Origin of the sequence: Oligoflexus sp., assembly GCF_035638955.1 — a bacterium.
GTDB lineage: Bacteria > Bdellovibrionota_B > Oligoflexia > Oligoflexales > Oligoflexaceae > Oligoflexus.
This window is the reverse complement of the sequence record NZ_DASQYZ010000161.1, coordinates 1-57,671: the sequence shown is the minus strand read 5'-3', so window position 1 is coordinate 57,671 and position 57,671 is coordinate 1. Positions and strand designations below refer to the sequence as shown.

The window sequence follows — 57,671 nt, the reverse complement described above, 5'->3', positions numbered from 1 at the left end:
GGCCGTCCCTGCGATGGGGTGGGTATCTGTGGGCCGCTGCGATCTGTTTATCCACGTTAACCACCAAGCAGCATTACGTTTTGGATGTCCTGGGTGGAATGTTTGTGACCATGGCCAGCGTTTGGCTCGTGGCGCGGGTGCGATTCGCCGCAGGGTCGTTTGTTACGTCGAAAGAACGCCGATAGACCATTTTATGTTTTTCTAATGATCATGTATGGATATAATAAATGCCGTCACGCTTGTCACAGGGCCGAGCTGACCCGCGTAGACCATTGGCGGATTGAGTCCGAAGCGCTAGAATCGAGTTGTTTCATTTCAAGGAGAACATAAATGCGTCAGGTCATGGACCTTTTCTTTGCTGCTGCCACCCTCGCGGCCCCCCTTGTGGTGCCCAGCCTTGCCTTGTCGGCGGAACCTGTCATGCAAAGCCAGGCTTCGCAAGGTTGGCAGAAGGTTGATAACAAGAAAGTCTGCATGGTTACCGATATGGTGTTCCCCCGGGATCAAATCCCGGTCCAGGTGGGCAGCAAGACCTATTACGGTTGCTGTGAAAACTGCAAGGCCACCCTGGGTAAAGACGAAGCCGTTCGATTCGCGACCGATCCTGTGAGCGGAAAGAAAGTGGATAAGGCAACCGCCATCATTGCGGCTGGACCTGATGGTTCTGTGGCTTATTTTGAGAGCGATGCCAATCTGCAGAAGTTCATTGCGCTTCGCAAAAAGTCCTGATGTAGGCGTGGCAGAAAGCGGGTTGTGCCTGGACGTTGGAAAAGCAAAGCCCCGGTTGGACCGGGGCTGCTGGATTCTTAGTGGTGATGCGAGTGGTGGTTGTATTCAACCGGATCATGATCGTTGTCACTGAAGTGGTTGCTACCCTTGCCTTTGCCATGATCGTCGTGCTTGTCGTCGTCGTCGCGATCTTTGCCTTTGCCGCTCTTTCCATGATCTTTATCATCGACATCATCATTTTTAAACCAGGCGGTATCGGGAGCGCTGTTGGCCTGACTGTGAGCAGGTTCAAGAGCATGATCGATCGAGATGTGGTTGGTATGAATCTCCGACACAAAGAGGTCGTGAATGTCATGCTCCGCGCTGGAGTCATCGGCATCGGCCGTCAGTTTCCAATCGTTGCCGGCGCCCTTGTCATGATCCAAATCTGAGTCTTTGCTGTCGGCCGAGAGTTGTTTGTCTTTGCCGCTGTTGTTGTTATTGTCGTCATGTTTGTCTTTGCCACTGCGACTATCATTATCGTCGTGTTGGTCTTTGCCGCTCTTTGAGTTGTCGTTAAATTCCAGTTTCGAATCGTTGCCTCGGCCCTTGTCGTGATCCAGTGGTGAATCCTTGGCCACAGGCATGGCTGGTGTCGGCGCGGTTTCGATCGGCGCGGGAGCGGGTGCTGGGGCGGCTTCGACTGGAGCTGGAGCAGGTGCAGGTGCGGTTTCAATTGCTGGTATGGGTTCGTTGACAACGGGTGTGTTATCGACCAGTCCGACGTTTGGAGTTGGTGCTGTCTCGATCGCTGGTGACTCATAAACTGGAGCTGTTTCGTCACTCGGTGCTGCTTCAACAGGTGAAGCTTCGGACACGGGTGCTGATTCTGGGGCTGCTTCAACCGGAGCGGACTCGAACACGGGGGCTGATTCTGCGACTGGAGCTGATTCTGCAGCAGGGGCTGCTTCAACCGCTGGCGCCGGTTCCGAATCAAGTGATGGATTGCTGACAAGAGCAACGTCAGCACCTGGCGTTATGTCGATGGCTGGGCTGGCTTCGGCGACGGTTTCAACAGGTGCTGCTTCAAAAATGGGTTCAGCCGCACTTGCCGTTTCCACTGCAGGTGCTGGTTCAAAGATGGGGGCCGTCTCCGCGATGGGTGCGGTTTCCAGTGGCGTTATTGCTGGTTCAGCGTCCACAGGAGGCGTGGATGCTTCAATCGTTGGGGTCAATTCCATGGAGGGCGCAGGTTCTGCAGCCGGAGCTGGTTCAGCAGGGATTTCGACTTCAGTAACAGCTTCCATGGCTGGGGCAGTTCCCATCACTGGAGTTGTTTCAGGAGCCGAAGTTTCGACTTCCTCATCAGCTGCCGATTCCATAGCTGGGGCGGATTCAGCCACCGTTGTTGCCGCTTCCACTGCTGGAGCTAATTCCATGGCAGGTGTGGGTGCGGTCACGACTGGTGCCGCTTCTGCAGCTGATTCCACGGCTGGTGCAGGTTCAACTGAGGCGGTGGTTTCAATCGCAGGTTCCGTAACTTCAGGTGAAGCTTCGACGGAAGGTGCGGTGCTGCTTGCTGGCGCTGCTTCCACTGCCTCAGGTTCAACATTGGAATTATTGGAAAGTTGTGCGGATGTATCGACCGTCACTTCAGGCGCTGATGCAGCTTCCACAGGTGCACTGTATTCCAAAGTTGGTGCTGATGGACTTGTGGTGGGTTCAGCCTTCATTTCAACAGAAACTGTTTCACCGGCGGACACTACCTGCTCGGGTGTGGCGGCCTCGGCTGTCGTCATTGTTTCGGATGGAGCGGGACCCTCAGCCGCTGGGGCTGGAGATGAAGCTTCCTGAGACGGCCCTGCGGTTTCAGAAGCGGTATTCGATTTTTCTGCTACAGCGTCGCTGTTGACAAGACGCGCGCTAAAACGTGAGCCATCGGCCTGAGCTTCGCCCACAGATGACGAAGGCGAAGCCGACTGAGGCGCCGGGCGAGCACTGCCTTGCGTATCTTGAGCCGGCTGCGGCGCGTTGTATCCGACTGGTCCTGTCGAGGTCGACGAAACCTGAGTATTACCACCCGACAGAGGTCCACTGCTGGCAACGTCGGATCCTTTCATTTCGAAAGAAACACTGGAACGTTCAAAACCGTTATTGCTGAGCGGTAGAGCGCTCTCGTTGGCTTTGTCTGCGGCGAGGCTGCCGCCTGTTACGTTGGCGAGCGCGTCGCGCTCACTATCATTTTTCTCTTCGTGGATGGCTCCCTGGACCTCAGCCTTCAGCTGCTGACTATCCTGACGAATCTCCATTTCGTTCAGAAGGTCAGCTTCATGAGACTCGCCGCTCGTACGCTCGGCGTTCACCATAGCCTGCTTCAGAGATTCGTCACTTAGCTTATTGATAGCCATTGGTCAGCTCCTTTGGAGGAACCATGTTGCTGTTCGCTTCCTCATCTATGACACAACCATCGTCCATATTTCGAAGTGATCCAATCATCCGCATTTTCTCCAGAGGTCTCGCGGCTCTGCACATCGGGATTTAGCTGGCTGGAAAGTCAGTCCTCCCCCGTTTCAGCTATAGACTTCCCAAGTTTTACCGATAGTTGGAATTGGGAAATCGTGTTTCGTACCATGGAAGGAGCGAAACGTCAGAATGCCTCTTAATCTGCAAAAGATTCGAGGACTTATATTGTTTCTGTGGGCGCTGGCATCGGCCGCGCAAGCCCAGAACCATGGGACCCTATTCTACTTTTTGAAACATACCAAACAGAACAGTTCGAATCTGAAGTCCATGGAAGCCCAAAGCGCTGCGCAGAGCTTTCTGAAACCGCGGGCAGCCGCAGCCTATTACCCCTCGGTAGCCGTCGAGGGCAGCCGGGCTCACGATCTTCCCCTGACGGAACGCGACAGCTCTCGGGCTACGGATAGCCTGCTGATTTCACTTGGTGTATCGCAGGCCCTCTATGATGAAAAGTTGCCAAGGACCTACGAGCGCGACAGTCTGATTGGAAAAAAGGCTCGGGCGCAGCAGGACGATGTCACGGAACGCGTTCTTCATGAAACGGGCCTGGCGTTTTTTAGCCTGGCTCGCTTCCAAGCCGAAGCCGCTCTTAAGCAGCAGCAACTGAACCTGCAGATGGAAGAGGAAACGGTTATCCAGAGGCGTATCAGCCTGGGTGAACTCAACCTGACCAATGCCAGCCAGATCCAGGCCCAAATTGAGCGTTCACGAGCGAACCTTGCGCTCTTGAAAAACAAGATGTCGGAACAAAAAATGATCCTGGCCCGCCTCTGTCTCTGCGCGGTGCCTGAGACCTTGCAGCTGCCGTCGGAATCGGTTTGGCAGAAAATTATGGACGCACAGACCAGTGTGTCAGCACCTCTGATCAATGTTTCCAAGACTGACATCGAAGTGGCTCAGGCCGATTTGCGGCTGATCCAATCCAAGGCTGCTCCGACCGTTCGCCTGGAAGGCCTGGTCTATCGTGACTTCATGAACGACAATAAAAGCGTGCGCAGCTCGCTGGCCTTGAATCTGATCTGGCCCATTGATATGGCTCGCACGAATCAGTATGAAACGTCCCAGGCCAGTTCCCTGCTGCAATCGGCTCGTCTGAGTCTGCAGGCTCAGCAGACCGAGCTGCAGTCCAACCAACAGATCGCTCGCGAGCGACTGCGCGTTCTGCTCGATTCCCGGCAGTTTTTTGCAGCCGCGCTCCATTCCGCTCGCAACCACTTTAAGCATACAAAGCGCCAGTTCGCCGAAGGCGCCAACACGCAATCAGAACTTTTTCTGGCCCAGGGCGATCTTTTCCAGGCCGAAAATGATCTGCTGGGTCACACCTTTGAAAGCTGGACCGCTTACTGGAATTTGGTTTTTTATCGGGACTCGCTCACAAAAATGATTCAGGAAACAGGGGAGGGCGGATGAAACAAAATACCTCATCCATTCCTCCGGTTTCGCTTTGGGGTTTTCTGAAGGAGTCGTATCTCGAGCTTCCTTACCTGGTGCTGGCGAACACCGGGATCAACGTTTTGGGTCTGGCAGTCCCGCTCTTTGTGATGCAGGTTTATGATCGCATCATCCCTTCGCAGTCGGGCAGTACACTCCTCTGGCTCTCGGTCGGTGCCATCATCGCCGTTGCCTGCGAAACACTTCTGCGCTATGCGCGGGATGGCATCAACCTTTGGGCGGCCAGCTGCTATGAGTTCAAATTGATCCATAGGGCTTACGAAGCCTTTCTTACGGCTGATATTGCTAAGTTTTCAAGGGATGATACGACCGTGCATCTCGACCGAATTCAGGCTATTCAGAACCTGAAAAACGGTTATTTCATGCAGATATTCGAGGTGGTTCTGGAACTGCCTATGGTCGCACTTTACACATGGCTTCTGTTCGTACTCAATCGGGATATTGCCCAGTTCATGGTGGCCATCAACCTGGGGATGCTGACCATTACAGCGCTGAATAAGATTTTTTATGAACGCTATAGGGCCCGCCAGGATGATTCCCAAAACCGGCGCATGTCGTGGGCGCTTGAAATTTTTTCGCGCATGCATCTGATCAAGGCCATGGCCATTGAAGAACCGCTGCTCGCCCGTTACGAAGCGATTCAGCATGAGCATAATCAGAACAACTTCCGCTTTGGAATGGTGAACCACGTCTCCAATATATTCCACACCATCATGCCCCAGATCACGCAGTTTGGTGTGATCGCATTCGGAGCGGTTTCGGTCTACGAGGGTAAAATGTCCATCGGTCTTATGATTGCTTGCATGCTGATCGGCAGTCGTTCCATTGGACCGGTGATTCACATCTGCACCTTCTGGCTGAAAAACTCTGAGTATGCTCTGGCTCGACAAAAGGTGCAGGAGATTTATAATCTCTATAATTCCGATACCGCCGCGCAGGCTGATGCACCGGACCGCATTGCCGGTCATGTGCGTATGATCAATGTGGGCTTCAAATACGAAGGCGCCCAGGCGCCAGTCTTCGAGAATCTTAACCTCACGATCATGGCAGGCTCCATGGTGGGCATCAAGGCGGGCGGTTCACCCGGCACCACCACACTGCTCAGGCTTATCTCAGGCTGGTTGAAGCCGGATCAGGGTCAAATTTATCTGGATGACTACGATCTGACCGTCATCAACCCGGCTTCGCTTTTTGGAACAGTCGAATTCCTCTCCGAGCAGCATAAACTTTTGACCGGCAATATTCTGGATAACCTCAGTGGTTTTGATCAGAGTCTGCATGCGGCCAGTATCGAGGCTTCGTCGATGCTCCGTCTTGATTCCCGGATTGCCAAACTCGACCAGGGTTATACGTCGGTGGTGGAAAGCACTTCGAATCGAACCTTTCCCTTGAGCTTGCTCAAAAGCGTGGCCTTCATCAAAGCCCTCGCGGCCCGGCCCCGCATCCTGCTGATCGATCACTTCGATCGCAGTTTGGATATTGAAACCAGCATACTCTTTCTGGATACGCTGAAACAGATCAAGGGTCTCTGCACGCTCGTCGTGGTCTCGGATCATGAGGATGTGCTGAATCTCATGGATAGCATCTATTCCATTGAAAATGGTGGTTTGCGAAAACTGGAAAAAAACAAACCAGCTGATCTTGACAAAAAACCAAGGGCTGCTTAGCTATGAATCAACCCGATAAAAAACAAAGCCATTCTCTCGATCGGCAGCGATTCGAGAACTGGATTGTTCTGACCGCCAGGGATTGGCGGGATTTGACGCCCATTATGCCCAGTACGGGGATTACGGTCCTGGATTGGGATCGACGCTCCTTACTGCGTTGCGCCTTTGATTGCCGTAACTACATCGTTGCGGCGAAGCAGCAGTCGACCTTCGATATATCACCCCAGATTCTTCGGGCCAAGTTTGAGCGTCTGGCGTCCTATTTTGAAGCCTATCTGGGTCGTGAGCAGGTGATCCATCAGAACCTCGGATTGAAGACGGACGTGGACCTGGAGCATAAGAAACACATCTATCAGGACCTTGTGAAGTTACACGGGGAACTGACAAAGGGCCACTTCGTGGACGAAATGGAATTGCATGCGAAAATCATGCATCCGTTCCTGGCCCATTTTAAGCAGATGAACCAGGATAAAATGCTGCAGCAGGCTCTTGAGTATGCCTCGACGGTCGGCACCCTGACCTCTTTGACTCTTTTGCAGCCGATCACGGGCTGCGCTTTGATTGACCGAAACACTCTACAAATTACGGAAACCCTGCTGAACCTGATAACCGGAGTCGAAAACGGCAAGGGCGAGCAGGAGGCCATGGCCCGGCTCCAGACCCTGTTCCAAAAGGAAATGGCCTTTGCCAGCATTTTGAATCAGGAAAAAATGGCCCCGCATGTCGAGGCCCATCAGAAGCTTCTAAGCCAGGCTGAACAGATGGTGCAGAACGCTTATGCGGAGGGTCGTACGGGGTTTCTGGCAAGAAAGCGTCAGCTTATTCGGGACTGGCTTCAGCATCAGCTCGACTTCGATAACCGGGATTATGCGTTCTATAAGATTCTGGAAGTCGCGTTGGCCAACTTCAAACGCGATGATGCCCTTCGGTGGATTCTGAATCACATGTTCCATGAGGTCGAACGGCCGTTGTCCGCCGAGATTTTCGCGCACATTTTTGGCTTTCAAACCATCAAGCCTGGCCAGGACGCCTGCGATCATGTCTGGCTGCAGAATGCCATGCAAAGCCTATATGATAAACTTCGTCATTACGATCGCGACGAATGCTCCAAGATGATTTCCATGTGGGGGACGCCGTATATCCCTCAATCCATCGAGGATGCTCACTTCCTGCAAATGATCCTGGATTATGAGGACTATGCGAAGTCGCACATTCTGATTCATGATGAGCTGTTCAAGCAGCGCCTTTTGAAGGCCTGGATCATGAACAGTAACATCATCGGCAGCCTGCCGCATCCGACTGCAGTCAGGAAGGGGGCCGCATGAAATTGAGTCAGGCGTCCCGGGCGCCCAGTCCCTTCTATCACAGTCTGTTTCTTATCCTGGATGGACTGCGCTGGCGTGGCAATCGAGCTTTTATGGAGAAATTCATAAGAGGCGACAAGCAGACGATGACCTTGAATGATCTGCTGCAGACCCTGGCCGCGCTGCGATTTGCGCCCGTGCGTGATCATTTTGCGCTGAAGGATATCAGTCAGGACGAACTGCCTTGTATCATCATACGGAAAATGCGGCCCATTCTTCTGGTTCAAGGCCACGATAAGACTTTGGATGGTTTTGATATCCTGGGTGAGCAGAAAGTCGAATTGAAGCGCGGTTCTGGTACGTATGAGACCATTCGCTTCAAACGGCTGGAAAAAGATGAAGTCTCGCCTCACGATAGCCAAGCCGATTGGTTCACGCAGATGGTTTCGCGGTTCAAGGCCTATGGATTCTATGTCTTTTCCTTGTCCTTTCTGATCAACGTTCTCAATATTGTGGCGCCGCTCATTATTGTGATTGTGTTCAAGCAGATCGAAGCCGCCAAGTCCCTGGATAATTTGCTCAATATTTTATACGGGCTCGGTCTCTATATCTCGTTCCTGACAGTGATTCGCTTAACCCGAAGTCAGGTGCTCAATTATCTTTCCTCCCGGGTCGGTTACTTGATTGGAAGCCAGGTGATGCGACGCATCCTTTATCTCCCTCCTTCGTATACGGAAGTGGCTTCGGTTGCGGCACAGATGGCCAGGGTCAGAGATTTCGATACGATCCAGCAGTTTATTCCAGGCCTCGGGACCGATGCCCTTTTGGACATTCCGTTTGCCTTGATGATGGTGCTGGCCCTATTTTTACTCTCAGGTCCTTTGGCCCTGGTTCCCCTCTCGGCGCTGGCGATCTTTGCGGCGTTTGGCTATCTCATGCGGAAGAAGATTGAATACACCTCGTCGGAAGCCTCCAAGCATGGCAAAGAGCGTCACGATTTTTTCATGGATACCCTGAATAATTTGGAACAGATCCAGGTTCAGTATCTGCTTCCGTTCTGGCAGGAGCGTTTTCTTAAGGTCGCCCGGCGTGCTTCGGTCAGCGTGTTTCGAGCGGCGAGCCTAACCAGTCTGGTCAGTTCGTTCTCCTATTTCACAGTAACCCTGACCGGCCTGGCCACGATTATCATCGGCGTGCATATGGTCAAGACGGGGCAATTGGATGCGGGTCGGCTGATGGCGTCCATGCTCCTGACCTGGAAAATCCTGGCACCCATGCGCAATGGATTTTCGTTCCTGCTGCAGATCGATAAAGTAAAAAAGACCATTGCTCAGGTGGATCGGCTCATGGCTTTGCCACAGGAAGAGATATCCGAGGATGCCTATGAGATCGATAAGGAAATCAAAGGCAGTGTTCATTTCCAGCAAGTTTCTCTGAAGTATTCGAACGATGCTCACCCGGCCTTGCTTGGTGTTAACTTTCAGGTGGAACCCAACGAGACCCTGGTGATCTTTGGTCATGGCGGTAGCGGTCAAACATCTGTGCTTAAACTGATTCTGGGTCTTTATATCCCCCAGGCCGGTCGAGTCCTGATTGATAATAAGCATAGTCGACAGATCAACCCCACATTCCTGCGCGAGAATATCGCCTATTTACCAGAAGAACCCACGGTTTTCTCGGGAACGATGCGGCATAGCCTGCAGATGTTTGCCCCGAAGGCATCGGACGCCGAGATTGACAAGGTCTTTTCTGAACTTGGGCTCTGGGAGAAGGTGAACGCGTTACCGGATCGACTCGACACCGTGCTGGATCGTCAGGAACAGGCGCATCTGGGCCAGTCGTTTTTAAAGCGACTGAACCTGGCGATGCTGCTCCTTCGCGACTGCAACCTCTGGCTTTTGGACAATCCCGGGTCGGCTCAGGAAAACCATGAAATTGTCCAGGTGATCCGCTCGTTGAAGGGCAAAGCCACCATTATCATAGCTTCCAAGAATACCGACTATTTTGAGTTTTGCGATAAAGTCCTGTGGCTCAATTCCGGGCGCGTCCAATTTTTTGGATCGCCTCAGGAGATGACCAATAACCTCCAGAAAGCGGCAGGGAGATAACCATGAGTCTCTTTAGACGACGCTACAGCCCCCGATTTGATGCCTCGCTCCTGCAGCAGGAAGAGAATCAAATGATCTGGCAGAAATATAGCGTGCTCGGTATTGTGACCTTGGTGGCGGCCACTGTTTTTTGGGTGAGCCGCACGTATTTGGACGAAGTGACTGTGGCTCAAGGCAAGGTTCTGCCTTTCGAAGAGGTCTTTCGGGTGCAGCATCCAAAAGGGGGCCGCATCAGCCGTATCATGGTCAAGGAAGGGGATCGGGTTGAACTCAATCAGACGCTGGCCGTGCTGGATAAGAGCATCCTGGAAGATGAACGGGGCAGCCTGAATCTGCAGTTGGAAACAGCCCGGAAGCGAAAGCGCTATTTCGACGAGCAGTATCAAACACGGAAGCAGTTGACTCAGGAAGGCTTGAATTCGAAACTGGCCTTTCTCAATATGAAAATGAGCCGCGAGGAACTCAAGGGCCAGATCAAGGATCTTGAATATCGCATCCAGCAGGTGGAACGCTATCTGCACGATAACGAGATCCGGGCCCCGGTCCAAGGCTGGATCTATAATCTCAAGGTCATGCCTAATCAGGTGCTCCAGCCCGGGCAATCTCTCTGCGAGATCGTGCCGGAAACCTCCAAGCTGATGGCCGAGGTGCAGATTCCTGCCAAGGAAATCGGTCATATTCAATTGAATCAGAATGTTCTTCTGAAGATTCATAGCTATGATTATGCGCGTTACGGTGGGGTTCATTCCACACTGGTGACCATTGCCCCGATTTCCAGCCAGGCGGATTCTGGTGAACTCTTTTATCGCGGGCATGCGATCATTCCAGGGCGGCTTTTGGAGTCTCCGATGGGCAGTCAGCCCATCCTGCCTGGAATGAGCCTTGAGGCCGAGATTAAAACCGGCACCAAGACACTGGCTGAGTACCTGCTCAAACCCATCGTATCATCAGCCCGGGAAGCCATGCGGGAGCGTTAAGAGGACCAGGGATCAATCCCTGGCCAGGAGCTCTTCCATCTTACGAACGAGCAGCATAAAGCTCTGGGACCTTTCGTCGGCCAGCTCATGCAGGAAGACGAAGATGGGTTCGAGAGGAGGCGTGGCACGCTTCAGTTGGAAGAAATAGTCGGCGATCGCGAGGGTGGTATGCCGATCGGTTTCGAAGGTGGCCAGATCGACAATAGCGATGGATGGGTGCCAGGGCTTGGAGCCGAGCAGCATCAGGTCGACTTTCCGCTTGGGATTCCCGACCACGACACTGACCTGGGCCTCGTCCAACAAAGTTTGGAACTTATCCTTGTACTTTTTGCTGAGCACCTGACTCAGAACGGCCCGCATGAGCTCGCCACTGGAGCGTTTCCAAGGGAGAAACTCCGCTCCGGGACGCTTGGTGCGGGGTTCGTAGGCATCAATGGCTTGACGTGACTTTTGATTCTGATGCAAATTCCACAGATAGTCGGCAATCGTCGCTGTTTCATGCTTCAGCGTATCAAAGCTGGCATGAAGATAATGATAGGCCCGCATCTTGGGACGGCTCATCAGAACGTTGAGTTCACCCCGACGTTTGTCAGGCTCGTCACCCATGCGGAAGGCCCGCATGTTGCCCCGATTGATATCCCACAGATAGAAGATGAAGTTACGTTCCTTGCCTTGGAGGGCGGCTCCAGCCCCATCCAAAACATCTTTGCCCCGATTCATTTTCGCCAGAAACTGCGGCTTTTTCTCTTTGATATAGGGCTCATTTTTGAGCAGGAAATAGCAGATAGCGACTTCCGTCTCGATATTGATCTGACGGCCCAGTTCCTTTTCGATCTTTTTGATGGTGCCGGCAATATATTCAAAGAAGCGATCGATCAGATCGGTTTCGATGTCCTTGAATTTGCCACTGGTGGGTTTATTGTGAGCGGTTTCATCCTTCTCACGGTAATCCACCACCACAGCTGGCGGCATATCACGGCGGGCCCACTGCATGATCTTGAGCTGCGAGTCATAGACGTATTTGTTGGAATAGTGAATGATCTGGGGCGGGCAGCGGAAATGCTCATCCAGCATCACTTCAGCCTGCTTGATGGATTTGACCAGGCCGAAGATATGCGAGCCACCGCCTTTCATGCCGCGCGCCTGGGTTTGCCGCAGGTGATCTTCGAGGTTGAACGCCTGGAAGAGGAAGTCATCAACCGGCGAGTTTTTATCCAGAACGGTCTGCTTATCATCACCAACGACCATGATTTTGCGCGCACGGTAGAGCAGGGGCACCGCATCATCCACCCGGCACTGACCCGCTTCATCGATGATGACGAGGTCAAAGAGTTGTTCCTTGGCCGGAAAGAGAAACGAGACGGCTTGTTTACGGCACACCCAAACCGGGAAGGCCTGCACGAGAGCGCGCTGCAGGTCCTGCAGGAGCACCACACCGACCCCATGCTCAATGGACGAACATTCCTTGAGGCCCTGCAGAAGAGTTTCGATGCTGGTCCAGGCGCTGGTTGGATTTTTAGCATCCTTGGCCCGGCCGGCTTCAACGATATGGCTCATGCGCAGAAGGAAGAGCTCTTTGACGGAACGATCGCGCGTGTCCTGGAGTTCACGCAGGTTCTGTAAGAGGGCTTGAACGGCAGATTGTTGCTCTTCGAGAACGAGCTGTGAAAATATCCCCGCTTCCAGAGCCAGGGAAGGGGCTGCGGCTTTGAGTGGGTGCAGGGTTTCATGCATGCTTTGCATCTGCCGACACACGCGCTCGCTGTCCGGAGCTTTGATCAGAGCCTCCAGCAACGCCCGCTGATGTTCAAGCATGTGGCCGAGATCCATCCAAAACGAACGACAGGGGTGTTGAATGAAACTCCAGAGTTTACGCAAAAATCCTTTGAGTGCCCATTCCTGGCCAGGAAAGGCCTGACGCCATTGTTCCCAAACAACGCGCGAGATGATGGAATCTTCATGCTGCGAGAGTATGCTTTCAAGCTCTGACTCGTCCCTGGGCTTCTGCTGCCAAAGGTCGCTCAGCATTTTCAGGGCATCCTGGTTTCTTTGGACATCCTGATCGAGAGCCCTGCCGTCGAAGGCGAAAAATTCATAGCAACGGAGAAAGGGTTCACCAGAGAGCTTGGCGCGATCCATGATGAAGTCACGCAGAATCTGGGCATTGATCGTATATTTCTGCGTCGGTGATTTTTTCTCATGACGCCCGGCTCCGGCAAATTCCAGAAAGGCGATAAAATCCTTGATGTCTTCTGCAGTAGTGGGATGCGCGTGCTTCGGGGCCACCAGACGCCGATGGGTATCGGGAGCCAACTGCTCCTGCATGCGCTGCTGAACCTCAGCAAGGACAGCATGCATAGCTGCATCGATTTCCGCAATCTCGTTTTGGATGGTGACTTCTTCCTTGTCCACATGCAAATCGCGACTGTTGTCCAAAGCCAGGCACTCGATCAGCGCGGCCATCCATTGGTTCAGGGCCAAGGGACCTTCGGGCACTCGATCGACGACCTTGACGGCCTGGCGGAACAGTGTGAGCTGACTGCGAGCCAGAGGGGATTCCCGGTCATTGCCGAGCAGGAATTCCTGCAGCTTTTCATCAAGAGCATGAATGGCCGCTTTCTGATCACTGACCACCAGCAGGCGTTGGCCTGTGTTGATGCAGTGAATCAGAAGGTTCATGATGGCAAAGGTTTTGCCTGTTCCGGGAGGGCCTTCCAAAAGAACGATATCGTTATGATTCAGCTTATTAAAGAGTTCCAGCGTGGACTGCGGCAGAGCCCCCGGACAATAAATGGATTGATAGAACGGTTTGCTCTCGTGAGCGACGTTTTTTAATTCCGGCGTCAGAAAGCGGCCCAGAAGCGAACGGTAGAAACGCTCGGGATATTCATCGGCTACCGTTAATATACGGTCGATGTCGATTTCCAGAGCCTGGGCTACTGGTGAGGCTGGCAGGGACGACTTGTAAAGGGCTACGGATTCCAGATCGCATTCGATCCCGATCAGCTTCAGGCCACCCAGGATCCCGCCTTTGCCATTTTCACCGGGCAGTCCAAGCAGGATGTCGCGTGTGCGCTGGAACACATCTTCCAGCACCGGTAACTGCCGATAGATGGAAATCTCGAGCATGCGGCCGCGTATTTCAATTTTTTGCGAGGTCAGGGTTTGAAAGAACTGTTCCAGAGGATCCATGCCATTGGGATTTTCCGGGCTGAAACTTTCCACCAGCGACGTCAGGGCCAGGTGATTGAGATAAATCTCGGGCCGGCGGGTCGGGTGAATATGGATCAGACGTCCCGATTCCTCGACGGTGACTTTCATATAGTAAAGGGGAAACCGGAAGGTTTTCATTTTGCCTTCGGTTTTGAAGATCGCATCGATCATCTCAAAACCGAGATAGAGTTCCGCACTACGGTCCTGCAGGAAGGATTCGCGCAGGAATGTGGCATCTTCGGTGGTCAGTTCGCAAGGAAAGGGGATCTTGGTCAATGACTTGATGTCGGAACCATTCAAGGGCAGAGGAAAGGTCTTCGCTGTGGCCTTGCCGCCTCGTTTGGTTTGATCGTCGGCTGTGCGTAGCAAACGTTCTGGTTCGGTGGCGGGACCACTTTGGAAAAGGGTCGCGTAATCGACCGTATAAGACTTCTCGCCATCCTTCTGGCCCAATTTCGGCTTGAACTTGCCGGCTTGATTCTTTTTATCCACACCAACACCGCTGGCTTTGGCCAGGTCCAAAACACCATCCGTGTCGGAATTGAGCTGGGGGCGCTTGTCGCCTCCGTTGGAACGCATCATGGGCACATATTCATCGATCTGGGACAGTACGTCACGACGCAAGGACAGCTGACTCGTGATACTCTCGCTACCCGACGTAAAGGAAAATTGGAACAATTTATGGTAGCGGACCAGACGTTCAAACACTTCACTCGTATGCTTCAAGCTGGGCTGATAGAAAATTTTAGCCAGACCGGCAAAGGCTTCCATCGGGATGGTAATGAACCCCGAGGAACCCTGCATTTTGATGCCGTCCTGAATGATGATCTTCCGCGTGTCGCCAATGGTCGGCCGGAATTTATAGACTTCCTTATCCCGGAAATAGATAGATTTCTCCACATCCTGCGGAGCCTGCGAGGATTCGAATTCCTGTTGGAAGAACAGAAACGCAGCCCGGAAGCGGTCATAGAGTTCACGAGGGATGATCAAACGTTCGTTCTTGCTCTTATTTTCCAGGACGTAAACGTCCGCACCTTCGGGCAAGGGAACGCGGGTTAAAAGGAAATTGAAATCCTTATTCAAGCGGTAACTCAAACCGCTTTCCGCATCCCGTTTGGTGATTCGATTCAAGACTGCCAAGGTTGTATCCTCGCCCGTTTGCTTATTTGATCAGCAGGGAAACACGTCGGTTCTGAGCCCGTGCCGCTTCCAATTCCGCATCCTGTTTGTCCGCTACATTTTGAATGGGTCTCGTATCAGCATAACCTACGATGCGCAGACGGTCGCCTTGAAATCCATCCTCCAGCAGGACGTTGATCACGCTGCTGGCCCGACGACCGCTGAGGGACCAGTTATTCTCCACATTCGGAACACCGTCGATTTTAAAAATGCGATGCATCGGAGCATCATCGGTATGGCCCTCAACGTCGATCGTATAAGCCGTGTCCCTGATAATCTGCAGGATGGGCGCCAGAGGGTCAATCGCATTGGGTTTGAGCTTGGCACTGCCGGAATCGAAGAGGGCGCCGGTATCGAGGTCGAGGCGCACCCCATCCTCGGCCAGGTGGACCTTCACCCCAGGAATACCCGGTTGACCTTCCACGATGGCTTGAAGCTGGCCCGCAAGCTCAACCAGAGTTCCCTTGGTGGAACCGGTGAAGCCCGCGCGAATTTTTTCGAAGGAACCTTTGTCGATTTTGCTCATGGAAATCAGCATCAGGAAAAAGACCAGCAGCAGGACCATGAGATCGCTCAGGCCAATATAAAAAGCTGTGGTTGAACTTTCTTCTGAGCTGTTAGCCAATTCCTGAAGCTTCAAGAGTCCTCTCCTCACGTTTCAGCAGAATGCCGATTTTACTCAGAATTTGCTGATGGACATCCAGGTAGATCATGTTGTGATGTTCCAATCGACCGGCCAGGGGCGTGAAAACGAGTGAACTCAAGCCGGCGCCATAGGCAGTGGTCATCAGAGCGAGGGACATGGAATTGCCGATATTGCTGGGATCACTGAGGGTTTTTAGAACACCAATCAGACCCATAACCGTTCCGAACAAGCCAAAGGCTGGGGCGATCAGCACGCCCTTACGTAAGACTTCAACCGCAATTTTACGGCCCAGATATTGATCGGCCACGCGGGAGGTAACGAATTCATCGATCTCCTCGAACAGAAGGCCCTGATGGTGCATGAAGACAATGTCGTTCAGTAGTTCGCCGTCGATGGCCAGACCTTCGCGCAATTCAGCGAGCTGGGCCTGATTCAGGATGGCATCATCGAGTTCCTTGACGATGCCCATGATGGGTTTTTCCGGGGTCCCCAGAAAGGATTTACTCACCAGGACGACACTGGACAGCATGCTGCGCAGATCGAACTGAAAGGTGAGGCTGGCCAGGGTTCCGCCCAGGACGATCATAAAGCTATGAAAGTCGAAAAAGGACGAGTTCTTGTTGTGCTGCGCCATGGAATAGAGCACAGCGCCGATCCCTGCGAGGCTTAGGATCAAAGCCAGCGGATCAAAGCGCTTTTGCGTGGTCTGCATGTACTTCTTAAACGAGAGTCCATCCATGGTTTCTAGTCCTTTTTTTCAAAGAGGGGCAAGGCTGCCGAATCGCCCTTACGATCCATTTCCAATTGGAAAACGGTTTGTTTTTCCAGGACGAACTGGCTCCAGCGATCCGTGTTTTGATCCACGACCAGACTAAGTTTCACGATGACATTATCGATACTCGAGAGAATAGCCTTATCTCCGCGCTTCAGCTGGGTGAAGACCTGGGCCTCCTGCGGATGCTTCACCTGCCAAATCATGGTTTTGCGGTGGGAATCCCGAAGTTTGCAGCTGTCTTCGGACACATAAAGGACCTCGGCCATCTCGCTGTGGAATTCACGGCCGGGGTTTTCGTAAAAATAGACGTCCACAATCTGATCGTCTTTGATATTCAGAAAGCAAGGATCACCGATCTTGGGCATCGTTCGCAGAAAGAAAATCGGAATTGTATAAGTGGTCCGACCGGCTTTCATGGTGACTGTTCGTTCCTGCAGACTGAGCTCGCGGACCAGGACGGGTTTCAGCTGAGGTGGAATAATATTGTTGGATTCCAGGGCTTTGGTCACATGCGCCTGGGATTTCATCGCCTGAGCCAGCTGCTCGGTGAGTAGGGCCACGTTGGATAGGAGCTTGGCGTTTTCTGTCTGCAAACGTTCCAGATCGCGTTTGAGTTGTTCGCGGCTCTGTTTTTTATTGCCGGCTTCGTCCTGTTCACCGGCGCGTAAGCGGGCAATGTCCAGTTCATAGGCTTCAATTTCAGCATAGAATTTTTTAAGGAGAAAGCCCACCTTGCTCTTGGAGGGGAGCTGAAAGCTAAGAGACGGTATGAAGTTGCGAGCGGTGACGGCCTCGGTTCCCGACCGATCCGCGGCTCGGATGCGGACGCTGTGCACCATGGAATCAAAACACGACAGCAGATTTTCAAAGTTGCTGGCATAGCCATTGGCTTCCAGGACGGCGAGGACAATCTCCAGCGGCTTGCGGAAATGTACACGATCGACTGTCACCGAAAACGTGTCGGTTTCAGCGTCCAGATCTGTGTAGCTCAGATCCGGGCTGTAGCTGGCTTTGGAAAGATCAGCCTGATCGTTTTCCAGTATCAACTGCTCGGTGGTTTTTTTCGCGCCAAAGGCCAAGGGTATCATCCTTCCCTGGTGATCTCGCTTTTCCTATCGGAGGATGGTCCTGAACCTTTACGGAAAAGTCATGACATTCCCAGGGTTTGAGCTCAAGCGTGGAAGATCACGTCCAGGTTATGAAAATTTTTCTTTCTGCCCAAAACGGTCTGACGCCTGTCAGGATTTTAGGCAGGCATCCCTCTGTAAGTGCATGATTATAAAAGCATCCTGGGCGGTGAGAGCCTTGCAGAATCAGCCTTGGGCCGAACCTGGTCTGAAAAAGGATGCTGTATGCTGGCGAAAAAAATGCAGTGGCTGCGCAAGTCTCAAATCAAATATCGGGCTGTGGCCAGCGATCAGGCTGGATCGCTGGGCGAGGAGCTGGCCCGGGCGAAGTTGCAAGGAATGTTCAAAAAGCTGCACGGCAAGGCCATGGTGTTTCAATCCCTGCGGGTTCCCAAATATCAAGGCTCAGGCAAGTATGAAGTGGATTTGCTTCTGGTCACAGAAGTGGGAATACTGGTTATCGAAGTGAAACACTGGGGTGGCCGTCTCTCGCGGCAGCGTGGCAAATGGCTTCAGGAACGTGGCAACGAAAAGAAAATTCTGGTTGATCCTATTCATTTGAATGCAGACAAGGCCATGTCCCTGATCCACTGGTTGGCTCAGCGTAACATTCATTTGCCCGATCATGCTGTTCACTCGATCGTCCTCTTCACCAACCCTCAGGTGGTGATGAGCCCTGATTTGAAGCAATGCGGAGCCGTCGTGGAAATGGCCGTTCTGGAGGCGCTAACCCTTGCCAAATGTGGGCAGCCCAAGCGACGATTCTGGCAAAAAAAGATTTCCCACAAGTTTAACTTTTCCAGCCTGGTTGAGGCGTTAAAGGAACTTCCCACCTGGGATCGCCTGCAGCTGCATGGGGGCCGGGTTGTGTTTGGTGATTTGGAATATATGTCGATACCGGAAATCCAGGCTTCAGCCGTGCAGCGAAAATATTTGCGTAAGGCCGATGTTCGCATGCAGCGGAATGTCCTGCCCGGCCTCTTTTTGAAGGCACGATTGCGGGTGACGGATTGGGCCGGGCGGCGGAAGGTTTATCTGCTCCACCCTGACGCAAAATTGGTGTTTCGTCCCGCCGGACAGAATGAAAAGGAAGAAATTTCCTGGGTGCATGTGGAATCCTTGCAGCTGGGCTGGAAGGATCATTCGTACTATAACGAACGTTAAGATTACGGGGCAGCCTGTTCATTCAAATGGGAACGTGCCCTGCGGATGGATGCCTCGAGATTCGTAAAAGCTTGTTCGACACCCGACTTCAATTTGTCGAAATCAGCCGAAGAGCCCCGCGTGAGTTGATCCAATTTGGTCCGCGCCATCGATCGATTGCCCGAAGCCGTCCGCAGGGATTCGCGAAATGCCTTGAGCTTCTTGCCTTTCAAAGTATTAGGCCTCGTGTCCAGTACGGCGATTTCATCCGCAGCTTTCTTCCAGCGGTTCAGCATGGTGTTTTCATACGATTGTTGTGCAGCTGACTTCGGACCCTGCGGCTGAGGTTGAACGGTGGGCTCAGGCTCGGGTTCAGGCAGAGGCGCTGGCGCCGGAGCTGCGGGTACGGGCACAGGAACGGGAACCGGGACAGGCACGGCGTTCGGTTTCGATGGGGCCTGCCGTCCTTGATCGGTGGGTTGGCCGGGAACCGGTTGAGCGTCCTGGTTTTGCGGTTGCCTTGGTGTTGCCGGTTGATCTTGATTTTGCAGGGGCCTTGGCGTTGCCGGTTGATCTTGATTTTGCAAGGGCCTTGGCGTTGCCGGTTGATCTTGAAATTGCCTCTGACCTTGATTGTAGCTTTCCGGTTGAGGTTCACCCTGCAGTGGTCTCGACCCTGGTGATGAAGGCTGGGCTTGAGGTTGACCCTCTTGATTCTGGGCCTGACCCGGCGGCAGTTGTGAGTTCTGTGGGCCTTCACCAGGAACCTGCCCCGGCGTGTTTCCTGCCGGGGCTGCGTTATTATCCTGCTGCACGGCACGAGGATCGACGTTATCCATGCCACGGTCGGAGGCATCCTGAGCCAGGGATGGTGTCACCCTCATGAAGAGACTGCAAACCGCGAGGGTTATCATTCCGTGTTTGAAAAAAATCATGAACACTCCATCACAAGTTCAAGGCGCAGCGCGTTGCTATTTTTTCGCGGCTGAAGGTTTGGGATCCCGCAGCGCGGCCAACGCTTCGTCAGCTGCTTTTTGCCCGGTTTTTGCGGCCCGCTCCACCGATTCCGTTCCGGACAGAGCGCGTTGAATCATGATGCGCATACCATCCCAGGCGGCTCGCATTTCGACCTGGGGTGGCATGGGTCGCGCTTGTGTGACAGCCTCCATGCTCTGCTTCAGCAAAGGAATGGATTGCAGCGCAGGATCCTGCCTCACGGCAACCGCAGCTGGAATGCTGGCCAACTGCTTGGCGATGCGCTTCTGCACAAGCGGCGAACCCGAAAATTCGATGAACTTCCTGATGGCGGCCAATTTGGGCCCTTGTGCCGTGGCATTGACGTAAAGGAAGCGACCGCCCATCATCGGCATTAACATCCTGCCTGTTTCGCTTAAAATGGGCAAGGGCGCGACGGCCAGATCCTGGCCCACCTGGTCGCGAAGGGCATTCAACTCCCAGTCACCACTGATATGAAAGAGCGCACGTTTGGATAAAAACAGGCTTTTGGCGCAGTCAAAATCACATTCGGCAGGCGTGATTTTCCAGGTGTCGCGCAGAGCCATCACATAGTGGAGGGCCTGCCGCGTTTCTGCAGTATCGATGGTGACGGCATGGGCCTTGTCCTTTTCGATCAAAGGCCAGCCGCCAAAGCCGCTGAGAAACGGAATAAACCAAAAAGGTTCGGACATATAATAGGCCAGTCCATAGCGCTGGCTTTTGGCGTCGGTATAAGCCTGGGCTTTTTCAATCAGGTCCTTGGTTGTTTTCGGTGCTTCTTTCACCTGGGATCGGCGATAGTACAAAAGCAGATGGGCGCCCTCGCTTAATGGGGCACCCCAGATTTTGCCATCAACTTCCGTCATGCGCTGCGAACTTTCTGTAAAGTCCTTCCTGGTAAACAACGTATCGACAGGCTGGATCACGCCGGCTTTGGCAAACACACCTGCAACATCATTAGGGCCATACACGATATCCGCACCATCGCCCGTGGCCGCGGACCGCAGGAATTTAGTGCGGAGAGTTTCGTTTTCATAATGCTGACGAATGATGCGAATTTTGGGATGATTTTTTTGGAATACCGCGATCCACTTATCAATCTCCTGGCCGATGGAAGGAGGATCCTGTTCCCATAGGTTGAGAGTGATGACGTCCTGCGCTTGCAAAGGCTTTTGGAGAAGAAGGAGAATCAAGGAATGGAATAAGAGTCGCATGACAAACCTCCACTTATTTACGCTCAGCGAATCGGGCGATGAGGTCAAAGGATCGCAAGCGATCGTCGTGGGTGTAAAGGTCTGAGGTGATGATGAGCTCGTCGGCTCCTGTACGCTCGATGAGCTGGCGCAGGCCGGCTTCGATTCGGGCGGGGCTGCCGACGACCATGGTGCTGGTCATCTGGCGAACAGCTTGCTCTTCGTTGGGGGACCACAGGCCCTGCATGCTACGAACGGGCGGTGGTGAAGGCTTGAGGTTGCCGCGAATGAGAGTCAAGAGTCTTTGATGAAGACTTGTGGCCAGATATTCTGCGTGGTCGTCGGTCTCGGCGGCCACGGCGGCGACGCCAATCATAACCTTGGGTTTGTTGAGGTGACGCGAAGGTTTGAATTCGGCACGGTAGAGTCGGACGGCGTGCAGCATTTCCTGGGGCGCAAAGTGGCCCGCAAAGGCATATGGACGGCCGAGTTGAGCTGCCAATCGAGCGCTATAGAGACTCGAGCCGAGGATTCAGAGCGGGATATCGATGCCGGCTCCTGGTATGGCTCGGACCTTTTGTTCGGGTTTGGCCGGCGCAAGATAATATTCGAGTTCCTCGATCTGTTCAGCGAAATCAAAGGGCAAGGCGGCTGCTTCTTTACGAATGGCTCGCATGGTGGCCTGGTCACTTCCCGGCGCACGACCCAGGCCGAGATCAATACGATTGGGATAGAGCGTGGCTAGTGTCCCAAATTGTTCGGCAATCATCAGCGGGGCATGATTGGGCAGCATAATGCCGCCTGAGCCCACCCGTATCGTTTGAGTATGCCCGGCAACGTAACCAATAAGAACAGCCGTTGCCGAGCTGGCTATGCCTTCAAGATTGTGATGTTCTGCCAGCCAGTAACGGGAGTATCCCCATTTTTCGGCGTGCTGGGCGAGATCACGGCTGGACTGAAACGCATCGGCTATGGATTTACCCTCGGGGTACATGGCGAGGTCCAGTACGGAGAGCGGAATATTCAGACTCATGTCATTCACCTTTACGCAAAATTGCCGAAAAAATTCGGCCTTGCGCAGGAGTTTAAGCTGAATTGTGCTTGATTTTGAACCTTAGAATGAACCGAGGGACGTTTAAACTGTAATCACAACATTGCCCTTTTTATGACCCTCATCGACATACGCATGAGCCTCGACCATGCGCTCCAGCGGGTAGGTGCGATCAATGACCGACTTGTAGGTTCCTGCCTTGGACAGTTCCGCAAGCAGGCGCACATCCTCGGGCAGCACCTTCGCCACACCGGCCACGACCTTGTGATCGGTGGTCATGTTCACCCAAACGGCACCCAGCGATTCGGGCAAACCGCCCAGGACCATAAGGAAGCGTCCGCCGGAACGGAGGGAGCCTTTGACGCGTGCATACGGTGCTGTTCCTGCTGTGTCCATGATGAGATCATAGGTTTGGCCATTGCGCGTAAAGTCTTCCGCCTTATAGTCGATCACGGCGTCGGCCCCAAGCGAGCGGACCAGTTCCAGGTTTGCCTTGCTGCACACACCGGTCACATGGGCTCCCAAGTGCTTCGCCAGCTGGATCGTCGCCGTTCCTACAGCTCCCGAAGCTCCATTGATAAGAAGCCGTTCCCCCCGCTGAAGTTTGCCTCGTCTTAAAAAGTCATGCGCTGTCGTGCCTCCAAAACAAAGGGCAGCGGCCTCTTCGAAGGTGATGCGGGATGGCTTGATGGCGAGCGGCCCGCTTTCAGGAAAGGTGCGGTATTCGGCGTAACAGCCTCCAAAGGTCGGGCTCATTCCAAAAACGGAGGCTCCGACTTCGAATTTTGATACCTTCGCGCCAACCGCTGCAATCACGCCTGAAAATTCCATGCCCAGGATCTTGGTCCGTGGCGCAAAAACACCCAGTGCCAGTCGCGAGAGGAGCCCAAAGCCATAGGGAACATTGAGGGCTCGCATTCTTGCGTCCCCTGATGAAACCGTAGTCGCACGAACAGCGATGAGGACTTCATCGTCTTTGGCGACAGGCTGCGGCATCTCTTTCAATTGAAGGACATGGGGTGGACCGTACGCTTCATAGATAATGGCTTTCACGTCGTTACTCCGAATCCTGACGAGGACGTTGCAGGCGCTGGCTCACGCTCGAGTCTGGAACAGCGTGTGCGGCTTTGTTCCAGCTTCGCTTATTTTCCATGAAGATACAAATGAAACGAATCGGTCGTTTGGCAGGGGATGGGTCGAAGCGGGATTGGGAGAGGAACGAGCTGCCGAAGCAGCTCGGAGGGATTACATGGCGTTTTTAGATGTTTGCAACTGCTTGGCGTGATCCAAGTGAGCGGCCACGTTCGTGCGCATTTTGGTGAGCATAGACTTGATTTCTTCCGTCTTGGCGTTCGGCACGAGTTGAGTGTCGATCGTGTCCAGAACAGTCTGGTGCATGGTCACCTGCTCATCGACATAGGTTTTTTCGAAGTCGTTGCCTTTTTTACCTTTCAGTTTGCTGTCACTCGTACGAGCCGCTGCTTCCAGCTGATCACGAATCCCGCTCGATTGTTCCTTGATTTTCAAACGGGCGTTCAGATCTTTCACTTCCTTGTTCGCCTGGCCGTGATCGTTCACCATTTGCTTGGCAAACTCCACGATTTCCTTGTTTTTGGCGGTTTTTTGAGCCATCTTGCCCTGATTCACTTCCGCGGTATTAGCAACCATCAGGATGGTTGTGATCTGGGAATCAGTCAGGGACTGAACAGGAGTTTGGCCGGGATCCTGGTTGGGCTTGGTTGCCAGGTTGGAAGAATTGGGTGCTGACTCAGGCATGGTGCCTTGAGCAAAACCGATGCTTGCTCCAGTCGCAATACAGCCGACAATAAGAGCCTTGTTCAATGTAGTCCGGATCATGGTTCTCTCCTTTTAGCAGGGATGCTGCGTATTCTGGCCAGAACTGCCAGTCTCGATCGTCTGGCACTGCAATCGAGCGCCATTCTTTACAAAACTTATGCCAGGATAGGAGCCTTGGGGCAGAAGGCTTTGAGATCACGCCGAAGTCTGCCTGTTGCATAATCACGTCTGTATTGTAGGTGAGGTGATGCACTGGTTAAGTCAACCATATCAGAATGAGATTCCGTACTTTGGACGTATGTTTAACCTTCTTCGATCATCTTTAAAAGCGTGCGCGCATCGTGCTGGTCCATCTGCTCCCAGGGTGTTGGTTTTTTAATTTTTTTCTTTAAATACATTCGACAATATGATGCCGCGGCATTGAGATCACCGGCCCGGTAAGTCATCGAACAGCACAGCAAAGCCGAATTAAGAAAATGACTTTTTTCGGGTGTGTGAGCACAAAGTTTTTGCGCTTCAGCGGCAGCATCCTCAAGTTGCAATGCCTCCAGTGTATCGCGCACCATGTCGGGCATGAGACGTCCTGATTTGAACAAGCCGTGCAGCGAGGCGATATCGTCAGCGGTACCGTTTCTTAAGAGCATTCTCAGCTCCGATGTCCTAAGTGCGGACGGGGCCGCGGGCCAAAAATCGAAGAAAATCTGGCTATTCTTTTTGGATAAGGCCGCCACTTGTGGGATGCTTCTGGAGCAGGAAGCAAGGGCACAATCTTGGAGAAAGGCGAGGATGAAATCGGCACTGGTCTGATAGGTCTTTCTCACGGCATCTGTCAGTTGGCCTTTTTCCGCACGAAACAGGCTCCCGTGCCAGGTAAAATCATCATGCTCCACGCCTGCACCAAAATCGACCAGAATCCGCGATGCATGCGGCAGGCTTCGATAGATGGCAAAGCGATCCTTGATCAGGCTCTTATCGAGCTGCGAAAGTATTAACAAGGGAGCCTGAACACGATGCCGGTCGCTCTTCAACTGCTTGAGGATGTCGACGTCGAAGTTATGAAAGGCCTGCCCTTCGAGGGTGGTGTCGAGTAAGATCACACCGGCGAGGTCGAGACCCGAGAGGGCCAGTTCGAGACTCTTTTGTGCCCCTCCGCTGTGTCCTAACAGAATAATTTTTTGCCCCTGGCCCGGAAATTTTGCCTGAATCGCGGTGAGTGCCAAACTTTGGTCCGATCCTGCCCAGCTCGTCTCGCGGCTGGATTGGTCGAGACTACCCGCAGCATCACTGCTGACCGCTTCCGCGATGACAAAGCCATGGCTCGCTAAAAATTCAAAGAGCGGAGCGTTTTCATCAAAACCGCCCTTGTTGCCAGTATTATAAAAGATAAGCGGAAAGGGTTTGGTTGAGGCTTTGGCCAGAGGAGCGTCGCGCAAGACGTTGGTGGGCCTGGAAAAGGCCAAGGGCAGGGGAGGCGTGGACATGGTACGAGGCAAGGGTGTCAACTGCGGAGTGATGGTGCGACCGTTATTCTGTCGATAGAGACTGCCCAGCAAATAATTTTGATAGTTGGTCAGGTATGTCTGCAGATCCGGGTCGGTCGATTGAAAATAGTCCTGGTGCCGGAAGATGACGTTGGATGCCGTGGCCGCAGTCGGATACCAAATATTAATAAGGACCTGTCGCTGAGGTTTTTTCCAGACCAGGTTCTGATTCCGATGCCAGGGATCTTCCACAACAAAGGACTGAAACCCAGGACGGTAAGGACCCTCGGCACTGAGTTGAGGAACAAGGCCCCAAATGTCCGGGGCTGCCTTCAGGACGTTCGGCAGCATCATCAGGATGAGGCAGAATAAAAGACGCATAACACTCTCCTTCAGTTCATGACGTGAGACGTATGGGATTGCAAAATGCGCCGAGGCTTTAGGAAGGATGCTCCTGAGCGGTCCAAAAGTCATCTACATCGCGGATAATTTGCGTGGAAACGAGCTCGCGTGCGGTTTCATGGAACCAATCCGTGGGCATGGTTTCCTGATAGTCGGCCTCCAAAAAACGCGGATCCATGAGGATGATGACGCCGCGTTCACCGGCATCACGGACGATACGTCCGGCGGCCTGAATCGATCGTGTCATGGCTGGATAGGTGTAGGTATAGGGACGGCCACGACGGTATTTTTTATCAAAGTAATCCTGCATCAGGTGACGTTCGAAATTGGCCGTGGGCAAGGCTGGACCCACAATAAAAACGTTCTGTATGCCGCGTCCTTTGAAGTCAATGCCTTCCGCCAGTGAACCGCCCTGGACCGCGAGTATCAGGAGAACCCCTTCAGTGTCCTGGATCACCTGCCAGAGATCATGCAAAGCGTCGGTACTCATCGCATTGTTTTGCGTGAAGATGGTCCAGTCCGGTTGCAGCTTTTGCAGCTCCGTCTGGACCTGACGCATGAAGCCATAGCTTGAAAAAAATACCAGACTAGGGCCCGGTTTGATGGCCACCACTTTTTGAATGATCTGCGCGATTCTGGGGTAATGCCTCTCGCGTTCCCGCAGACTCGTTTGCACCTGGGGGATGATGAGAATTTTTTTATGTTCACGAGGGAAGGGTGAACTCAATTCAACGCAGGTGGTTTTCTCCGGATCAAAACCAGCGATGTCGCGATAAAATGCAAAGGGTTTCAGCGTTGCGGAAAATGCGACCACACCACTGAATTGGTCCAGAATCGGTTGAATAAAGCCAGAAGGATCAAGACAGAGGGCCTTGATGATGGTGTCGCCACCCTCTCTTTTATAAATCAAGGGCACCGCATCGCGCGGCTGCTCCAGCATCTGATTGAGAGCTGTTAAGGCCATATAAAATTCGAAGAGCGGATCCTCGTGCGTGGGCAGGCCGTGTTCACTCCAGCGTTCAATCATCCCTTTGAGGCATTCTGCCAGAAGCGCTTTCACAGCTTTGGCATCGATATCGATACGGGCTTCCGCCTGGGCCGGACGAACGCCTTCAAAGAGCTCCTTGGCTTTCCGCACCAGGGCTTTGGGCAGGGCAGGGTTTTGCAGCGTGGAGAGTCGGATCTCCACGGAATAGGCATCCCGCACCCGCTCGGGCAGATTATGCGCCTCGTCGATGACCAGCACAGGATCAGGGAGGGGCAGGATGGGATCCTCATACCGGGTCAGGTAATTGGCAAAGGGCGAAAAAATATAGTTGTAGTCACAGATGACAAGGTCCGCTTCACGCAGCCGCTCCATGGAAATTTCATAGGGGCAGATCTCAAAGCGCTGCGAGAGGTTTTGAAAATAGCGGCAATCCCAAAGATTCTTTTTGGAATCACGGGGCAACAAGCCATGGGTTTCCACCTTGCTGTGATAGTCCTTGGCAAAGGTGCAGAGGCTTTCATGGCAGTTGACCTCGGCCTGACGACAGGCCTTGGCTTTGGACGTGAGGACTAGAACCTTTAAGCCAAGTCGCTGCTTGTGAAAGATGGCGACCAGATCCACAGCGGCTTGAAATTGGCTATTTTTGGGCGCTATATAGACCACGGGGCTGCCGCGCGCCAGGGCATGGACCAGGGCAGGGACCAGGACGCCCGCGGTCTTGCCCAGACCGGTGGGCGCCTGCAGCAGAAGATGCTGATCGTTTTCCAATGCACTCGTGACGCTTCCCATCAGCTGCACCTGCGAGGGGCGAGGTTCAGGAAAGGGAAAGAATATTTTTTTCGAAAGTCGATGGCGGTTTTTCGTGATGCCGCGAAAGCGTTTCAATTCCGCCACGATTTGGGTGCAACGTGCCTCGACCCAGACTTGAAACTCTTCCGGCTGAAACTCGACTGGCATCACCTCTTCCTGAAGAGTCTGCATACAGACAAGGCGCAGGTGCAGCTCGGGCACCTTTTTGGTTTTCTGCCAATGAAAATAACCATAAACCTTGAGCTGTAAAACATAGGGATGGTCGGGATTCTGGAGCAGTTCCTTTTGTAGGGTTGTCCAACGGTGGGTGGATTTAATTTCCTCAAGCAACGGCTGCTCGTGATTAAAAAAACCATCACAGCGGCCTCGAATATGCAGCTGGACGGATCCTTCCTTGAACGTCTGCTGCAAAGGATATTCGGCCTGATAAAGAGGGTCGGCCGCCCGCAGGCGATCCTGGATGCGAGTATGAATCTCCTGACCAAAATCCAAAGGCAGGAGGGTGGGGCCCGATCCGGACGTGAGGCTGCCTTCCCTACGCAAGGGCACTGCAAATTCACGCACACCTATCGGCAGTCGGGTCATGCTGGTCCTGTTACAAAAGATAACGTTGCAGTTCGTCCTGATCCAAGGTCAGGCCAGGTCTGAAGCAGATGCGTATTTTATCGCCACGTCGTAGACCCTTGCGTAATCCGCTATAAAGAATAGTCAGCCGATCGTGCATCGGCAGGTCCACTGCGCTCAGGCGTTCGGCTCGGGTGAGGCCCCAGGTTTCAGGGCAACCGGGCTCAACATCATGACTCGTTTCCATGGTAGGAATTCCGGTTTTCATCACGAGACGATAGGAACCGGCATCCTTGCCCTGGACGTGCCAGAGGATATGGCATTCCATCAAACGCAGCAGCCAGCGCGCCCGATGCAGCTGGCGCATCGCATGCAAGAGGGTGTGTTGAATAAAGGCAGCGGCCTGTTCGGGGGTGGCTTCCTCGGGTTCTTCCAGTGCGTCCTTATCATCCACGTCTTCATCAATCTCATCATCATCCGTTTCCACGCGGGCCGCTTCCCAGATCGTTTGGCCCCAGGTTTTCCATGTTTCAGCACACGGTTGGCTGGTCCCGAAGATGGTTTCCTTGGCGAGCGTCAGCAGGTCCTGGGAAAAGAACGCATCGAGCCAACGGCTGGCAGGCTTGGCCTCGGGCTTGACGGACGCCCCGGAAATAGAGAGGAGCCACTGAAAGTTCCACAGTGAGAGCAGCGGCCCCCAGGTCTGCCAGCCCCAGCTGGGACCTGCCGGCCACGATGCGGATGGCACGAGCCAATCATTGAGGCGAAAGCTCTGCACACGACGTTCGTCGGTTTTAAGAAGCCGATTATAAGGGGGATCCAGACGTTTGATTTCATCGCTTTCCAGAAATAAAGCTTCCAGCTCGGTGCTCACCATGCGGTATTGAAAATCCACGGCGCGGGTGAGCATTTCATTCAAACGGCTGCCCTTGGTTTTTTGGCCGCGAAAATAGGAATTCAATCGATGCTTCAGGCTGCTGGCTTTCCCCACATAGAGCACGCGTTGAGCCTGGTCCATAAAATAATATACGCCCGGAGCATTGGGGAGGGCGAGGCGCTTTTGTCGAATGGCAGCGTCTTGCAGGGGCAGGGATGCCGGACCTTGCAGCTGGGAGCCTTCTTCAACCATATATTTCCAGATATAAGCCGTGGCGATCAAATGATCGCGGGATCTTTTCTTGTCCCCCAAGGAAAAACCAGCATAGCCGGCCACCGCTCGCAGGCTGAACGACTTCAGATGCGGCATCATGCGTTTGGCCAGTTCATACGTGCAGGCCACCCGTTCATGCACTGAAATCCAGGGGAAATCCGGACGATCTGCAGCATCGGTGATGGCTTTCAACAGGAAAGGTCGTTTGAAGCGCGCGTAATGCACGAGAATCGGCAGACCATCATGTTCCCGTAGAAATTCGCAAAGTTCGGCAATGAGTGCCGCATAGGAAATGGCCGGCTCCTCCTGCCAGGTGCTGGCCGCAAGGCCAGTCAGTTTCTGAATGCGCCGCGAAAGGTTCGCGGATTCCCGAAGAGCGACAAGGCGGACCTGCCAGTCGACGGTCAACGGATCCGCAGAAGCCTGGTAGATGCCCCAGCCGGCTTCAATAATCTCGCAGGTCGCCGGGTTGGTGCCGGTGGTCTGGACATCAAACAGAATAAATTTTTGCGCAGAAAACGGCACGACGGCTCCCAAAGTCCCAAGGAAAACAGATTAGAATCACCTGTTTTGGGAGGTGGAGGCAAGCCGTCATTGGGACATTCTTGAGTTCAGCCTCTCTGCCAGTACTTGCGCACGTCGATCGCCACGGCCGTTATAATAATCAGACCTTTCACAATATACTGCAGGTTCGGGTTCATACCGATAAAGGTCAGGCCGTAGTTGATCACCGAGAAAATCAAAACACCTGCCAGAATTCCTGGCACAGTGCCGATACCGCCGCTGGTGGAGACACCGCCGACCACACAAGCCGCGATGGCATCGAGTTCATACATCTCGCCATAATTGCTTTTTGCACCACCCGATCGCGCGGCCTCCAGGACGCCGGCGAGTGCGGCGAGCGCACTGGCGGTGGCATAGATACGAATCAAGGAGCTGTCCACATTGATGCCGGAGACTCTTGCCGCTTCCCGATTCCCGCCGATGGCATACATGCTCTTGCCGGTCAGCGTTTTATTGAAAAGGATCCAGGCCAGGCCCAGGACCACAGCCGCAATCATCACAATGATGGGAATCGAGGCCACGCTTCCCGATCCCAGTTCCGTGAAATCGGGGCGGAGCCCGCCGATGGGTTGGGAGTTGTTGGGTTCTTGATCAAAATAAATCAGATTCAAACCAAAGATAATCACCATGCTCCCGAGCGTGGCGATAAACGGTGGAATCTTCAGCTTGGCCACGGCCAGACCATTGAAGGAGCCTACGACGGCCCCGACCAGAACGGCGAAGATGATGGGAATATACAAAGGCAATTGGCTTAAGCCGGGATAAAAACGTCGCGGATAATCATCGATCTGCAAAAGAGAGGCGGATAGGACGGCTGCCAAACCCACGACCCGGCCGGCGGACAGGTCCACGCCCCCACTGATCAGGACCATGGCACTGCCCAGGGCCAGTATCAGTTTGGTCGAGGAACTTAAAAGGATATTGCGCAGGCTCCCTACGGATAAAAAGTTGGGATCCTGCAAGGAAATTCCAGCCACCAGCAGAGCCAGCACCACGTAGATCGCGTTTTCAATAAGAAAAGTCAACGTTCGCTTCTGAAAGGAGTTCATCATCACCCAGGTTCCTTGAATTGTGTCGCGAGTCGCAGAATTTGTTCTTCCGTTGCATCCTGTCCCGGTAAAATACCAGCCATTCGACCTTCGCACATCACCAGGATGCGGTCCGAGAGGCCGATGAGTTCCGCCATTTCTGAAGAAATCACAATAACGCTTTTGCCCTGCCTGGCCAGTTCCATGATCATGCCGTAGATCTCGGCTTTGGCGCCGACATCGATCCCGCGGGTGGGTTCATCGAGCAGCAAAAGTTCTGGCAGGGTCAGGAGCCAGCGGGCGAGCAAAACTTTTTGCTGATTGCCGCCGGAAAGATTTTTGATGGCCGTGGTCCATGAGGGTGTCTTGATCCTGAGATCCTTGATACTGCGCTCCGTATCCTGAATGCGCAGCTGATTCCGCAAGAGGCCGCCTGGGCCTCGATAATGTTTCTGATGAGCAATCACTGTGTTTTCCAGCACCGACCAGCTGGGGAAAATGCCGGTCACCCGCCGTTCTTCGGTCAGGAGTGCCATTCCATGACGAATGGCATCACGTGGGGAGCGGATGACAATCTCGCGACCCTTCGAGAAAAATTTACCGCTGGCTTTGGGCCTTAGACCGAACAGCGTTTCCACCAGTTCGGTGCGCTGGGATCCCACAAGGCCACCAATGCCGAGAATTTCACCTTTTTTTACGGTAAAGGATATATCCCGGAGACGTCCGTTGGCTGGAGCACTGAGGTGCTGCACGTCGAGGAACACTTCATGCGCAATATTATTCTTGGGCGGAAAGCGCTGATCCAGCGTGCGACCCACCATGCTGCTGATCATCTTATCGATGGTCAGATCGGTCGCTTTCCAGGTCCCCACATTGCGGCCGTCACGGAGGATCGTGACGTCATCGGCGATCCGGAGGATCTCTTCCATCTTATGGGAGATGTAGATGACCGCCACCCCTTTTTGCGTCAGATCCTTAATGATCGCGAAGAGGCGCTCCGCCTCAGGACCAGTCAGCGAGGACGTGGGTTCGTCCATGATGATGACCTTGGATTGATAGGACACTGCCTTGGCTATTTCGATCAATTGAATTTTGGAAACGGACAGGCGCCCGATCGGAATCTTCGCATCGATGTCGATATTCAATTCACGAAAGAGTTTTTCAGTCGCGTCCTGCATCATCTGGTCGGAAACCCAGAGGAAGGGTCCCCAACGCTTGCGCGGAAAACGTCCGAGCCAAAGGTTTTCCATCACACTGCGTTCAGGAACCGGATGCAGCTCCTGATGAATCATCGAAATGCCAAGATCCAGAGCCTGTTTGGGTTCTTTGATCGAAACGGCTTTGTCTTCCAGAACAATGGTGCCGCGATCCGGCTGATAAAGTCCGAAGAGGCACTTCATCAGCGTGGACTTGCCCGCACCGTTCTCACCCATGAGGGCATGCACGGTCCCCGGCCGTACATTCAGGGTGACATCATCCAGGCTTTTCACTCCGGGAAAGAACTTGCTGATGCCCTTCATTTCCAGAACAAATCCACTCATGCTGCGGCCTCTCACTCTTTACATGGCGGTCTGACGATTTTCTTTGGTGATTTTTTGATAGGGAATCCAGATGTAATGCCCATCGGTGATGTCATAACCTGTGGTGGCTTTATCCGGCGTCTTGCCCTGGGCCAGCGTATAGGCCACGGCAAAGGTCGCCTGGCCTTGATTTTTCGCATCATTCAAGACGGTGCCCAGCAGAGTGCCATCTTCCAAAGCCTTCATGGCGGCAGCCGTGGCATCGACGCCGACCACGGGCATGAATTTTTTGTCCTTGAAATAACCGGAGGCTTTCAGGGCTTCAATGGCCCCCAGAGCCATATCATCGTTATTGGCCATCACAACTTCGATGGCATCACCCTGAGAGCCGAGAAATGCAGCCATTTTTTCCTGACCGCGGACGCGATCCCACATGGCTGTGTCCTGGGCCAGCTTTTGGGTTTTGATGCCGGAATCTTCAATGGCTTTGACGGAAAACTGCGTGCGAAGTTCGGCGTCCTGATGCCCAGGCTCGCCCATGAGCATGACATACTGGATCATTCCGTCCTTGTTTTTATCGGCTTCTGGATGTGCCTTCCAGTAATCGACCACGATCTGGCCCATCAGGGTGCCGGATTCCTCGGCCTTGGCGCCTACATAATAGGCTTTATCCCATTTCTTAAGGTCTTCGGGCATGGGCTCGCGGTTGAAAAAGACGATGGGCGTATTTGCTGCCTTGGCTTTTTCAATGAGAACACTGGCAGCGGTGCGGTCCACCGGATTGATCGCCAACGCATTGACTTTTTTGGCCAGGAATAGATCCACCTTTTCCGATTGGATAGGCTGCTGATTGGCGCTATCGACAAAGTCGATTTTTGCTTTCCCTTCGGCGGCGGTACTCATGGCGGATCTTACCCCGGACATAAACGTATCATCATATTTGTAGATGGCGCTGCCTATGACCACTTCTGAGCTGGCCTTTTTTTTCGTGCAGCCCGAACTGGTGGCAACGGTCAGGGCGAGGATGGCAAGCGGAAACTGTTTCATGCGGTGCTCCTGTGTCCATGATTCACTGGTGAAATTGCGTATTCACCCTTTGTTCTGAAAGTGGATTGATATACTGGTGCGAGACAACAGTAAAGTGTTCCGTGGCGGACAGGCCATCTCGCTCCCGTATCCTCAAAAATCTGCACGGCGAGCAAGCTGGCTGCGTGGCTTTACGTCCGGTAAGGTTTTAAGCCCAAAATCGTCAACGAGCCTTACAAGGCTGTCAGATTCCTGGAGGGAGATGTCAGCTTTCGAGAGCCTTAACCCCCTGGTATTCATGGTCCCGAGGCCCGCAAGCCCGGTTCACCCCCTCGGCATGGGGCTTGCTCAAGTGGCCGTGAGCCAACCCTTTAAAAGGACTCCGACATGATGCAGCAGAAACTCTCGAAAGCGATCGTCTTCCTTATGTTCCCCTTGGTGGCCGGTGCGTGTGGTATCAAACAAAAGAGTGAACTCGATATCGTCGGCGGCCGTAAGGTCACCAACGCCGACACCGGACCTGAAAAAGTTTCCACGGTAGGGCTGAATGGTTGCACAGGCACCATCATCGCTCGCGACTTGATCTTGACCGCCGCGCACTGTTACGACAATTCCGTTCAAGGCGGTTACGTACTCTTTGGAATCGAATTCAGCGGCCGCGATCGTAAGATCATCAACATCGCTTCGGCGAGCGTAAATCCGAGCTATACAGGTTCAAGTAATGATGTGGCTATGCTGAAACTGGCCCAGGATATTCCAGCCGGCTATCAGCCCATCAAACTGCTGCCGCCAGCCATGGCCATGCAGCCTGGTGAGGGGGTTCGTCAGGCCGGTTACGGCAGCGATAACACAGCCAACTCGTTTGGAACCCTACGGACTGTGGATAGTCAGTATGTGGGTCAGACCGGTCAGGGCGCGCTGAGCGTTCGCAATGGTCGCACGGCAGCCTGTAGCGGCGATTCCGGTGGTCCCCTTTATGTGCAGAAGAATGGCGAATGGTTCACCGCTGGTATTACGTCAACCGCCTTCATGGATAGCGCTCGTCGCTGCACCGGTGGCAACCAGTACACCAGCGTGGCTCTCCAGTATAACCTGATCGTGGACATGGCCCGCAAACTTACCGGCCGCCAGAATCCTCTCGAAGGTGTCGTGAGTCCCAAGCCTGAGCCAGAAGATTTGAATGGAACGCCGAACAATCCTGCGAAATTCCAGGTTCTGACCGATGTCATCCAGAACGGTGACCTCCTGAGCGTTCGCGTGAAAAACATCACCGGCCGCGTGGTGAAGAACTGCGAATTCACGCTGACGGCTGTTCGTTATTTCTATGATATCTATGCCGTGACCTACGATATGTTAACGACTTTGCCTTCCACGGCTGTGGATCAGGAAGGTGAACTCCGGTTTCAAGATCCTTATGCAAGCAATCCCTACTTGAGTGCGATTGCCAGCACCGAACTCAAAAAGACCTGCGCTGAGTAAATCCATCCGCCTGCCCAGTCTCTGGGCAGGCTTCTTGCGTTTTAGATTCCGAAAATCAATGTCTTAAGTTCGTGCCTGTCTTTTGCATTGCTGCTGTTGCGGAAGCTGATCTCACTGTGGAGCTGTTGTATGACAAGTGGAAATGGAACTCGGAAAAAAATAGCCGTGATTGGTGGCGGGATCTCGGGACTGACGGCCGCTTATTATCTGAGCAAGAACGAAGCTTTTGACGTCACACTGTTCGAATCACAGGATCGCGTTGGGGGTCATGCGCACACGTATAACCACAACGGCGTGAATATGGATACCACGGTGATATCCTTTCATGAAGGCGCCTATCCGAATTTCGTTAAACTCATCCATGAGCTTGGTGTTTACGGTGAGACGCAGCATTTCAAGCAGGATCTCTGTTTTCACACCGAAAAGGGTGTTGAATTCATGATGACCTATAAACCGTTGGGTATTCTCTCAAAACCGCTGACCATTTATAAAACGGCCATGACGCTGAAAAAGCTGTCGCGGGCTGTGGTGAATCATATTAAAGATGCCTCGATCGATGCCATGGACTTCCATGAATTTCTAAAGTCCGTGCCCATGAGCGAGTATGAAATCAATTGCCTGGTGCTGCCGCTGATTCATATGTTTGTAGGCCTTCCGCCTGCGGATATTCGGCAGATGCCGGCCCGTTTTTTAGTGGACCATCTTTATCATCATAAGCTTCTGCATCACTCCTCGCTTACCGCCTGGCGTGGCTGGAAGAATGGTACGGTCAGTTATATTTCCAAATTGGAAGCCGCCATCAAAGGCAAGGTTTACACTGGCGCTCGGATCCAATCGATTGAACGGATCGAAGGGGGCAAGGTCCTTGTGCATCATAAAAACCAGCCTGCCCAGGAATTCGATCGGGTGGTGATCGCAACGCCACCCGCCACCGCCCTGCGCCTTTTGAAAGAACCCACACAAGTGGAAGAACGCCTTTTGAACCCCTGGAAATACGCGACCCTGAGGATGTGTATTCATAAGGATCAAAGCGTGCTGCCCGCGCGTGAATTGCACCGAGGCTTTTGGAATCCTTATATCGATACCAAGGCCGATAACTGCGCGGCGACCTATATGGTCAATAAACTGCACCCCAAGTTGGAAAAGGGTGTGGTGGTGAGTTGGGGGGCGATTCAGGCCATCGCGCCGGCTAAGGAAATTCACTCGCGGGATGTGGAAATTGCCCGCTATACCGCGCACGCCTTGAAAACACATAAAGAGCTGCCCACCCTGAATGAGCAGCGCCAGGGTATCTATTACTGCGGCGCGCATTTCGGTCTGGGATGGCACGAAGCTGGAGTGACATCAGGATTGACTGTGGTGGATCATTTGCTTAAGGATCTGGGAGCCCTCACATGAACCTTGTCTTTCGCCTTATTCTGCTCGTTCTTAAAAAGCTCTGGCGGGTGGATCCCAGACAGCCCCTTGAGACGTCCGAGGTGGAATTCATCTGCCTGCCGCATGACTGTGATTTTCACGGGCATTTGACCAACTCGCGTTATGCGAGTTTCTGCGATCTGGCGCGCATCGGTGCCATGTTTGATCAGGGAAGCCTGACGAAGCTTTTGCGAGAGGGCTGCACGCCGGTTATCACGGCGCAGGAAGCGGTTCATTACAAGGAAATCGCGCCCCTGCAAAAGTTTCAGGTGAAAAGTACAATCCTCGGCTGGGATGAGCGGTTTTGGATCTTCCGCCATGATTTTTATCAGAAGGGTCAGCTGAAGGCGAGTGTTCTGGCCAAGGGCATTTTTGTCCGTAGAAAGAAGCTGATTCCCTTCGCCAAGGTCCTGGAGATTGCCGGGCATCAGCTGACGTCGCCGCCGCTACCGGCCTATGCGGTGGAATGGAACCGGCAATCGGATGTTCTCTATCAGAATATTAAGAGGTCTGGAGACTATTAAGCGGTCTGGAGCCTATTAAGCGGTCCGGAGACTAGACTGCCATCTCCTGGTCCAGCCCGTGAAGTGCATCTTGATTCCGCTTTTCCGACTGATCCTTGTAAAAGCGACTGGTCAGATCCCTGGGGTTTTGCTCCAGGACCTTGCTGAAAAGATGAACGGCCTTCGTCCACTCCGCGGCGTGGAAGGCCGCCATGGCCTCATGAAAGAGAGCCAGAGTTTCCATTTTGCCACGATATTCCAAATCCGGAGCTCCCTCGAAAATCTCCACGGCTTCAATGTGCTGGACCTTGCCTTTGACCGCAATGCGACCCAGACGACGAACTCCGGTCATGCCCTGTTTCACGTTGTCCAGCAAAGCCTGGCTGGCTACGATGCGAACGGACAGATGCTTGCTCCACCCTTCCAGTCTCGACGCGACGTTGACCGAATCGGAAATAACAGTCCCTTCCATACGCTGAGATTCCCCAACTGTTCCCAGCATCAGCTCCCCACGGTGAATCCCGATACCGACGGCGATCGGCGGCTTTTGCTCAGCCTCACGCTGGCGGTTGTAAGCTTCCACTTCCTTTTGAATGGCTATCGCCGCCTGCACTGCGTCATCGGCTGAACCTGGAAAAAGTGCCATGATGCCATCACCTATGTATTTATCGATGATGCCTCCATGCTGCCGAATGATAGGTCCGACCCGACCGAGGTAGTCGTTAATGAAGTTGAAGGTTGCCTGAGGGGTCATTTGCTCCGACAGCGCTGTGAAAGAGCGAATATCGGCAAAGAGGATGCACATGGTTCGCTGCACCTGATCACCCAGTTTCACCTCGACCGTACTGTTCTTGCCCAGATAAGTCAGATACTGCGTTGGCACGAAGCGGGCGATCGATTCCTTTTCCTGCGTGAGCGCTTCTGCCAGCTGTTGGAGTTCCAATTGGGACCGCAGCTGCTCCTTGCTCAGGATGAATATCAGGAGAAAAACAAGGCACAGAGCCACATACTGTCCGGTTTCACCGACCGGAACGTTCAAGATGTTGGAGAGCATATCGATCCAGGTTCCCACAGCACCAGCAAAAAGCAGGAGGGCGCATTTTTTGGCGTCTCGCTTTTTCAGGCGGACAGCCGTGAACAGGCGGTAGATCAGCCAAACCACGATAAATACGGCGAGAAGCTGCCAGGCGCGAATCATGACCTGGTTGAAGGGCACTGGCGTGAAGAGATAGCCAATTATAAAGATGGAACTGATCGCATAGATGAACTTGGAGAAGAACGGAGGACGTTCCTTGTTGAAGAGGAAACTATCAACCGAGAGCTGCTGCAGAGGATAAGTGCCAGCAAGTACGATGAATTCCAGCTTCAACTTATAGCGGATATCGTCGAAGAGATGATCGACAAGTCCAGTTTTAAAGACATAAAACATCCCGACGTCGATGAGAAACAAACCAGCAAAAAGGAAGTAGCGGTAGGGGGTGATCAATACATAGGAAACCAGAAAGAAGCTTCCTACTGTCACGAGGGTCGTGAAGAGAACCACATGCAGGAATGGATTTGGGGAAGGCACCTGACGCGTGGAGGTGATGAGGTACTTGAAGCGCCCCAGGCCATTCATGGCATTGAGGTTGATACTGCTGAGCGGATGATGTCCGGCGAGGCGGATGGTCAGGATATTTTTCCCGCTTCTTAAGAAAGGATAGGGCAGATCAAGGGCGACATTCTTTGCGACCCTATAACGAAGCAGATGCTGACCATCCGGACTGAGGAAGAGCTGCGATTCCAGTAGGTGACCGTTGAGATAGACTTCCCAGCCTTCGCCTATTTGTTCCAGAAACAGAACCAAAGATTCCTGCAGGGACGCAGGTTCAAGCCAAAACTCCGTTTGCAGTGTAAACTCGCTGAAGCGCAGGCCGTAGGGGGTCTGAAAGATTTCATTCATGAGCATGGGAAAGCGTTGTTTTATGCGTTCTTCGGCTTGGAATTCATGCTGGACCCAGTCATGCGAGAAGCCCTGGCGAGCCATCCAGGGCGCTTCTGTCAGATCGATGCTGCGAAAGGCGATGGAGGACGTCGACCCCGCGAAACCGGCCTTGGTGGTGCCCAGCAACGAAATTAGCAGCATAAGGACTGAATATAGCCGCATCAAACCAGGTTTTCCTCGTCACGTTTCTGGATGTTCCCCTGGATCTATCGGCTCTAAACGGTCTGAGGCGAAAATTGGGAATTGTTGGAGTGACGAAATGTCGTGAAAACCTCTGTTAGTCTGCGCTCTAAAGATTCCCTGATTTTTTTGGAAGTTTACTTAATTTAACGGGAAAGCTGTGCTGGCTCGGTTGCACCCAGTTTGAATTCCTGGCAAATGCCGGACCATAATTCAGCGGTCAAGTCGTCCGATTTATAAATTTTGAGTTCCTTGCTCTCCAAAGAAAAACTCGCAGCCATGGGCACATCCTTGAACGTGTAGATGAGTTGGTTGCCAAAGCCAGCAACGAGGCCTTTGTTAAATTTATGCCTCCCATTGTTTGCGACCAACATCCCGTACTCGCTATTGACCTTCACAAGCGAAATCTTGAACGTTTCAGGCTCCGTAGGATTACGGCAAACCTGATAGGTCTCGTCGCCGGGGAAGGCCATAACAGCTGAAGCCGACAGCGATGCGATCGTTATGGCAAGGTAAGGCAATTTAAATCTCATGGCGCACCTTTTCTGGATGGAAATTTCAAATGTGAGAAAGAGCCTTTTCGGGGTGATCCGATCAAGTGCCCAATCCTAAGATAGACTTGTTTTGATTGAACTTATTGCAATGCGCTGAACAAGCACAGAAAAAGATCCGGTGGTTGACGCCCCGCTTGAGCTCGGTTTAGACTGTTGAGCTGCTTGAAACGAAAAGGTTGAACATGATGCGAAACACTTTGTTCCTGATTCTGACTCTCCTGACTTACAGTGCCTGTCAATCATCCGGAGGCTCGGAGCGCTACCAGGTCCTGCGCGATGAACTGAACGCCCGCTTCCCCGTGTCATTTATTGAAAACCAGCCTTATAGTGTTCTCTATGTCACCAACCGCGCCACTCAGGGTGCGGTTGGCGCCTGTTCCAATGGTGTGTATGGAGTCACCAAGGGTCCCGATTTGCGGTTTGGAATGTGTCGGGTTCAGGTTCCCATCAACCGAGCCGTGGGTTCCCTGAGCAGTGGCAGCGATCCCAATTCGGATGCGCAGATTAATTTTCAAATGGCCCAGCATGAAGGCATGAATGCCGAATCCTTCGCCGCGGCTTTAAGCAGCTCCCCCTCGGATGAAATTCTGATCTTTATTCATGGTTTCAATGTTCGCTTTGAAGAGGCTATCTTCCGCGCGGCTCAAATCGGTTTTGATGGGAAATATCAGGGCCAGCTGGTGCTCTTTTCCTGGCCGGCCGGTGCGGTCCAAAGATTGATTGAAGGACCTTATCTCTTGCGCACGTACCAGGAGAATAAAAAGAATGCAGCCGACAGTATTGAAAATTTCGAACAGCTTCTGACGCTCGCGACGGCGGCCAATAAACGGATTCACGTCGTGGTGCACAGCATGGGCCATCAGGTGGTCCTGCCCGCTCTGGCCCGGGTTGCGGATAAGCTGCCGGCGGGCGTGATTCAGGAGCTGGTGCTGAATGCTCCTGACTTTGCGACCGAGGAATTCAAAGCCATCCTGCCATCCATTCGTAAGCTGGCGGCTCGTACCACTATTTATTGTTCGCCAAGCGACAATGCTCTTGCGGCATCGACACGCGTCAATGGCAATGCCCGATTGGGTCGCTGCACGCTGATGGAAGGCGTGGATACGATCGATGTCAGTGAAGTGGATCGGCCGGTGCTCGGTCTCGGGGGATTGGGTCACGGTTACTATGCAGGTCGGCCGATTATCGGTGATGTGAGTCAGCTGCTGCTGGGAATGGATGCGCCGCGGCGGATGTTTATCAAGCGTACGGTGCCGGAGATTCATTCGAATTTTATGTTGCGTCCCTGATCAACGGAAAAAAGGATCGTCATCCCTGACGATCCTGAAACAAAGCCTTACAATGTCTTCAAATACTCAATCAAATTCTTCAATTTGTCCGGCTGCTTGCTAAAATCAATACCGCCGTTGAATTTCTTGATATCGGCGTGGCCCTGGTTCGAGTAGCCAAGTATCGCCGTATTGAAATCCTTGCCATCCTGATTCCAGACAAAGCCCATGTTGACCTGATCATACTTCAAATTCCCGATCTTAAACGTAGCCGGGCGGGTCGAAGGCACGAGCAGCTGCGCGATGGTTGGTACAGAACCATTGTGCAGATACGGAGCGCGAGCCCAGAGACCGGTCAAAGGCAACGCCAGGTACCCAGGATTGTCCTGGCGTGGAACGATAATGTCTTCATCCGAGGCCACGCAGTCCGGGTTGGCAAGATCACTGCAGGATGCCTTCAAGTTCTTGACCAGGAGCAGACGAGCCTCAGCTGTTAAACCGGTCGCGCGACCCGGTTCGGTGCCGACGTCGTTGATACCCATAAAAACTTCATTTTCATGACAGCCAGCACAGGCCTGCTTATAAATGTCACGACCCGGGATGGCTTTGGCCAGATCCACCTTGAACGGATAAACAGGGGGCGGGAGCTTGGATACAAAGGGTGTCGTCAACACTGCGTTCTGAAAGTTCACGATGCGAGGATCACCGGCCACACCGAGTTCAGCACCCAGGTTTCGAATCAGGCTGTTGCGAATATTACCATCCCACTGCGCAGCGACACGCTGGTCCTGACGCCAGACGCTCATGATATCGGCTACAGAAGGATTCAAGCCAAAGTACTTTTGCACGGTACTCGCAGGATCGGCCTGAAATTCAGCCAAAGGCATGAAGGCCAGAGTTGCAAAGCCGAAGGCTTCGACGTGGCCAGGGCTGCTTTTCAGCAAGGTCAGGTCACCATGATAGCTATAAGCACCCAAAGTCTGCGAAACGAAGGCGCTCTTTTGCAAGAGAGTGGCTTTAAACTGCTCTATGATGGTTTGACCCACAGTGGGGCCGCCTACGGGTCCACTCATGAAAATAGCTTTATCCATACGCTCATCAGCGATCCGGTCCAGTCCATAGAGGGCTCCATCCGGCTTGCTTAAAAGCGCGTCACGGAATTTTTCATAAGTGTAATTCGGATGCGTCACGGAACCCGTCAGCAGGGTTCTGAAACCATTGATATCAAAACGGGTCGTCGGCGCACCGACCAGCATGCGTTCGATACCATCCGCGCCAATCACACGACCGGTGTGGCAAGCCGCGCAGGTAAACTGCACCGTCGTGGGCGTAGGCGTTGCAGAGGGCGCTTTGGTCAGGCTCATGCCGTAATAAAAGGGATCGGTCGAGCGCTGTTTAAAGAGTCCAGTGAAAGAGGTCACCGAAGCATCCGACCAAAGATCAGGGATAACTTCAGGCAAAAGCCGCAGAATGACGCCGGGCGTTCCATTAAAACCGACAGGCGCTTTGGTAAACGAATCGAATGCCGCCTTATTGTTGCTCAGGTATGTGTCCAGATTTTTCTGGCGCTCAGACTGGATGACACTCCAGACTTTATCCTTGAGCTCGTCAATTTGCTTTCCGGTTAAGTTGGCCTCGTCAGACTCCTGCTTTTTGTTCCTCTGACGCAAATCGAGTGCCGTTCCACAGCTTTGGCTGAGCACCGCGACGGTTATCATGGAAACGAGGGCGAGTTTTTTCATGCTTAGAATGTTCCTTTCCAAGTCCAAACTATTATCGATGTGTGGCATATACAAAAAACGTATCGGAGGTTTTGGGAGCGATCTCTCAAAATTCAGAATTAACATGTAAAAACAATCAGTTAGGTATCTTATTTGGAAATCTTACCTTTACAAAAAATTCATCTTTTTGAGGTAGGAATCAAGTTTTATGGATCCTCATCCCTGACAAGTGTATGGTATTCCTGAGAATCAAAGGAGCCAGACCTTGCGTGCCTTTTTAGTCGACATCTTCCACGGGCTTTATCACGGCAAAAGCGTAATCTACGCTGCGGGTCGGTTGGAAAATGGCGAAACCTTTGGCCTGCTCGATGATCGCGTGCCCCCTTGCTTCTATATCCGCTGCTCGGACACGGCCGGGATGGAGAGTCTGGTCAGCAAATATCGCGGCCAATGCGCGTCCACCAATCGGACGACCATGGACGGCGAGCCTGTGCTGCGTCTGACGATGAACACAGTTCGTGATCTGCGGTCGCTGGAAAAGGAACTCGACAGCCGTGGTGTGCGGACGTATGAGGCGGATCTTGATTATGCCATGCTCTATCGCATCACGCGCTGCATTGAAGGCATGGTGGATCTGGAAGGCGCCTGGCAGCCTTCGCGGCACGTGAATCGTTTCTATATCAATCCGACGTTCAGCCCCGCTGAAGGCAAACCGGATTTAAGAATTTTAGCCTTGGATATTGAAACCGATGCCCAGGCTTCGCGACTGCTGGGTCTGTCCCTGGTCTTTTGGACCACGCAAGGATCCACATCCCAGGATGAGGTGCTGCTGATCGGTCCCGCTCGCCCCGATGATCCGCTTGGTACGACCGCCGTTGCGGATGAAAAGCAGCTGCTTCTGCAGTTCCGCGAGCGCGTGATCGCCCTGGATCCCGATATTATGACCGGCTGGAACGTCATTGATTTTGATCTGACTGTCCTGGAAAAGCTTTATAAAAAGCATGGCATCGAATTCAATTTGGGTCGCACCAAGGAAACCTCGTTTGGCAAGCCAAGCCAGTATTTTGGCCAAGGCAAGATGGTTTTACGCGGCCGTCAGGTCCTGGATGCTCTGCATCTTGTCCGGCATTCGCTGAGCAGCTTTGAAGATCTGCGTTTGAATACCGTGGCCCAGGAACTTCTGGGGCGCGGTAAAACGCTGGCCATTGAGGAATGGGAAGACGCGGCACAAAAAATCGAGCAGGCCTGGCGGCTGGACCGCGCTGCGTTTTGCGCCTACGTCCTCGAGGATTCGCGGTTGGTGCGGGATATCCTGATCAAACAGGATCTGCTCGATATGACCATCACGCGCAGCATGCTGACCAACCTGGCCCTGGAAAAAGCCTGGGGGAGTGTGGTGGCTTTTGATGCGCTTTATATCGGCGCCTTGCATCAACGCAAGATGGTGGCCCCCACGCGGGGCATTGATATGGGGGATGAAGCGGGAGGAACGGGCGGGCTGATCCTGAAGCCTGTGGTTGGACTGCACGAGCATGTGCTGGTGTTCGATTTCAAAAGTCTTTATCCCTCCGTCATGCGGACGTTTAATATTGATCCGGTGGCCTTTATTCAGGGCCAGGCGCAAGGTCGCAAGCGAGGCATTGTCGCGCCGAATGGGGCGATTTTTTCCCGGGAGCCGGCGATTCTACCGGGTATTTTGCAGGGTTTTTTCAAGCAGCGTGCGGAAGCCAAAGCGCGAGGTCAGGCGGCCGAAGCCTATTCCTACAAAATTATCATGAACTCCTTTTATGGAGTGCTGGCCACCGATGCGTGTCGATTTGCGGATCGCCAGCTGGCTGATGCCATCACCACCTTTGGTCAGAAACTGCTTCTCTGGACCCAGGCTTATTTCACAGAGCGAGGATTTCAAGTCCTTTACGGTGATACGGATTCCCTCTTCGTGGCTGTCCCGGGCCCGTCGGCCATGAGCGTGGCGGAGATCCTGCCCGTGGGCCAGGAGCTGTGCCGGGAAGCGAACGTGGCCCTTGCGGAGGCGCTCCGCACGGAGTATCAGGTCAGTTCGCATATGGAACTGGAATTCGAGGAGTATTTTCGGTATTTTTTCCTGCCGGCGGATCGTCAAGGTGAGGGCAGCCGGGCCAAGAATTATGCGGGACTGCAGGTTGATGAACGCAATCAGCGGCTGGAAATCAAGGGGATGGAAGCGGTCCGGAGTGATTGGACGCCTTTGGCTAAACGATTGCAACGTGATCTGCTTGCGATGCTCTTTCAGAAGACGCCGCCGCGGGTGATGGTCACGCATATTCAAGCCCTGGTCCGTGCTTTGCATGCCGGTCGCCTGGATGATGAATTGATTTATCGCAAGCGGATCCGCAAGCCGCTGGAAGCTTATACCCGAACCACGCCGCCGCATATCAAAGCGGCTCGTCTATTGCCCAGAACGGTGCGTGTGGTGCGGTATCTGATGACCGAACAGGGGCCGCAGCCCCTGGGTTTTGTCAAAGCTCCGGTGGACTATGAACACTACAGGATCAAACAGATCCTGCCGATCGTGGAAGGCCTTGCCCCCTTTGCCGGCTTTAACGCTGACGAAGCCTGCAGTGGCCAGACCGGTTTTATTTTCAAGGATGATTTCCATGGCTCCGACCATTCCTTTGGATAAAAATAGCCGCAGAAATCGCGGCGCGCAAATGGATCCCCCCAATCGCTTTGAATCGACCCATATCGAAAAGGATGCTCCGATCGAAGCCTGGGATGACCCGGAAAAAACTGTGAATACCCAGGTCATGGTGGATCATGCCCGGACGATTTTAACGAAAAATTCCAGTCCGGATATTTGTTTCACCTATAGCATCAATGCCTATCGCGGTTGTGAACATGGCTGCACTTACTGTTACGCACGACCGTCGCACGAAACTCTGGGTTTCAATGCCGGCCTTGATTTTGAAACCAGGATCATGATGAAAGCCGAGGCGCCGAAGCTTCTGCGTGAGGCTTTGATGAAGCCCTCGTGGCAGCCGGAGCCTATTGCCATGTCGGGTGTCACGGATTGCTATCAGCCGGTGGAACGGCGCTATGGGCTGACGCGGGCGTGCCTGGAAGTTCTGCATGAATTCCGCAATCCGGTGTCGATTATCACCAAGAATGTTTTGATTCTGCGCGATCTGGATATCCTGGCGTCCATGGCCGAGATGAATCTGGTGGAAGTCTTTCTGTCCATCACCACCTTGGATCGGGATTTGGCCCACAATATGGAACCTAGAACACCGCCTCCGGCGCTTAAACTGCAGGCCATTCGTCGTCTCACAGAGGCAGGAATCCCGGTTGGGGTGAATGTGGCTCCGATTGTGCCGGGACTGACGGATAAGGAGTTGCCGAAGATTCTGGAGGCTGCGGCTGAGGCCGGTGCGAAAAGCGCCGGTTGTGTTTTGCTGCGACTGCCCCTGGCGGTCAAACCCATTTTTCTGGATTGGGTGGATCATCATTATCCGCTGCGGGCGCAGCATGTGCGAACGCTGATTGAAGATACGCGGAATGGGGAGCTTTATGATAATCGATGGGGCACGAGGCAGACAGGGGAGGGGCCTTATGCGAAACAGATCCAGACCATGTTTCAGATTTTTAAGAAGAAGTTCGCTCTGGACGAGGGTTGGCCTGATCTGGATGTGACCCGCTTTCGCCGGCCGGGCGAGTGGCGTCAGCGGGAGCTGTTTCCGGAATAAAGGGTTTAGGCCTTCTTCAAATACGCAGCGACCAGTACGATACGAGTCCCATTCACACGGCCTTCGATATATTTCGGATCATCGGTTAGAACAATATTCTTAACTGTGGTCCCACGCTTGGCTGTGAAATTGGCTCCTTTCACATCCAGGTCCTTAATCAAAGTCACTGTGTCTCCATCCAGAAGCGGAGTGCCATTGCTATCAACGACCTGGACCTTGCCTTCTTCCTTCTCGCTCGTCCGCCCGGCGTCCGCCCAGGCCTGCACATGATCATCCAAGTAAATTTGTCCCAGGAGATCCTGAGCCCACGCGCTATCGCCGAGGCGTTTTAAAATACGATAGGCGAGAACCTTGACGGCGTTGTGCTCGCTCCAGATGCTTTCGTTCAGGCTGGACCAATGTTTGATATCGACCGCTGTGGGATTCGAGACATGATCGTGGCACGTTTTGCAGAGGAGCACATGGGTGTCGACATTGGAGCTGGAGTTGGGAGCCACATCATAAGATGCGAGATCCGTGGTCGCTGCGCAGAGTTCGCAGCGGCTCAAAGCGCGTTGCATGAGGTCCTGGTCCATAGTCATGATGGCTTGCCCCTTGAGTGGAAAATCGGCTAACCATAACGAAAGAGTAGGGGGTTTTCAAGGGGGCAGTTCTCGCTAGCCCAGACCGCCCAAATTTGACATAACTTCGTCTTCGGAATCAAAACTTTCATAAGCTAAGTTCCCCATCACCCTTGAGAGATATCCCATGCACTACCTGGAAGCTGTAAAAACTACACGCGATGAGATTATAAGCCGGAACGTCCAAAAAACAGATCAGGAAGCCAGTTTCCCCAAAGAAGCCATCACCGCCTTTGGCAAAAACGGCATTCTTGGCCTCATGTCCGACGCCTCACTCGGAGGCCAAGGATTGGGACTGGATGAAGCCGCTGCCGTCATTGAATCGATCGCCGAAGTTTGCCCTTCGACGGCCATGGTTCTCATGATGCACTATAGCGCCACAGCCGTAATCGAAAAATACGGCCCGGTCGAGCTTCGCACCGAAATCGCTCGCGGCCATCACCTCTCGACATTAGCCTGGTCAGAGGTTTCTTCACGTTCACACTTTTGGGCACCTTCAGGAACTGCAGAAAAAGTCGGCGATGGTTTTATCTTAAATGGCAATAAGACTATGGTCACCTCTGCGTCGCAGGCTGACTCCTTTATTTGGAGCTCCAAGCCGGCCGAAGGCGAAGCGGCTTCCAGCCTTTGGTTGGTTAAAAAATACCAGGAAGGGCTTTCCAGCCCTGCTGCATTCGATGGCCTCGGCCTTCGGGGCAATGACTCCGCCCCCATGCAAGCTCGTCAAATGAAACTGTCCTCCGACTCGCTCCTGGGAGCTGATGGTGAAGGTTTTGACATCATGATCAACACGGTCCTTCCGGTATTTTGTGTGCTCAATGCGTCCGCGTCGATAGGCATTATGGACGGAGCGCTGGCGCTCGCGATTCAGCACGTCTCGGCACAAAAGTTCGAGCATCTCAACTCCAGTCTCGCCGAGCTTCCTACCATTCGCGCCTATCTTGCCAAAGCCAGGATTCAGGCAGATATGACGCGAACCCTGAGGAATGACACGCTGTCGGCCATCAAGGAAAATCGCGCGGACGCCATGCTCCGCGTCATGGAAGTCAAAGCTGCAGCCGGAGAATCGGCGATGTCTGTCACAGATATCTGTATGAGAGTCTGCGGCGGCGCCGCGTTTAGAAAGGACCTTGGTTTGGAAAAATTGTTCCGCGACGCCCGTTCTTCAAGCATCATGGCACCGACATCGGATGTCCTTTACGATTTCATTGGCAAAGCCATCTGCAACATGCCGGTGTTCGGATGAAAAATAATTTTGTTCTCGGCGCCGTCGCCTACGCTCCAAAAGTCGTGACCATCTGGGAAGGATTCAAGGAGTACTTCAAAGAGCATGACTTTTCTTTCGATTATGTGCTGTTTTCGAGCTATGAAGCTCAAAATGAGGCCCTTTTCAACGGCATCATACACGCCGCTTGGAATTCTCCATTAGCCTGGGTCCGCGCTGAAAGAATTGGCCGAGCCCTGAACACGCCGGTCAGCTTTGGGCCCATGAGAGATTCGGATCAGGATTTGACTTCGGTTTTGGTCGCGAGAAAAAATGCCGCTATCGTAACAGTCGCGGATCTCGAAGCCAAAACCATAGGCTTTGGCGCCTATGATTCCCCACAAGCCCGATTGATTCCTCTTCACCACTTGCAGAAGGCAGGCGTCAAGAGTTTCAAGTCCCGGTGCTTTGACGTTCTAGGCGGGAAGCATGGCGATCATATCGGTGGCGAACGACTTGCCGCCGTTGCGCTGATGCAAAATGAGGTGGACGCCTGCTGGATGATAGATAGCAATTATCAAGCCTTTTCAAGCGATGGAACCTTGACCGCTGGGGAAACGAAGATCATTGCCACGACCGAAGCCTATGATCATTGTATTTTCACCATGGCGCCCCGTGTCACGACCGACCCTGCACTGCAGAGCGTGTCCCAGAAATTTACCGAGCTCCTCATGGCGATGAAATGGTCCGATCCTAAGGTCCGTCATCTCTTGGAGCTGGAAGGTTTGAAAGAATGGAGACCTGGGCGTACGCAAGGTTTCCAGCAGCTGAGCTCGGCTGTTGACGAACAGGCGTTCTATGATTTGAAGGGAAATATCATTGAGCCAAATTATCGATATTGAAGACCTTGGTTTTGATTCGGGCGCCCATATTCTCGTTAAACAGTGTCTGGCGTCCGTTGCACCGGGCCAGGATATTGAGATTCGCGGGCAGGCTGCAGAATGGCAAACTCAGGCCGCAGCCTGGTGCCGAACTCAGGGCCATGGCTTTAAACGTGTCGATGATCGCGCGCTTATTAGCAAGGGTATAGAGGACAAGCAGAGATGGATTACGACATCCACATCGGCTACTGAACTTCTGGATGTTGCATCGCCCGGTCTTGGTTTGGCCGCAAGGGGTGCCTGCGTGGAAATTGGCAGCCCCGAGTTTAAGTTCAGATTCGACAGACGAGACGAGATCAGCACTTCAAATGCTGCTGAGCTGTATCAAAATGCTATCAATGCGCAGTGGAACCCCAACATCGCTATTGATTGGTCACAGCCCCAGGAGCATTCGGATACCCTGGAAACGGCTGTTGTCCAATTGCTGACCTACATGGTCGAAAACGAAAATGCCGCGCTTATTGTACCCGCTCGCTTTTTGGGGCAGGTGCATCCGCATTTTCGGGAAATTCAGGCCCTCCTTTCCATTCAAATCGCCGATGAAGCTCGTCATATCGATGTTTTTAATCGTCGCATCGCCCTGTTTGGAAGGACGCCCGGTCTTTCCACAGCCGGTGGTCAGTCCTCGCTGAAGACCCTCCTGGACGAATCGCAATTCGGGATTTCCGAGTTTTTGCTCTCCGTTCTGGGTGAAGGAACCTTCGTCAACCTTCTGCAATTTTTGCGTCGCTTTGCACCGGATCAGGCCACCAGGAAAATCGCCCTCCTGGTCGCCAAGGATGAATCCCGCCATGTTGCGTTCGGCATGAGCCATTTGGCCGAAAGACTCGAATCGGACCCCGACTATCGGTCCACGTTGATGGCTGCTGTGAGAGCGAGATACGATAGCCTGGCGGCGACTGCAGGACTGAATGAAGAAGTGTTTGATTCCCTGGTAATTTTAGCTGCAGGCTCACTTTCGCCTGATAGCATCGCCACGGGATTTAAGGAGGTCCAAAAACTCCTGAAAGACATGGAAGAGGGACGACTCTACAGAGTCCAACGTCTGGGCTTTTCGAATGCAGAGGCCACGGAGATATCATCCCTGCATACTCGAAACTTCATGTAGCTGATTTCCTGCTTACGTTTCAGGGGGGGTCTTGTCCTCCTGAGGTTGTCCTCTATTCTGAACAAATCCTATGAACGTGTCAAACAGCAGGAATGCGTGAATGTGGACGCGACCCAGCAAGATCAATATTTCCCATTGGTCCGTCAGCACACCCGCGTGGGTCGGCTGGAGTGGATCCTATGGCTTCGCCAGCCGTACGGAAATCTTTGCGGTCATGAATGATATTCCTGGCGTATACGGTGACAACGGTGGCTCGCTCAGCGTCTGCCTCGAATAACCGGATGCTGGTGGAGCGGGGCTAACCACGCAAGAGTGAGGATATTAAGCGTCATTAAGACATGGATGGCTGTGGAACCCGAGGGTGACTGCGGAATGTTAGAAGAGAATCCAATTACTTACACTGTAAGTTGTGCGCAATAAAGTTGTTTAAGGCATTGACAGCTTTCTGCATAACTTGTATGCCCACGTTACATATTGTAGATCGTCTTTTTCAATGAGGAAACATTCTGTGAACATGAAACTTCTTGCGCTTTCCCTGTTGGTATCAAGTTCTGCTTTTGGGTTTACTTATCCCTACGAAATGATTTCGGTCCCTCATAAAGACGTTATTGAGCACATGATTGTTGGAAGTGACGATACAAATACTCCTGAAAACCTTCAGGGCCTGTGGTGGATGGATGGCAATCCATTGCCAGACGAAGTGGTGTCGTTTGCAGGCACAAAGTGGGAAGAGGTTGTAGAAGACGGCGAATTGGTGGGTTACGTTGGAACCCTTCCGGTCTATGACCAGGCAGTCTGGACCTGGCATGATAGTCCCGAGGGTCGAGCGGTTTATAAGGCCGTTTTGAAGGCCAAACTGGTTTATAAGGCCCGCTTCAACAAAGATTTCACCTCGGGTGTTGTGACCCCCACCATTCAGCCGGGCCACAAACTTTTCGAGATTATGCCTTCCAAGCTTCTTGAATTCCGCATGGAGCAGGTTGGCGAGAACGAATTCGCCCGCGATAGCACGATTGCTACCTTGGAATCCAGCTACCGCTTCCGCCGCATTGTTGATGGCAAAGGCAACAAGCTTGATACCGTCTTCGAGGAATTCTTGCAAAAAGCTGAAGCTGACAACGCTTGGCTTCCTATCTGCCCATTGGAAGAACAAAAGTTTGATGCGGAGGGCAAACTGATAATCAATTTGCCAACAGCTTGCGTTAAATAACACAGCCCTTTTTGGGGGTTCCCGGAACCCTCAAAATCTCAGTTCAATGATTGAGTTTCCCACCTCAGGTCTGCCTGCTTAAATATTCCAAAATAACGATTTACTTCTTAATCATTTTCGATTATAAATCGCCCCTTTTGACTTTTATGACAACACATCGTCTCGAGGTTGACGTGCGTTCCAAAATGCTGGTGCTCGTCATGGTCATGGCTTCCGTTTGGGTGTCGGGTTGCGGCGGGTTCAATAATCGCGTCGATAGACTCCATGTTAGCTGCGGCTCTGATGCGGATTTTGAGAAACGGTACGTACTCATTGAAGATAATCCTGCACAGGACATCGATTCCGTGGTTCTGGATGGGCTGCAAAGTATTCCATCTCGAGTCACGTCTCGAGGTTGTATCGAACTTCCCGCCTTGGGAAATCCCGAAGCTCGTCTCCTTCTCCGTTCAAAAACGAGGGCGAGCGGTAAGGTCGTATCGGCAAATGTTCCGGTTGCGCAGGGAGAGATCTGGCAGGAAAGTTTTGGCAGCGAGACAATTCTGCAAACTGCTCTGATAGATCTTGCCTGTCCCAGTGAGCAAGTGCTTGCCAACCGCAGCATTCTACTGAAGCGGTTAATTCAGCCATCACCTAAGTTAGTCTACAATTTGCTTCGTTATACACTTCGTAATTCGACACTTGCAGTCGTTCAAAAAGGCGAAATCGCCAGTAATGTCAATAGTATTGAGCTGGATGCCCAGCTCAGAGAAGGCTCCTATCATTTAGAGATTCAAACGGAAGACGCATTTCAAAGCGGGCAAAGTCCGAGGACATCAGAATGCAAAATTTCCATCGATAAAACTTCACCGAGTGTGGTCATCAAGTCTGTAGGGGAAGAGATCTTACTCTCTGGCTTTCCTCTCAAGCATTTGGCCCCAGGTCAGGAATTAAAATTTTCCGTGACTGATGCGTCGGGGTATCAAATTTTCGGTTGTTCCAAGCTAAGGAAAAGTGAACAGAATCCCGCCTTTTGCGAAGATCAGGACTTCCTTCCTTTGGTCAATTTTGTCGTGCCGGATCAAGGATTTTGGGATCTCTATTTTTACGCTCAAGATCAGCTGGGTCAGAGATCGCCAAATTCACGGCTTAGTTTCGTCGTTTATCATCAAGAGCAAATCAAGCAAATCAATCTCCTTTCAAATATTACGAATTTGTATGGGGCTGCAAACCAGCTCGCTCAAGCCTATGATGCGTTGATTCAAGCTAGTCGATTCATCAGAAACCTGCTGATTCCCATCGAAAAGGAAGCAGTTGAGTGGGAATTTATAAAGGCTTTTTGGGATCTTAGTTCGAGACTTAATTTGCATTGGCGTACATTCATCGGACCCACCATTATGAATGTTGAAATTAATCCCCGACTCACCGATTGGGTTGCGACTCGATCTGATGACGAAGGAAACCAATTCGCTCATACCTTTCGGGAGTATAAGATCGGCCCTATCATTAGGGATGCCAGTCAGGCCGTCTACGGTCGCGGAGGTTCCTTATGGACCATAACTGGAGCCCACCGCGCTGCAGTGCTCCACTACTATAAAAATGGTGAGCCCATTGCATCATGGCCACTCAAAACGTACTTCTCTCCTCGGCTTGTTATATCAAACACTGGTGATGCTGCGTTCCTTTGGGATGTGAGCGAAGCCAAGGTGTATAAGGCTGATTTAAAAGATAGAGAATTTATCAGCATCACAAAGCCTTCTGTTATGGTAACAGGTAGAAATTGGGATGGATTTACATTCACTCCAAATGACAGTTCTATTCTTTTCCAGCTCGAAGAAAAGATCTATCGAGTGAATCTTGAGACGGGTGAGCCCCTCGTAGTCTATGAAGAGCCCAAAAATTGTGGAATTGGTAACTTCTTGCTGCGAGGGGGAAACGAGATATATCTTTTGAGTTGGTGGCAAAACCGCAACGTAAATGCACCAGAAGGCAAAGATTTTCCATGCGGTTTTCGAAAAGTTTATTTTGATGGGACTTGGAGTGTGCAGGCCAACAGTCCCCTTGGGGAAAATTTCAAACCGGAATTATTTAATAGGCTCGCAATGTCCTTGGATCCCGAGCAGCGATATATCGTATTGGGCAAGGAGCGTAGCTCACTAATAGTTGTGGTTGATCTCAAACAGTCCCCAGCAGCAGCCATAACTGTGGAGCTTGATGGTGACGAGCGCTTTAGCGAAGTTTTAGCACTCTCTTTAACAAGATCCCGGTTTTTGGTAAGGACACTCACAAATTGGTATGTGATGGCCATTGTCGATGGGCGAGTCACTCTATTACCATATGTGAACAAACCCATTGAAGATTACTGCAAAGTATTTCCCGTACGTGAAAGTTTGGTCTGCTATTATCAGTCGAAAGGTGAACTTTCCATTTATTCAACTGATCCCGACCAAAGTTTGCAGCCTACTGTCTGGTTCGATGATTCCGTTGTCAAGAATCCTTCGAACGCAAATGCGACGAGTCAGATTGGACTCGTGCAAGCATTCATAAAATCAGATGCAAGAACTTTGGTTTTTTTTGATCAAGCACAAGGTCAACGCATCGACCACTTGCTGTCTTTTGAAGCGACGCATGTCTATCTAAGTCGGAATGGAGTGTACGCAGCGGTCTTTGGAAAGGACCAACACTTTGCGGTCTATTCGAAAAATGGGGCTATGGCCAGTGGTCGGCTGAGTGTCCAAGGGACCTTCTTCCATGCGCAAATATCTGACGACGGAGAAGTGTTTGCTGCTCAAAATTTACCGACTGGTCTGAGCTTTCTGGAAGTCTTTGCAATGGATAATGATGCTCTGCGATTGGTTGGGGCATTTGAGACGACCGAAGCCATGCCTTACGCGTCATTGTCAATAAGTGCTAAGGGCAAACATGCAATCTTTTACGCTAAAGGGTCCTTGTTCACAGAACCAGTTGAACGCCCATATCTCGTGATCGATAACCGAGGTCGGCTGGTCAAAAGTGGATTGGCTAGCAATCGATCTCTCAAGTTTAGTCGTGATGGTCAAGGGCTTTATGTTATTCGAGGTCGTTCCGTTGTCTACGAGTTACTTGTCGAACCAGGAGAGCACATCATTGCACAGGATTTACCCTACATACCGTCAGAGGTATTTGAGGGGAACCGTCTCTTGGTATCGAGTTTTAATTTGAAGAATTTGGATATTTTGTCGGGAAAAAGTATTGTTCCTGATGGAATGATGGCTGTTATCGAAGGCGATCGAATTGTTCTCCTTGATACGACAGAAAATCGCATTCGAATTTTTACGCCTGATGGGACGGACGAATTGTTGAATTTTCAACAAGGGTCACTAGAGATGTCACCCTTTACGAGTTTCATAAGTGCCGATCCGGAAAGTGACCACTTTGAAATTGAACACTACACAGAAGGGGCTGGCTTTACCTATAAGAGCTACACGACCGACCTTAGCCTGGCTCTCACATGGCTTGAGCGCTGGATGAAGGAATCCAATTAAATGATGACTGAAGTGATCCCATTTTGCATGACACTCTGTAGAATGCACAGCGAAGCTCAGTTAGGGTCTTCTACAGGAGGGCAACATGCTACTATTCTCCGCACCAGCGACCTCCTTATTCCCAGGGCCATTACGATGATATCTTCATAGGCTGGTGAGAGATCGGATTGGCTGTTTCATGCATGGACTGCGAAACAGTGATTTTGGGGATCAGATCACTGAAGCGAATCGAGTTCTTCCGATGCTGGAGTTGAGCGATCGCTTCCGCGAAATCCTGGATGACCTTGTTGGTCTGATGCTTTGCAGGCAACTCCATGAATATGCTATTCACAGCGATATCGATGGCTGAGAGATAGTTCTTCACCGTCGGTTCGATCAAAGCCTGCAGGCGCTCCTGTTCCTGCTGACGAATTTTGGCGAGTTCAGATTCCCATTTGGCCGGATCGGGAAGCTCGCGGCGGATGCGATCGGCATAGGCATCAGCCTTGGCACGGACTTTAGCGGCTTCGTCCTGGGCCTGGGACATGATCGATTCCACTGCCTTTTCCACGGTACGGGTCCGGGTGCGGGCTTCTTCCACAATCTTGAGCGCGATTTTTTCTGCATCATGGGTGATGGCGGCGGCGGACTGACGAGCCGATTGGAACATCGAGCTTTCCAGAGCTTTGATTTCCTCGACCTTATAGTTTCTCTCATTATTCGCGGTTTCAATGAGCGCCTGAGCACGCTCCCGCGCACTCGCCACGACGGAACGAGTTTCCTCTTCCAGACGCTTTCGTTCCTGCGCCAGCTGGTTCTCTGTTTCCTTGACTCTACGGGCCAGCTGGGCTTCGTGCTCCTTGGTCTGACGGGCCAGCTCCGCTTTGGATTTTTCCATGGCATCCTGAATTTCCATATCCGCGGCCTTGCGTGCTTGGCTTAGTTTGCTATTGGTGGCTGCGATCCTGGCTTCGTTTTCCTGGATAACCCTGTGTTGAATCTCGCTCGCTTCCATGTTGGCTGCAGCGAGTATGGACTGAGCTTCCTCTTTCGCGTGAGAGACCATGAGGTTCAGCTCGGCAAGACCGCTGTTTTTTTCTTTCAGAAAGCTGACTTCAGCGTTGTGGGTACGGCGACGGACTTCTTCCGCCTCGTGCTGAGCCGTGCGAAGGATATCAGCGGCTTTTTGATTCGCTTCCAGGATCAAGCGTTTTGCGGCAGCTTCGGACTCGCGATGAACTTCCAGTGCTGTCGCTTCCGTGGCTTTAATTAAAGCTTCATTTTTGCTTCGGCCATCCTGAAGGACTTTGGCGATCGTTTCCTCGGCTTTGTGCTTCATGTCCTGGAATTCGATTTCCAGCGCCCTCTGCTGCTTCTTGCGATTCTGTGCCATTTCATCACTCAGGATTTTCATCTCGGCCTGAATCTTGTTCCGATGATTCTCCAGATTGATGCTGAGCTTTTCCTTTTCCGCCTCATGATCATGCTTGATGGCTTTGGCTTTGCTATCCGTTTCGCTTTGCAAAGACTCGATAGCCTGCTTGTAGCGCCGCTCCGTGATATCGAGGGTCTCCCCCAGCGTTCGGAGGCTGTCCTGCTGGTGGTTGATTGTCGCCGCCTGCTTTTTGATTTCCGATTCAAGCGTATGTGTCTCGCGACGCCGGCTTGCGTTGATTTCTTCCTGAGCTCGCAGCTCGGCCTCGGCCTGGACTTTCATCCGAATGCAATCTTCGGTCTCCTTCTCCAGCCGTTCGATGTGTCCTTGGGATAGAGCGATGGTCTGCGCCAGATACTCCGCGGCACCCGTGAGTTCCGCAATCTTGAGCTCAAGTGCGTTTCGCTCCGACGTACTGGGTGTGTCCGAGTCAGGTGCGACGGTAAGAATACGCGATGGCTTCGTCTCGCTCATAAACACCCTTTAAAATGGAATATTGGCTTCTTAAATTAATGTCGGCGCCGTGGGAGCTGAGCCTTAAGGGTTTTATATGTGATTATTTAAGGCTGTATTTTCGGATTTTTAAAAGGTTTGTGTCCAATATTTACGGCAGGGAAGAAATCGCATTTTCGTGGTCATCCGGCGAGTTTGCCGCAGCATACTAGCCTAGAAACGATGTTGGCCATACCCTTCATGGAAGAAATTACGACCGTTTATTGGGCGTACATAGAGGATGTGAAGATATTCAATTGTCCACAATTTCAAGTAACAGCTTTCTCTGATGCTTTTGTCGGATCAGCTCGTAATACTCCAGCCATAGCCTGTCCCGAGCCTGCGAGGTATCAGACGGGCTTGGCAGGAGATACAAGGCTGTTGCCATCTCCCGGATCTGAGATAATCTTGTGCTTTCCTATTTAAAATTATGGTAAAAGATCCGTCGGAGGCAAGGATGCTGCTGACGTACAGGTTCCGACTGAAAGATGGAATGAAACGTAAAGAGCTCAAGGCGCTGGGTGGCGACGTCAATTTTGTTTGGAATTTCAGCAACGAAATCATCCGCAGACGCTGGAACGAATCACGCCTATTCACCTCCAAAAATGATCTGCATGCTCTTACCAAAGGCGCTTCCAAACTGCTTGAAATCAACTCACAAACCATTCAAGCTGTTGCTTACGAGTGCCTGCTCCGGGTTCAAAAGACGAAGAAGCGCGTCCGCTTCCGCACCGGTAAAAAGAATCTGGGTTGGGTGCCGTTTAACGGTCAGACTGTTAAATTTCACGGTGGATACATCGACTACAATGGCTACCGTTTCAGACTTTGGGAACACAGAAAGATACCGCAAGGCTTTCAGATCAAAACAGGATCATTTTCCGAAGATTCGCGCGGTCGATGGTATGTTAATATTACCTGTGAAATTCCTGATGAGAACTGGTTTCAGGAACCTGCGCCCTTTGGTTC

The 57,671-nt window shown here is 52.5% G+C and carries 40 protein-coding genes and 2 pseudogenes (1 of these 42 running past the window's edge); 21 read left to right on the top strand and 21 right to left on the bottom strand.

Going from position 1 to position 57,671, the window contains the following annotated elements; all coding sequences use genetic code 11:
• Positions 1-185, top strand: partial view of a phosphatase PAP2 family protein gene (locus VE954_RS15075; RefSeq protein WP_324954151.1) — the 3' portion only. 460 nt of this gene lie to the left of the window's left edge; only the last 185 of its 645 coding nucleotides appear in the window; the start codon falls outside the window, past its left edge; the stop codon is at positions 183-185.
• A 145-nt stretch (positions 186-330) separates the two neighbouring features.
• Positions 331-729 (top strand): TRASH domain-containing protein, encoded by a 399-nt coding sequence (locus VE954_RS15070; protein ID WP_324954149.1) that lies wholly within the window; start codon positions 331-333, stop codon positions 727-729.
• Positions 730-806: 77 nt separating this feature from the next.
• Here VE954_RS15070 and VE954_RS15065 read toward each other — a convergent pair whose 3' ends face one another.
• Positions 807-3,116 carry a hypothetical protein gene (locus VE954_RS15065; protein WP_324954147.1) on the bottom strand — a complete coding sequence of 770 codons (2,310 nt, stop codon included), beginning with the start codon at positions 3,114-3,116 and terminating at the stop codon, positions 807-809.
• 244 nt (positions 3,117-3,360) lie between these two features.
• On the opposite strand from VE954_RS15065, the gene VE954_RS15060 reads away from it, so the two are divergent.
• The 5 genes from VE954_RS15060 to VE954_RS15040 are packed head-to-tail and all read left to right on the top strand — an operon-like array spanning position 3,361 to position 10,736.
• The gene (locus tag VE954_RS15060; protein WP_324954145.1) at positions 3,361-4,638 is read left to right on the top strand and encodes a TolC family protein; all 1,278 of its coding nucleotides are present in this window, start codon (positions 3,361-3,363) and stop codon (positions 4,636-4,638) included.
• On the top strand, positions 4,635-6,347 hold the full coding sequence (locus VE954_RS15055) for an ABC transporter transmembrane domain-containing protein (RefSeq protein ID WP_324954143.1): 1,713 nt from the start codon (positions 4,635-4,637) through the stop codon (positions 6,345-6,347). Before VE954_RS15060 ends, VE954_RS15055 begins: the two co-directional genes overlap by 4 nt.
• Positions 6,348-6,349: 2 nt before the next feature.
• Positions 6,350-7,672 carry a hypothetical protein gene (locus VE954_RS15050; RefSeq protein ID WP_324954141.1) on the top strand — a complete coding sequence of 441 codons (1,323 nt, stop codon included), beginning with the start codon at positions 6,350-6,352 and terminating at the stop codon, positions 7,670-7,672.
• A complete protein-coding gene (locus tag VE954_RS15045; protein WP_324954139.1) occupies positions 7,669-9,759 on the top strand; it encodes a peptidase domain-containing ABC transporter in 2,091 nt (696 codons plus the stop codon). Before VE954_RS15050 ends, VE954_RS15045 begins: the two co-directional genes overlap by 4 nt.
• A gap of 2 nt (positions 9,760-9,761) precedes the next feature.
• A complete protein-coding gene (locus VE954_RS15040) occupies positions 9,762-10,736 on the top strand; it encodes an HlyD family efflux transporter periplasmic adaptor subunit (protein WP_324954137.1) in 975 nt (324 codons plus the stop codon).
• Between the two features lie 12 nt (positions 10,737-10,748).
• Here the strand turns inward: VE954_RS15040 and VE954_RS15035 are convergent, their stop codons facing one another.
• Genes VE954_RS15035 through VE954_RS15020 form a run of 4 tightly spaced genes read right to left on the bottom strand, consistent with a single transcriptional unit; the run spans position 10,749 to position 17,628 of the window.
• Positions 10,749-15,089, bottom strand: a complete 4,341-nt coding sequence (locus VE954_RS15035; protein WP_324954135.1) for a hypothetical protein — start codon at positions 15,087-15,089, stop codon at positions 10,749-10,751.
• A gap of 22 nt (positions 15,090-15,111) precedes the next feature.
• Entirely contained in the window at positions 15,112-15,768 is a 657-nt protein-coding gene (locus VE954_RS15030; protein WP_324954134.1) for an OmpA/MotB family protein, read from the bottom strand.
• The gene (locus tag VE954_RS15025) at positions 15,746-16,513 is read right to left on the bottom strand and encodes a MotA/TolQ/ExbB proton channel family protein (RefSeq protein ID WP_324954132.1); all 768 of its coding nucleotides are present in this window, start codon (positions 16,511-16,513) and stop codon (positions 15,746-15,748) included. Before VE954_RS15025 ends, VE954_RS15030 begins: the two co-directional genes overlap by 23 nt.
• Positions 16,514-16,518: 5 nt before the next feature.
• Positions 16,519-17,628 (bottom strand): hypothetical protein, encoded by a 1,110-nt coding sequence (locus tag VE954_RS15020; RefSeq protein WP_324954130.1) that lies wholly within the window; start codon positions 17,626-17,628, stop codon positions 16,519-16,521.
• A gap of 273 nt (positions 17,629-17,901) precedes the next feature.
• Here VE954_RS15020 and VE954_RS15015 point away from each other — a divergent pair, with 273 nt between their 5' ends.
• On the top strand, positions 17,902-18,840 hold the full coding sequence (locus tag VE954_RS15015; protein WP_324954128.1) for a nuclease-related domain-containing protein: 939 nt from the start codon (positions 17,902-17,904) through the stop codon (positions 18,838-18,840).
• A 2-nt stretch (positions 18,841-18,842) separates the two neighbouring features.
• Here the strand turns inward: VE954_RS15015 and VE954_RS15010 are convergent, their stop codons facing one another.
• From VE954_RS15010 to VE954_RS14955, 11 genes and pseudogenes are all read right to left on the bottom strand, one after another.
• Positions 18,843-19,754, bottom strand: coding sequence for a hypothetical protein (locus tag VE954_RS15010; protein WP_324954126.1), 912 nt, complete (start codon positions 19,752-19,754; stop codon positions 18,843-18,845).
• Positions 19,755-19,790: 36 nt separating this feature from the next.
• A complete protein-coding gene (locus VE954_RS15005) occupies positions 19,791-21,029 on the bottom strand; it encodes a sugar ABC transporter substrate-binding protein (RefSeq protein WP_324954125.1) in 1,239 nt (412 codons plus the stop codon).
• Positions 21,030-21,042: 13 nt separating this feature from the next.
• A pseudogene (locus VE954_RS43800) lies at positions 21,043-22,041 on the bottom strand (LLM class flavin-dependent oxidoreductase).
• A 102-nt stretch (positions 22,042-22,143) separates the two neighbouring features.
• Positions 22,144-23,112, bottom strand: coding sequence for an NAD(P)-dependent alcohol dehydrogenase (locus VE954_RS14990; protein ID WP_324954121.1), 969 nt, complete (start codon positions 23,110-23,112; stop codon positions 22,144-22,146).
• 192 nt (positions 23,113-23,304) lie between these two features.
• Positions 23,305-23,916: a DUF4142 domain-containing protein gene (locus tag VE954_RS14985; RefSeq protein WP_324954120.1), complete on the bottom strand. Its 612-nt coding sequence runs from the start codon at positions 23,914-23,916 to the stop codon at positions 23,305-23,307.
• A 242-nt stretch (positions 23,917-24,158) separates the two neighbouring features.
• Positions 24,159-25,718: a hypothetical protein gene (locus tag VE954_RS14980; RefSeq protein WP_324954118.1), complete on the bottom strand. Its 1,560-nt coding sequence runs from the start codon at positions 25,716-25,718 to the stop codon at positions 24,159-24,161.
• Positions 25,719-25,776: 58 nt separating this feature from the next.
• Positions 25,777-28,122 (bottom strand): ATP-dependent DNA helicase, encoded by a 2,346-nt coding sequence (locus VE954_RS14975; RefSeq protein WP_324954116.1) that lies wholly within the window; start codon positions 28,120-28,122, stop codon positions 25,777-25,779.
• Between the two features lie 10 nt (positions 28,123-28,132).
• The gene (locus VE954_RS14970; RefSeq protein WP_324954114.1) at positions 28,133-29,776 is read right to left on the bottom strand and encodes a GIY-YIG nuclease family protein; all 1,644 of its coding nucleotides are present in this window, start codon (positions 29,774-29,776) and stop codon (positions 28,133-28,135) included.
• An 86-nt stretch (positions 29,777-29,862) separates the two neighbouring features.
• Positions 29,863-30,864: a galactose/methyl galactoside ABC transporter permease MglC gene (mglC, locus tag VE954_RS14965; RefSeq protein ID WP_349263822.1), complete on the bottom strand. Its 1,002-nt coding sequence runs from the start codon at positions 30,862-30,864 to the stop codon at positions 29,863-29,865.
• A 2-nt stretch (positions 30,865-30,866) separates the two neighbouring features.
• The gene (locus VE954_RS14960) at positions 30,867-32,384 is read right to left on the bottom strand and encodes a sugar ABC transporter ATP-binding protein (RefSeq protein ID WP_324954110.1); all 1,518 of its coding nucleotides are present in this window, start codon (positions 32,382-32,384) and stop codon (positions 30,867-30,869) included.
• A gap of 18 nt (positions 32,385-32,402) precedes the next feature.
• Entirely contained in the window at positions 32,403-33,410 is a 1,008-nt protein-coding gene (locus tag VE954_RS14955) for a galactose ABC transporter substrate-binding protein (protein WP_324954108.1), read from the bottom strand.
• 366 nt (positions 33,411-33,776) lie between these two features.
• Between VE954_RS14955 and VE954_RS14950 the strand changes: the two genes are divergently transcribed.
• The 3 genes from VE954_RS14950 to VE954_RS14940 all read left to right on the top strand — a co-directional run bounded on the left by VE954_RS14950 (position 33,777) and on the right by VE954_RS14940 (position 36,808).
• Positions 33,777-34,868, top strand: a complete 1,092-nt coding sequence (locus VE954_RS14950) for a S1 family peptidase (RefSeq protein WP_324954106.1) — start codon at positions 33,777-33,779, stop codon at positions 34,866-34,868.
• Positions 34,869-34,997: 129 nt separating this feature from the next.
• Positions 34,998-36,266 (top strand): FAD-dependent oxidoreductase, encoded by a 1,269-nt coding sequence (locus VE954_RS14945; RefSeq protein ID WP_324954104.1) that lies wholly within the window; start codon positions 34,998-35,000, stop codon positions 36,264-36,266.
• The gene (locus VE954_RS14940) at positions 36,263-36,808 is read left to right on the top strand and encodes an acyl-CoA thioesterase (protein ID WP_324954102.1); all 546 of its coding nucleotides are present in this window, start codon (positions 36,263-36,265) and stop codon (positions 36,806-36,808) included. The genes VE954_RS14945 and VE954_RS14940 overlap by 4 nt, the downstream gene beginning before the upstream one ends.
• Before the next feature lie 31 nt (positions 36,809-36,839).
• On the opposite strand, the gene VE954_RS14935 is transcribed toward VE954_RS14940, so the two are convergent.
• Both VE954_RS14935 and VE954_RS14930 read right to left on the bottom strand, forming a co-directional pair.
• Positions 36,840-38,933: an adenylate/guanylate cyclase domain-containing protein gene (locus VE954_RS14935; RefSeq protein ID WP_324954100.1), complete on the bottom strand. Its 2,094-nt coding sequence runs from the start codon at positions 38,931-38,933 to the stop codon at positions 36,840-36,842.
• 164 nt (positions 38,934-39,097) lie between these two features.
• The gene (locus VE954_RS14930; RefSeq protein WP_324954098.1) at positions 39,098-39,484 is read right to left on the bottom strand and encodes a hypothetical protein; all 387 of its coding nucleotides are present in this window, start codon (positions 39,482-39,484) and stop codon (positions 39,098-39,100) included.
• A gap of 203 nt (positions 39,485-39,687) precedes the next feature.
• Between VE954_RS14930 and VE954_RS14925 the strand changes: the two genes are divergently transcribed.
• Positions 39,688-40,794 (top strand): alpha/beta hydrolase, encoded by a 1,107-nt coding sequence (locus VE954_RS14925; RefSeq protein ID WP_324954096.1) that lies wholly within the window; start codon positions 39,688-39,690, stop codon positions 40,792-40,794.
• A 47-nt stretch (positions 40,795-40,841) separates the two neighbouring features.
• Here the strand turns inward: VE954_RS14925 and VE954_RS14920 are convergent, their stop codons facing one another.
• On the bottom strand, positions 40,842-42,515 hold the full coding sequence (locus tag VE954_RS14920) for a hypothetical protein (protein WP_324954094.1): 1,674 nt from the start codon (positions 42,513-42,515) through the stop codon (positions 40,842-40,844).
• 244 nt (positions 42,516-42,759) lie between these two features.
• On the opposite strand from VE954_RS14920, the gene VE954_RS14915 reads away from it, so the two are divergent.
• Positions 42,760-45,156 (top strand): DNA polymerase II, encoded by a 2,397-nt coding sequence (locus tag VE954_RS14915; protein ID WP_324954092.1) that lies wholly within the window; start codon positions 42,760-42,762, stop codon positions 45,154-45,156.
• Positions 45,131-46,216: a PA0069 family radical SAM protein gene (locus VE954_RS14910; RefSeq protein WP_324954090.1), complete on the top strand. Its 1,086-nt coding sequence runs from the start codon at positions 45,131-45,133 to the stop codon at positions 46,214-46,216. Before VE954_RS14915 ends, VE954_RS14910 begins: the two co-directional genes overlap by 26 nt.
• A gap of 5 nt (positions 46,217-46,221) precedes the next feature.
• Here the strand turns inward: VE954_RS14910 and VE954_RS14905 are convergent, their stop codons facing one another.
• Positions 46,222-46,797, bottom strand: a complete 576-nt coding sequence (locus tag VE954_RS14905) for a PhnA domain-containing protein (protein ID WP_324954089.1) — start codon at positions 46,795-46,797, stop codon at positions 46,222-46,224.
• A 166-nt stretch (positions 46,798-46,963) separates the two neighbouring features.
• On the opposite strand from VE954_RS14905, the gene VE954_RS14900 reads away from it, so the two are divergent.
• The 6 genes from VE954_RS14900 to VE954_RS14875 all read left to right on the top strand — a co-directional run bounded on the left by VE954_RS14900 (position 46,964) and on the right by VE954_RS14875 (position 54,799).
• Positions 46,964-48,082, top strand: coding sequence for an acyl-CoA dehydrogenase family protein (locus VE954_RS14900; RefSeq protein ID WP_324954087.1), 1,119 nt, complete (start codon positions 46,964-46,966; stop codon positions 48,080-48,082).
• Positions 48,079-48,942 (top strand): phosphate/phosphite/phosphonate ABC transporter substrate-binding protein, encoded by an 864-nt coding sequence (locus VE954_RS14895; protein ID WP_324954085.1) that lies wholly within the window; start codon positions 48,079-48,081, stop codon positions 48,940-48,942. Before VE954_RS14900 ends, VE954_RS14895 begins: the two co-directional genes overlap by 4 nt.
• Complete coding sequence (locus VE954_RS14890; RefSeq protein ID WP_324954083.1) at positions 48,920-50,089, top strand: ferritin-like domain-containing protein; 1,170 nt, start codon at positions 48,920-48,922, stop codon at positions 50,087-50,089. Before VE954_RS14895 ends, VE954_RS14890 begins: the two co-directional genes overlap by 23 nt.
• Before the next feature lie 100 nt (positions 50,090-50,189).
• Positions 50,190-50,366 carry a hypothetical protein gene (locus tag VE954_RS14885; protein WP_324954081.1) on the top strand — a complete coding sequence of 59 codons (177 nt, stop codon included), beginning with the start codon at positions 50,190-50,192 and terminating at the stop codon, positions 50,364-50,366.
• Between the two features lie 231 nt (positions 50,367-50,597).
• Positions 50,598-51,299 carry a hypothetical protein gene (locus tag VE954_RS14880; RefSeq protein ID WP_324954079.1) on the top strand — a complete coding sequence of 234 codons (702 nt, stop codon included), beginning with the start codon at positions 50,598-50,600 and terminating at the stop codon, positions 51,297-51,299.
• 173 nt (positions 51,300-51,472) lie between these two features.
• The gene (locus VE954_RS14875) at positions 51,473-54,799 is read left to right on the top strand and encodes a hypothetical protein (RefSeq protein WP_324954077.1); all 3,327 of its coding nucleotides are present in this window, start codon (positions 51,473-51,475) and stop codon (positions 54,797-54,799) included.
• 130 nt (positions 54,800-54,929) lie between these two features.
• On the opposite strand, the gene VE954_RS14870 is transcribed toward VE954_RS14875, so the two are convergent.
• Entirely contained in the window at positions 54,930-56,687 is a 1,758-nt protein-coding gene (locus VE954_RS14870) for a hypothetical protein (RefSeq protein ID WP_324954075.1), read from the bottom strand.
• Positions 56,688-57,198: 511 nt separating this feature from the next.
• Here VE954_RS14870 and VE954_RS14865 point away from each other — a divergent pair.
• A pseudogene (locus VE954_RS14865) lies at positions 57,199-57,671 on the top strand (RNA-guided endonuclease TnpB family protein); the annotation flags it as partial.

Coding starts and splice junctions, on each gene's coding strand:
- VE954_RS15070 (WP_324954149.1), top strand. CDS start 331: ATGCGTCAGGTCATGGACCTTTTCTTTGCTGCTGCCACCCTCGCGGCC.
- VE954_RS15065 (WP_324954147.1), bottom strand. CDS start 3,116: ATGGCTATCAATAAGCTAAGTGACGAATCTCTGAAGCAGGCTATGGTG.
- VE954_RS15060 (WP_324954145.1), top strand. CDS start 3,361: ATGCCTCTTAATCTGCAAAAGATTCGAGGACTTATATTGTTTCTGTGG.
- VE954_RS15055 (WP_324954143.1), top strand. CDS start 4,635: ATGAAACAAAATACCTCATCCATTCCTCCGGTTTCGCTTTGGGGTTTT.
- VE954_RS15050 (WP_324954141.1), top strand. CDS start 6,350: ATGAATCAACCCGATAAAAAACAAAGCCATTCTCTCGATCGGCAGCGA.
- VE954_RS15045 (WP_324954139.1), top strand. CDS start 7,669: ATGAAATTGAGTCAGGCGTCCCGGGCGCCCAGTCCCTTCTATCACAGT.
- VE954_RS15040 (WP_324954137.1), top strand. CDS start 9,762: ATGAGTCTCTTTAGACGACGCTACAGCCCCCGATTTGATGCCTCGCTC.
- VE954_RS15025 (WP_324954132.1), bottom strand. CDS start 16,513: ATGGATGGACTCTCGTTTAAGAAGTACATGCAGACCACGCAAAAGCGC.
- VE954_RS15015 (WP_324954128.1), top strand. CDS start 17,902: ATGCTGGCGAAAAAAATGCAGTGGCTGCGCAAGTCTCAAATCAAATAT.
- VE954_RS15010 (WP_324954126.1), bottom strand. CDS start 19,754: ATGATTTTTTTCAAACACGGAATGATAACCCTCGCGGTTTGCAGTCTC.
- VE954_RS15005 (WP_324954125.1), bottom strand. CDS start 21,029: ATGCGACTCTTATTCCATTCCTTGATTCTCCTTCTTCTCCAAAAGCCT.
- VE954_RS14985 (WP_324954120.1), bottom strand. CDS start 23,916: ATGATCCGGACTACATTGAACAAGGCTCTTATTGTCGGCTGTATTGCG.
- VE954_RS14980 (WP_324954118.1), bottom strand. CDS start 25,718: ATGCGTCTTTTATTCTGCCTCATCCTGATGATGCTGCCGAACGTCCTG.
- VE954_RS14975 (WP_324954116.1), bottom strand. CDS start 28,122: ATGACCCGACTGCCGATAGGTGTGCGTGAATTTGCAGTGCCCTTGCGT.
- mglC (WP_349263822.1), bottom strand. CDS start 30,864: ATGAACTCCTTTCAGAAGCGAACGTTGACTTTTCTTATTGAAAACGCG.
- VE954_RS14960 (WP_324954110.1), bottom strand. CDS start 32,384: ATGAGTGGATTTGTTCTGGAAATGAAGGGCATCAGCAAGTTCTTTCCC.
- VE954_RS14955 (WP_324954108.1), bottom strand. CDS start 33,410: ATGAAACAGTTTCCGCTTGCCATCCTCGCCCTGACCGTTGCCACCAGT.
- VE954_RS14950 (WP_324954106.1), top strand. CDS start 33,777: ATGATGCAGCAGAAACTCTCGAAAGCGATCGTCTTCCTTATGTTCCCC.
- VE954_RS14945 (WP_324954104.1), top strand. CDS start 34,998: ATGACAAGTGGAAATGGAACTCGGAAAAAAATAGCCGTGATTGGTGGC.
- VE954_RS14940 (WP_324954102.1), top strand. CDS start 36,263: ATGAACCTTGTCTTTCGCCTTATTCTGCTCGTTCTTAAAAAGCTCTGG.
- VE954_RS14935 (WP_324954100.1), bottom strand. CDS start 38,933: ATGCGGCTATATTCAGTCCTTATGCTGCTAATTTCGTTGCTGGGCACC.
- VE954_RS14930 (WP_324954098.1), bottom strand. CDS start 39,484: ATGAGATTTAAATTGCCTTACCTTGCCATAACGATCGCATCGCTGTCG.
- VE954_RS14925 (WP_324954096.1), top strand. CDS start 39,688: ATGATGCGAAACACTTTGTTCCTGATTCTGACTCTCCTGACTTACAGT.
- VE954_RS14920 (WP_324954094.1), bottom strand. CDS start 42,515: ATGAAAAAACTCGCCCTCGTTTCCATGATAACCGTCGCGGTGCTCAGC.
- VE954_RS14910 (WP_324954090.1), top strand. CDS start 45,131: ATGGCTCCGACCATTCCTTTGGATAAAAATAGCCGCAGAAATCGCGGC.
- VE954_RS14905 (WP_324954089.1), bottom strand. CDS start 46,797: ATGACTATGGACCAGGACCTCATGCAACGCGCTTTGAGCCGCTGCGAA.
- VE954_RS14900 (WP_324954087.1), top strand. CDS start 46,964: ATGCACTACCTGGAAGCTGTAAAAACTACACGCGATGAGATTATAAGC.
- VE954_RS14895 (WP_324954085.1), top strand. CDS start 48,079: ATGAAAAATAATTTTGTTCTCGGCGCCGTCGCCTACGCTCCAAAAGTC.
- VE954_RS14885 (WP_324954081.1), top strand. CDS start 50,190: ATGTGGACGCGACCCAGCAAGATCAATATTTCCCATTGGTCCGTCAGC.
- VE954_RS14870 (WP_324954075.1), bottom strand. CDS start 56,687: ATGAGCGAGACGAAGCCATCGCGTATTCTTACCGTCGCACCTGACTCG.